General features: G+C 66.0%; 51 protein-coding genes and 2 pseudogenes (1 of these 53 running past the window's edge). 40 read left to right on the forward strand and 13 right to left on the reverse strand.

The window, feature by feature from the left end; genetic code table 11:
- Nucleotides 1-113 precede the first annotated feature (113 nt).
- The 9 genes and pseudogenes from L6Q96_16385 to L6Q96_16425 all read left to right on the forward strand — a co-directional run bounded on the left by L6Q96_16385 (nucleotide 114) and on the right by L6Q96_16425 (nucleotide 9,569).
- Nucleotides 114-623, forward strand: a complete 510-nt coding sequence (locus L6Q96_16385; protein MCK6556135.1) for a hypothetical protein — start codon at nucleotides 114-116, stop codon at nucleotides 621-623.
- 18 nt (nucleotides 624-641) lie between these two features.
- Nucleotides 642-929, forward strand: coding sequence for a hypothetical protein (locus tag L6Q96_16390; GenBank protein ID MCK6556136.1), 288 nt, complete (start codon nucleotides 642-644; stop codon nucleotides 927-929).
- Nucleotides 930-1,236: 307 nt separating this feature from the next.
- The gene (locus L6Q96_16395; GenBank protein MCK6556137.1) at nucleotides 1,237-2,301 is read left to right on the forward strand and encodes a lytic transglycosylase domain-containing protein; all 1,065 of its coding nucleotides are present in this window, start codon (nucleotides 1,237-1,239) and stop codon (nucleotides 2,299-2,301) included.
- Between the two features lie 79 nt (nucleotides 2,302-2,380).
- A complete protein-coding gene (locus L6Q96_16400; protein ID MCK6556138.1) occupies nucleotides 2,381-3,244 on the forward strand; it encodes a GNAT family N-acetyltransferase in 864 nt (287 codons plus the stop codon).
- A 61-nt stretch (nucleotides 3,245-3,305) separates the two neighbouring features.
- Nucleotides 3,306-5,231, forward strand: a complete 1,926-nt coding sequence (locus tag L6Q96_16405) for a molybdopterin-dependent oxidoreductase (GenBank protein ID MCK6556139.1) — start codon at nucleotides 3,306-3,308, stop codon at nucleotides 5,229-5,231.
- Between the two features lie 5 nt (nucleotides 5,232-5,236).
- Nucleotides 5,237-7,087: pseudogene (locus tag L6Q96_16410) on the forward strand (NAD(P)H-dependent oxidoreductase subunit E).
- 42 nt (nucleotides 7,088-7,129) lie between these two features.
- A complete protein-coding gene (locus L6Q96_16415) occupies nucleotides 7,130-8,089 on the forward strand; it encodes a 2Fe-2S iron-sulfur cluster-binding protein (protein MCK6556140.1) in 960 nt (319 codons plus the stop codon).
- Between the two features lie 389 nt (nucleotides 8,090-8,478).
- Entirely contained in the window at nucleotides 8,479-9,156 is a 678-nt protein-coding gene (locus L6Q96_16420) for an enoyl-CoA hydratase/isomerase family protein (GenBank protein ID MCK6556141.1), read from the forward strand.
- The gene (locus tag L6Q96_16425) at nucleotides 9,153-9,569 is read left to right on the forward strand and encodes a PaaI family thioesterase (protein MCK6556142.1); all 417 of its coding nucleotides are present in this window, start codon (nucleotides 9,153-9,155) and stop codon (nucleotides 9,567-9,569) included. The genes L6Q96_16420 and L6Q96_16425 overlap by 4 nt, the downstream gene beginning before the upstream one ends.
- Nucleotides 9,570-9,826: 257 nt before the next feature.
- On the opposite strand, the gene L6Q96_16430 is transcribed toward L6Q96_16425, so the two are convergent.
- The 10 genes from L6Q96_16430 to L6Q96_16475 form a co-directional block, all read right to left on the reverse strand.
- Nucleotides 9,827-10,864 (reverse strand): hypothetical protein, encoded by a 1,038-nt coding sequence (locus L6Q96_16430; GenBank protein MCK6556143.1) that lies wholly within the window; start codon nucleotides 10,862-10,864, stop codon nucleotides 9,827-9,829.
- Nucleotides 10,865-10,894: 30 nt separating this feature from the next.
- Nucleotides 10,895-11,710, reverse strand: a complete 816-nt coding sequence (locus L6Q96_16435) for a hypothetical protein (protein ID MCK6556144.1) — start codon at nucleotides 11,708-11,710, stop codon at nucleotides 10,895-10,897.
- Nucleotides 11,707-12,714 (reverse strand): U32 family peptidase, encoded by a 1,008-nt coding sequence (locus L6Q96_16440; GenBank protein ID MCK6556145.1) that lies wholly within the window; start codon nucleotides 12,712-12,714, stop codon nucleotides 11,707-11,709. The genes L6Q96_16435 and L6Q96_16440 overlap by 4 nt, the downstream gene beginning before the upstream one ends.
- Nucleotides 12,715-12,732: 18 nt before the next feature.
- The gene (locus tag L6Q96_16445; protein MCK6556146.1) at nucleotides 12,733-14,298 is read right to left on the reverse strand and encodes an FAD-binding oxidoreductase; all 1,566 of its coding nucleotides are present in this window, start codon (nucleotides 14,296-14,298) and stop codon (nucleotides 12,733-12,735) included.
- Nucleotides 14,299-14,322: 24 nt separating this feature from the next.
- Complete coding sequence (locus tag L6Q96_16450; protein ID MCK6556147.1) at nucleotides 14,323-15,594, reverse strand: (Fe-S)-binding protein; 1,272 nt, start codon at nucleotides 15,592-15,594, stop codon at nucleotides 14,323-14,325.
- A gap of 31 nt (nucleotides 15,595-15,625) precedes the next feature.
- Nucleotides 15,626-17,104 carry an FAD-binding oxidoreductase gene (locus L6Q96_16455; GenBank protein MCK6556148.1) on the reverse strand — a complete coding sequence of 493 codons (1,479 nt, stop codon included), beginning with the start codon at nucleotides 17,102-17,104 and terminating at the stop codon, nucleotides 15,626-15,628.
- 205 nt (nucleotides 17,105-17,309) lie between these two features.
- Entirely contained in the window at nucleotides 17,310-18,329 is a 1,020-nt protein-coding gene (locus tag L6Q96_16460) for a class I SAM-dependent methyltransferase (protein MCK6556149.1), read from the reverse strand.
- A 12-nt stretch (nucleotides 18,330-18,341) separates the two neighbouring features.
- A complete protein-coding gene (locus L6Q96_16465; protein MCK6556150.1) occupies nucleotides 18,342-19,019 on the reverse strand; it encodes a TetR/AcrR family transcriptional regulator in 678 nt (225 codons plus the stop codon).
- A 414-nt stretch (nucleotides 19,020-19,433) separates the two neighbouring features.
- Complete coding sequence (locus tag L6Q96_16470; GenBank protein ID MCK6556151.1) at nucleotides 19,434-20,675, reverse strand: family 1 glycosylhydrolase; 1,242 nt, start codon at nucleotides 20,673-20,675, stop codon at nucleotides 19,434-19,436.
- 121 nt (nucleotides 20,676-20,796) lie between these two features.
- Nucleotides 20,797-21,405: a glutathione S-transferase family protein gene (locus L6Q96_16475; GenBank protein ID MCK6556152.1), complete on the reverse strand. Its 609-nt coding sequence runs from the start codon at nucleotides 21,403-21,405 to the stop codon at nucleotides 20,797-20,799.
- 213 nt (nucleotides 21,406-21,618) lie between these two features.
- Between L6Q96_16475 and L6Q96_16480 the strand changes: the two genes are divergently transcribed.
- Genes L6Q96_16480 through L6Q96_16490 form a run of 3 tightly spaced genes read left to right on the forward strand, consistent with a single transcriptional unit; the run spans nucleotide 21,619 to nucleotide 25,011 of the window.
- On the forward strand, nucleotides 21,619-22,929 hold the full coding sequence (locus tag L6Q96_16480; protein MCK6556153.1) for an FAD-dependent oxidoreductase: 1,311 nt from the start codon (nucleotides 21,619-21,621) through the stop codon (nucleotides 22,927-22,929).
- Nucleotides 22,930-22,989: 60 nt separating this feature from the next.
- On the forward strand, nucleotides 22,990-23,982 hold the full coding sequence (locus tag L6Q96_16485; protein MCK6556154.1) for a sigma-70 family RNA polymerase sigma factor: 993 nt from the start codon (nucleotides 22,990-22,992) through the stop codon (nucleotides 23,980-23,982).
- A 6-nt stretch (nucleotides 23,983-23,988) separates the two neighbouring features.
- The gene (locus tag L6Q96_16490; protein MCK6556155.1) at nucleotides 23,989-25,011 is read left to right on the forward strand and encodes a hypothetical protein; all 1,023 of its coding nucleotides are present in this window, start codon (nucleotides 23,989-23,991) and stop codon (nucleotides 25,009-25,011) included.
- Between the two features lie 81 nt (nucleotides 25,012-25,092).
- Here L6Q96_16490 and L6Q96_16495 read toward each other — a convergent pair whose 3' ends face one another.
- Nucleotides 25,093-26,820, reverse strand: a complete 1,728-nt coding sequence (locus L6Q96_16495; GenBank protein MCK6556156.1) for a thiamine pyrophosphate-binding protein — start codon at nucleotides 26,818-26,820, stop codon at nucleotides 25,093-25,095.
- A gap of 115 nt (nucleotides 26,821-26,935) precedes the next feature.
- Between L6Q96_16495 and rimO the strand changes: the two genes are divergently transcribed.
- From rimO to L6Q96_16600, 21 genes and pseudogenes are all read left to right on the forward strand, one after another.
- Nucleotides 26,936-28,321 (forward strand): 30S ribosomal protein S12 methylthiotransferase RimO, encoded by a 1,386-nt coding sequence (gene rimO / locus L6Q96_16500; protein ID MCK6556157.1) that lies wholly within the window; start codon nucleotides 26,936-26,938, stop codon nucleotides 28,319-28,321.
- Between the two features lie 9 nt (nucleotides 28,322-28,330).
- Entirely contained in the window at nucleotides 28,331-28,756 is a 426-nt protein-coding gene (locus tag L6Q96_16505; protein ID MCK6556158.1) for a TraR/DksA family transcriptional regulator, read from the forward strand.
- Nucleotides 28,757-28,844: 88 nt separating this feature from the next.
- Nucleotides 28,845-29,441, forward strand: a pseudogene (locus L6Q96_16510) (glycerate-2-kinase family protein).
- Between the two features lie 339 nt (nucleotides 29,442-29,780).
- Nucleotides 29,781-30,131 (forward strand): hypothetical protein, encoded by a 351-nt coding sequence (locus L6Q96_16515; GenBank protein ID MCK6556159.1) that lies wholly within the window; start codon nucleotides 29,781-29,783, stop codon nucleotides 30,129-30,131.
- A gap of 25 nt (nucleotides 30,132-30,156) precedes the next feature.
- Nucleotides 30,157-30,903 (forward strand): 7-carboxy-7-deazaguanine synthase QueE, encoded by a 747-nt coding sequence (locus L6Q96_16520; protein ID MCK6556160.1) that lies wholly within the window; start codon nucleotides 30,157-30,159, stop codon nucleotides 30,901-30,903.
- Nucleotides 30,904-31,260: 357 nt separating this feature from the next.
- Nucleotides 31,261-32,277: a homoserine kinase gene (locus tag L6Q96_16525; protein ID MCK6556161.1), complete on the forward strand. Its 1,017-nt coding sequence runs from the start codon at nucleotides 31,261-31,263 to the stop codon at nucleotides 32,275-32,277.
- A 439-nt stretch (nucleotides 32,278-32,716) separates the two neighbouring features.
- A complete protein-coding gene (locus L6Q96_16530) occupies nucleotides 32,717-33,865 on the forward strand; it encodes an alanine--glyoxylate aminotransferase family protein (protein ID MCK6556162.1) in 1,149 nt (382 codons plus the stop codon).
- A 3-nt stretch (nucleotides 33,866-33,868) separates the two neighbouring features.
- Nucleotides 33,869-35,458 (forward strand): phosphoglycerate dehydrogenase, encoded by a 1,590-nt coding sequence (gene serA / locus L6Q96_16535; protein ID MCK6556163.1) that lies wholly within the window; start codon nucleotides 33,869-33,871, stop codon nucleotides 35,456-35,458.
- Between the two features lie 162 nt (nucleotides 35,459-35,620).
- Nucleotides 35,621-36,919: an adenylosuccinate synthase gene (locus L6Q96_16540; GenBank protein ID MCK6556164.1), complete on the forward strand. Its 1,299-nt coding sequence runs from the start codon at nucleotides 35,621-35,623 to the stop codon at nucleotides 36,917-36,919.
- Nucleotides 36,920-37,023: 104 nt separating this feature from the next.
- Nucleotides 37,024-37,680, forward strand: coding sequence for a cytochrome c family protein (locus L6Q96_16545; protein ID MCK6556165.1), 657 nt, complete (start codon nucleotides 37,024-37,026; stop codon nucleotides 37,678-37,680).
- 106 nt (nucleotides 37,681-37,786) lie between these two features.
- A complete protein-coding gene (locus L6Q96_16550; GenBank protein ID MCK6556166.1) occupies nucleotides 37,787-40,822 on the forward strand; it encodes a TAT-variant-translocated molybdopterin oxidoreductase in 3,036 nt (1,011 codons plus the stop codon).
- Entirely contained in the window at nucleotides 40,815-42,191 is a 1,377-nt protein-coding gene (nrfD, locus tag L6Q96_16555; protein ID MCK6556167.1) for a polysulfide reductase NrfD, read from the forward strand. The genes L6Q96_16550 and nrfD overlap by 8 nt, the downstream gene beginning before the upstream one ends.
- Nucleotides 42,188-42,727 (forward strand): DUF3341 domain-containing protein, encoded by a 540-nt coding sequence (locus tag L6Q96_16560; protein MCK6556168.1) that lies wholly within the window; start codon nucleotides 42,188-42,190, stop codon nucleotides 42,725-42,727. Before nrfD ends, L6Q96_16560 begins: the two co-directional genes overlap by 4 nt.
- Before the next feature lies 1 nt (nucleotide 42,728).
- Nucleotides 42,729-43,337 (forward strand): cytochrome c, encoded by a 609-nt coding sequence (locus tag L6Q96_16565; GenBank protein MCK6556169.1) that lies wholly within the window; start codon nucleotides 42,729-42,731, stop codon nucleotides 43,335-43,337.
- Nucleotides 43,334-44,527, forward strand: a complete 1,194-nt coding sequence (locus L6Q96_16570; GenBank protein MCK6556170.1) for a hypothetical protein — start codon at nucleotides 43,334-43,336, stop codon at nucleotides 44,525-44,527. The genes L6Q96_16565 and L6Q96_16570 overlap by 4 nt, the downstream gene beginning before the upstream one ends.
- On the forward strand, nucleotides 44,524-44,940 hold the full coding sequence (locus L6Q96_16575) for a hypothetical protein (protein ID MCK6556171.1): 417 nt from the start codon (nucleotides 44,524-44,526) through the stop codon (nucleotides 44,938-44,940). Before L6Q96_16570 ends, L6Q96_16575 begins: the two co-directional genes overlap by 4 nt.
- On the forward strand, nucleotides 44,937-45,806 hold the full coding sequence (locus L6Q96_16580) for an SCO family protein (GenBank protein MCK6556172.1): 870 nt from the start codon (nucleotides 44,937-44,939) through the stop codon (nucleotides 45,804-45,806). Before L6Q96_16575 ends, L6Q96_16580 begins: the two co-directional genes overlap by 4 nt.
- A 12-nt stretch (nucleotides 45,807-45,818) precedes the next feature.
- Nucleotides 45,819-46,817, forward strand: coding sequence for a cytochrome c oxidase subunit II (coxB, locus tag L6Q96_16585; protein MCK6556173.1), 999 nt, complete (start codon nucleotides 45,819-45,821; stop codon nucleotides 46,815-46,817).
- A 45-nt stretch (nucleotides 46,818-46,862) separates the two neighbouring features.
- Nucleotides 46,863-48,485 carry a cbb3-type cytochrome c oxidase subunit I gene (locus L6Q96_16590; GenBank protein ID MCK6556174.1) on the forward strand — a complete coding sequence of 541 codons (1,623 nt, stop codon included), beginning with the start codon at nucleotides 46,863-46,865 and terminating at the stop codon, nucleotides 48,483-48,485.
- A gap of 11 nt (nucleotides 48,486-48,496) precedes the next feature.
- Complete coding sequence (locus L6Q96_16595) at nucleotides 48,497-49,150, forward strand: cytochrome c oxidase subunit 3 family protein (protein MCK6556175.1); 654 nt, start codon at nucleotides 48,497-48,499, stop codon at nucleotides 49,148-49,150.
- Between the two features lie 30 nt (nucleotides 49,151-49,180).
- Nucleotides 49,181-49,483 carry a cytochrome C oxidase subunit IV family protein gene (locus L6Q96_16600; protein ID MCK6556176.1) on the forward strand — a complete coding sequence of 101 codons (303 nt, stop codon included), beginning with the start codon at nucleotides 49,181-49,183 and terminating at the stop codon, nucleotides 49,481-49,483.
- A gap of 39 nt (nucleotides 49,484-49,522) precedes the next feature.
- On the opposite strand, the gene L6Q96_16605 is transcribed toward L6Q96_16600, so the two are convergent.
- Together L6Q96_16605 and L6Q96_16610 are read right to left on the reverse strand one after the other, a co-directional pair.
- Nucleotides 49,523-49,720: a winged helix-turn-helix domain-containing protein gene (locus L6Q96_16605; protein MCK6556177.1), complete on the reverse strand. Its 198-nt coding sequence runs from the start codon at nucleotides 49,718-49,720 to the stop codon at nucleotides 49,523-49,525.
- Between the two features lie 91 nt (nucleotides 49,721-49,811).
- Nucleotides 49,812-50,279, reverse strand: a complete 468-nt coding sequence (locus L6Q96_16610; GenBank protein ID MCK6556178.1) for a CBS domain-containing protein — start codon at nucleotides 50,277-50,279, stop codon at nucleotides 49,812-49,814.
- A 459-nt stretch (nucleotides 50,280-50,738) separates the two neighbouring features.
- Between L6Q96_16610 and L6Q96_16615 the strand changes: the two genes are divergently transcribed.
- The 7 genes from L6Q96_16615 to L6Q96_16645 all read left to right on the forward strand — a co-directional run.
- Complete coding sequence (locus L6Q96_16615; GenBank protein ID MCK6556179.1) at nucleotides 50,739-51,650, forward strand: 2-oxoacid:acceptor oxidoreductase family protein; 912 nt, start codon at nucleotides 50,739-50,741, stop codon at nucleotides 51,648-51,650.
- The gene (locus L6Q96_16620) at nucleotides 51,647-52,882 is read left to right on the forward strand and encodes a pyruvate synthase (protein MCK6556180.1); all 1,236 of its coding nucleotides are present in this window, start codon (nucleotides 51,647-51,649) and stop codon (nucleotides 52,880-52,882) included. Before L6Q96_16615 ends, L6Q96_16620 begins: the two co-directional genes overlap by 4 nt.
- A gap of 7 nt (nucleotides 52,883-52,889) precedes the next feature.
- Nucleotides 52,890-53,834, forward strand: coding sequence for a thiamine pyrophosphate-dependent enzyme (locus L6Q96_16625; protein ID MCK6556181.1), 945 nt, complete (start codon nucleotides 52,890-52,892; stop codon nucleotides 53,832-53,834).
- A gap of 116 nt (nucleotides 53,835-53,950) precedes the next feature.
- Nucleotides 53,951-55,060, forward strand: coding sequence for a patatin-like phospholipase family protein (locus tag L6Q96_16630; protein MCK6556182.1), 1,110 nt, complete (start codon nucleotides 53,951-53,953; stop codon nucleotides 55,058-55,060).
- Between the two features lie 110 nt (nucleotides 55,061-55,170).
- Nucleotides 55,171-55,629 carry a hypothetical protein gene (locus L6Q96_16635; GenBank protein ID MCK6556183.1) on the forward strand — a complete coding sequence of 153 codons (459 nt, stop codon included), beginning with the start codon at nucleotides 55,171-55,173 and terminating at the stop codon, nucleotides 55,627-55,629.
- Nucleotides 55,630-55,752: 123 nt separating this feature from the next.
- Nucleotides 55,753-56,883, forward strand: a complete 1,131-nt coding sequence (locus tag L6Q96_16640) for a 4Fe-4S dicluster domain-containing protein (GenBank protein ID MCK6556184.1) — start codon at nucleotides 55,753-55,755, stop codon at nucleotides 56,881-56,883.
- Nucleotides 56,880-57,671, forward strand: the 5' portion of a protein-coding gene (locus L6Q96_16645; GenBank protein MCK6556185.1) for an FAD/NAD(P)-binding protein. The gene runs 39 nt beyond the window's last position; the window shows 792 of its 831 coding nt (coding positions 1-792); the start codon lies at nucleotides 56,880-56,882; its stop codon lies off the right edge, out of view. Before L6Q96_16640 ends, L6Q96_16645 begins: the two co-directional genes overlap by 4 nt.

Here is a 57,671-nt window from a genome sequence, read left to right on the forward strand (position 1 = left end):
TCGATACGCCGCCGGAAAGATGGTGCTACTCGGGGCGAACGGAATACGCTGCCGAATTAATGAACCGGAGTACTTAGGCAGCGCTACGGAACCCCGGCGATCGAGTACGCATTATGACCGGCATCCGCGGAGTGGACCCGACCCATCGCACCTACGTCAGCTACATCGACAAGAGTCGCGACTTATATCTCGCGCGCGGTTACTCGAACCCGTACCGCTGGGCGCATTTCGAGGACGTCCCGTTCGCGCCCCTGGCGAGGCCGCTGGCGCAGTCGGCGGTAACCATCGTCACCACGGCCATGCCGGCGCCCGACAACGCCGACGACGTACCGGAGTCGCGCAAGGTGTTCTCGATATCCGGCGCGCCGCCTCCCGCCAAGCTTTCGACCGAGGGCCTGTTCTGGGATCGCGGGGCGACCCACACCGACGATCTCGACTCGTTCTTCCCGATCCACCGCCTCGGGGAGTTCGTCCGCGAAGGTCGCGTTGGCCGGGTCGCCGCACGGCTGCACTGCGTACCCACGGAATACAGTCAACGCAGTACGATCGAACGTGACGCACCGGAGATCGTGCGCCGCTGCCGCGAAGACGGCGCCGCTGCCGCCTTGCTGGTTCCCCTGTGACCCGTCTGCCACCAGACCGTGAGTCTGGTCGCCCGGCAACTCGAAGCCGCCGGCATCGCCACCGTCGTACTCGGCTCGGCGCGCGACATCGTCGAGCACTGCGGGGTGGCGCGCTTCGTGTTCACGGACTTTCCGCTCGGTAACCCCTGCGGCAAGCCTTACGACGTCGTGATGCAGAAGCAGATCGTCGGCATGGCTCTGGATCTCATCGAGAGTGCCCGCCACCCGCGCACCACCGTCCAGACTCCGTTCGCATGGGGCAAAGATCAGTCGTGGCGCGACAACTTCATGCGCATCGATCCGTGACCGTGGGCGAACGGCTCTTGCCCGACCGGGGCCGGTCCACCGAAGCACGGATCTCCCTCGGCTGCGCAAGCTCTCGGCGCCGGCGGTATCGATCCCCCCATCAGGGCTCGCGACCGAAGCTCGCGATGCGCGCGATATCGACCCTGGCCCCGACGCCGACCGGAGTGCGCCATACAGGTGCTGCAGCCCCACGGCTGCCTCTGCTACGATGCGCAGCGTGGTTGAGGACGGGGGTAAAACGCCGGCGGGGACGGCGACGACGCGACCTCCCGCACCGGTGCGACGGAAGCGGACCGCGGGGCGACCGGTGGCGCAGAGGCGGGGGCCGCGGACGAAGAAGGCGGCGGCGCAGGCCCAGCGACGGGCTGCGTTGCGGGCTCTCTGCCTGCTCGGCGCCGAGGGGCTGGCCCTGAGTATTGTCGGTGTGGTCGTAGTCATTGCCGGGCTGGGGCGTTTTGCGGCGTGGTTCGCCGGCGCCGGGCTGTGGGCGCACCTGCTTCCGTTCGCCGCGGCGGTACTCGGTCTCGGCGTACTGACCGCCGGCCTGTTGTGGGGGTGGGTACGGGCGCGGGCATGGCTGTCGAGATGGGCGTCGTGGCTGCCGGTCGGGGTCGCGCTGTCTCTGGCAGCCGTGTCGGTTGGGCTGGCGACGCGACCGGGGTTCCACGACGCTCTCGCCGACCTGCAGGGCCTCGTCGGCGGTCAGGCCGAGGCGGAACGGATTGCCATTGCACATCAGGTGTACGCCACTTATCGGCGCGCCGATCCTGCCGAGTGGCGACGCATGCTCGAGCGGGCGCACGACTACGAGGCAGCCGTACACGATGCCGCAGCGGCGTTCGATCTGGACGGTGAAGTGCTCATGGGTGTCGCCGCGACGGAGTCGTCGTTCCTGCCGCGCACGAGCAAGGACGGCGGCCGTGGGCTGTTCCAATTGACCAACCTGCCGGCCCCGGCGGTCGAGGCGGCAAGACAGGCGCTCAGGGTGAAGCGTATCGACCCCCGCGACCATCGGCACAACGCCTTCGCGGGCGCGGCGACCTTGCGGCTCTACCTCGACGATGTCGACGGCGATATATTCCTCGGTCTGCTGGCGTACAACATGGGACCGCGCAACGGCGGGCTGCGTTCGATCATGGACCAGTACGGCGCACGCGACTTCGTCACCATCCAGCCTTACTTGCAGCTCCTGCCGCGCGACTACCCGATTCGGGTTCTCGCCGGCGCGCTTGCCTACCGTCTGTGGCGCACCGGCGGGCAGCTGCCGCGCTACGAGGACGGCGAGAACGCCCGGACGATTCAGGAGGTCGGCATACCGGGGTTCCCTGCGGAGCCGCTGCCTGCGATCCGTCGCGCCCGCCCGTCTTCTTGACCGCGGTAACGGTCGCCGGGCGGAATCCGATTTCTTCGTTGTCCAAAGGACGATACGCTCGGGTCGAGGCCACTGGGCGATGCACGTAACGGTTCGAGAAGCGACACAGATGGATGCCGCCGCCTGCGGGCGGGTACTTTATGCGGCTTTCAAGGCCATTGCGGACCAGCACGGCTTCGAGGCCGATTTCGATAACAACGAGCAGGCCACGCGTGTCGTGACCCACTTGCTTAATCAGCCCACCTTCCACGGGGTCGTGGCCGAGGCGAGCGGGCGCATCGTCGGATCGAGTTTCCTGGCCGAGGCCGATCCGATTCGCGCCGTCGGCCCGATATCCGTCGATCCCGGGGTCCAGCATGCGGGGGTCGGGCGGCAGCTCATGGCGGCGATGCTGGAGCGGGGAAAACAGGCTCCGGGTATCCGTCTGGTGCAGGACGCCTTCAACGCCACGTCGATGGCGTTGTACACCAGCCTCGGCTTTGCCGTACGCGAGCCTCTGGTATTGCTGCGCGGTCGGCCGACCGGAGCCCGTGACCGGGGCGTCGTGGTCCGGCCAATGCGGCCGTCGGACCTGCCGGCGTGCGCCACGCTGTGCGAGCGGGTTCACGGGGCGCCCCGCACTGCCGAACTCCGGGGAGCACTGCGTTCCCTCACTCCGCTGATCGCCGAGCGTGGTGACCGCATCACGGCTTACGTTACGACTCTGTCCTTCTGGCAGGTTGCGCACGGGGTGGCGGAATCGGAGGCGGACCTGCAGGAACTCGTCCTCGGTGCGGCCGCGCTCCGCGAAGAACCGGTCACCTTCCTCCTGCCCACCCGGCAAACGGCGATGTTCCGCTGGTGCCTGGGCGCCCGGCTACGCATCCGGAAACCGATGACCCTGATGACCCTGCGCGCGTATCAGGAGCCGGTAGGCTGCTACTTCCCGTCCGTGGCGTATTGACGGCGGCGGGCGAGTTGCCATCGCCGGCAACAACGTCCATCATTGACCGACCACCCCTCGGATGGAGGAGACACTGGTGAACCCTCACGCCGATGCGCGCCGCTCCGGCCGCTTGATCCAACCGTTGGTTCGGGAAAACGGCCGCTTGCAACCGGCAACCTGGGACGTTGCGCTCGAGCGTGCCGTCGGCGGGTTCAGGCGCATCCAGGAAACCCACGGCGGCGAAGCGATTGCCATGCTGAGCTGCTCGAAGGCTACCAACGAAGTCAACTATCTGGCACAGAAAGTCGCCCGCGTCGCTTTTCGCACCAACAATATCGATAGCTGCAACCGTACCTGACACGCCCCCAGCGTCGTCGGTCTGACGACCATCTTCGGTTTGGGCGGCGGCACCAATTCGTATCGCGAGGTGGAAGATACCGACGTTATCCTGCTGTGGGGCTCGAACGCCCGCGACGCCCACCCGGTCTGGTTTCAACATCTTCTCAAGGGCCTCCATAAGGGCGCCCGCCTGTATGTCATGGACCCCCGCCGCACCGCGTCGGCACAGTGGGCCGACGTCTGGCTGGGTCTGGACGTCGGCACCGACATTGCCCTCGCCAATGCCATGGCTCGGGAGATCATCGCCGCGGGACTGCACCACCCCGAGTTCATCGCCAACGCGACCGAAGGTTTCGAGGCCTACCGTACCGCCGTCGACGGCTACACCCTGACCGAGGCCGAACGGACTACCGGCGTACCCGCCGAGGTCATCCGCGAAGCCGCGCACACCTATGCGCGCGCCAGCAAGGCGATGATCTTCTGGACCCTCGGCATCGCCCAGCATCACAACGCCGTCGACTGCGTACTCGCACTGATCAACCTCGCCCTGCTCACCGGGCACGTCGGCAAGTGGGCCTCGGGCTGCAACCCCCTGCGCGGCCAGAACAACGTCCAGGGCGGCGGCGAGATGGGCGCTTTGCCGCATCGACTGCCCGGCTTCCACGACATCCTGAACCCGGACTCGCGCCGCCTCTTCGAGGCTCTCTGGCAGGTGCCGATCATTTCCCACTACGGCTGGAACCTGACCCAAATGCTGCTCGCCATGGAGCGCAGAGAACTGCGCGCGCTCTACATCGTCGGCGAAAACCCGGCCCATTCCGACGCCAATGCCGGGCATGTCGAGGAACTTCTGCGCGGCCTCGATCATCTCGTCGTGCAGGAGGTGTTTCTGACCCGCACGGCCGAGTTCGCCGACGTCGTCCTGCCCGCGGCGGCGACATGGTGCGAGAGCGAAGGGACGATGACCAACAGCGAACGCCGGGTGCAACGGGTGCGCAAGGCCCTCGATCCCCCGCCGGACGCTCGCGACGACCTCTGGATTCTCGCGGAGGTTGCCCGCCGCATGGGGGTTGCGTGGGAGCATCCGACGGCGGAGTCGATCTGGAACGAGTTTCGTTCGATCGCCCCGATCTTCGCCGGACTGAGTTACGCCCGCCTCGACGCCCTCAACGGCATCCAGTGGCCATGCCCCGACGAGTCGCACCCGGGCACCGCGTTCCTGCACGCCCGCCTGTGGGAAGAGCCGCGCGGCGGGCGCGCGGCGCCGTTTTCCGTCGTACACCATGACGGCCCGGTCGAACCGCCCGACGCGGAATATCCGTTCCTGTTGACCACCGGTCGCCGCCTCGAGGTCTACAACACCGGCGTGCAGACGGCGTCGTACAATCCGCCGCTGCGCCGCAGCGAGGCGATCGATCTTGCCCCCGAAGACGCGCAGCGGCTCGGGATCGTTTCCGGTGCGCTGGTCGAGGTGGTCTCCCGTCGCGGCCGCGTGACCGCACGAGCCGGAATCGACGGCGGCCTGCGTCCGGGTCTGGTGTTCATGCCGGTCAATTTTCCCGACGTGACCAACACCAACGCCCTGACGATAGATGCCTTCGATCCGAAATCGGGCACGTCGGAGTTCAAGGCCTGCGCGGTGCGCATCGCGGCCGTATCGAGGTAGACGCGATGGACATTCGCCTGCCGGACGCCAGACCGAGTGCCGCGGAGCGCGATGCCGTCGATCGGGTGCTGGGGCCGCCGCTGTCGGCGTGGGATGGCGGCGAGCGCGGCAACCCGCGCGATTTCCGCGTTGCCTATGGCGGCCGCGCGCAACGGAGCGAACGCCACCGGCTGCTGCCGTGCTTGCAAGCGCTGCAGGCACGGGTCGGCTGGATCACTCCGGGTGGACTCGCCTACGTGTGCGAGCGCCTCGGGGTACCGCCGGCGGAGGCCTGGTCGGTGGCCAGCTTCTATGGCTCGCTCGCGACCGCGCCGCAGCCGCGGCGCGTCGTTCGCGTTTGCGATGACATCGCCTGCCGCACCCGGGGTGCGGCCGCCGTCGGCGCTGCGGCCGCGGCAGCAACTGGCACGGCGGCGGGAGGCGAGGGCGATCCGGGCGATGGGGAGCGGCCGGCGTCGATGCGCACGGCGTGCCTCGGGCTGTGCGATCGTGCTCCGGCGGCGCTGGTTACGGAGGCCGGGGTTGCACCGATCGAGGTGCAGGTGGGGGGTGTCGATGCGGCGCGGGTCCGCGCTCTGCTCGCCGGTGAGGGCGATCCGGTCGATGCGAGCGCCGATCCTCCGCTGCCCCAGCGCGGCGATCCGTCGTTGCGTCTGCTGGCGCGAGTCGGTGCGGTGAACCCCGAGAGCCTTGACGCGTACCGGGAGGCGGGCGGCTATGCGGCGCTTGCCCGTGCGTTGGAGATTGGCCCGGAAGCGGTGCGGCGCGAGGTGGCGGTGGCGAAGCTGGTCGGGCGCGGCGGTGCCGCGTTTCCGACGGCAGCCAAGTGGGAGGCGGTGCGCCGCGCCTCATCGACGCCCCGCTATCTGGTCTGCAACGCCGACGAATCGGAGCCCGGAACTTTCAAGGATCGGGTGCTGCTCTGCGGCGATCCCTTCGCGGTTGTCGAGGCGATGACGATCGCGGCGTTCGCCGCCGGGTGCGAACGGGGGATTCTCTACGTGCGAGCCGAGTACCCGCTGGCTTACCGGCGCATCGCCCATGCCGTGGCGGCCGCGCGTGCCGCGGGTCTGCTCCGGGCGGACATCATGCGGCGCGGCTTCACCTTCGACGTCGAGGTGCGCCGCGGAGCTGGCGCGTATGTCTGTGGCGAGGAGACGGCGCTGCTGGCGTCGATCGAGGGCCAGCGCGGCGAGCCGCGCGTCAGGCCGCCCTTCCCCACCGCGGCAGGGCTGTTCGGCAAACCGACCCTCGTCAACAACGTGGAGACCCTGGTCAACGTGCTGTCGATCGTCAGTGACGGCGGAGCGGCGTTTGCGCGTATCGGCACGGCGGAGTCGACGGGCACACGTCTCTTTTCGGTCAGCGGCACCGTGCGCCATCCCGGGGTGTACGAGGTGGAGTTGGGCACCACCCTGCGCGACCTGCTGGCACTGGCCGGCGGCGTGGCGGCAGGGCGCACTCTGCAAGCGGTCCTGCTGGGGGGTGCCGCCGGCAGCTTCGTGCGGCCCGACGAGATCGACCTGGAGCTGTCGTTGGAGGCCGCGCGAGCCGCGGGTGTGACGCTCGGCTCGGGTGTGGTGATGGCGTTCGACGATACGGTCGATCTGCGCGACACGGTAATGCGCATCGCGCGTTTCTTCCGTGAGGAGTCCTGCGGACGCTGCGTGCCTTGCCGAGTAGGGACGGTACGCCAGGAGGAGTCGCTGGTGCGCCTGGCGGCGGGTACGCCGCGCGGCTCCGTGGCCGCAGAAATCGGGCTGCTTGCCGGCGTCGGGACGGCGATGCGCGACGCGTCGATGTGCGGACTCGGTCAGACGGCGCACTCGGCGGTCGAGTCGGCAATCGCGCGGTTGCGGCTCTTCGGCGAAGTCGTGCCGGAGCAGCCCCGCAAGGCAATGTCGGCGGCGCCGGTTTCGCAAGCGAGCGGTGGCCTGGCGGATGGCATCGATCTAGGTATCGACGGCCGCTGGGTGCGAGTACCGCCCGGCACGACGATTCTCGGCGCCTGCCGCAACCACGGCATCGAGGTTCCCACCCTTTGCTACCTGGAGACGCTGACCCCGGCGAACGCTTGCCGGCTGTGTGTGGTCGAGATCGAGGGTGCCCGCGCGCTCGTGCAGAGCTGTACGCGACTCGTCGAGCCGGGCCTGCGGGTGCACACGCAGTCGGAGCGGGTGCGCCACGCGCGCAGGATGGTGTTGGAGATGCTGGCGTCGTCGGTCGACCTCACGGCCGCACCGGCGCTCCGGGGCCTGTTGGACGCTTACGGTTGCGATCCGACACGGTACGGTCCGGCACAGTCGGCACACGACCGCGATGGCGGTCAAGCCGGGCATCCGGCGCCGGTCGATCCCGGTGTTGCCGCCGGCGTCGCCCAGCCGGTCAAGATCGACAACAACCTCTACGTGCGCGACTACGGCAAGTGCGTGCTCTGTTACCGGTGCGTAGCCACGTGTGGTGCGGACTACCAGAACACCTTTGCCATCGGTGTCGCGGGGCGCGGATTCGAGGCGCGCATCGGCACCGAATTCGCCGTGCCTCTGCCGGCCTCGGCGTGCGTATACTGCGGCAACTGCGTCGCCGTGTGCCCGACCGGGGCGTTGCTGGCCAGGGACGAATACGACCTGCGCGGCGCCGGCCGTTACGACGAGACCCGGCAAAGCGTTACGGACACGGTATGCCCGTATTGCGGCATCGGTTGCACGTTGCGCCTGCACGTACAGGACGGACGAATCGTGAAGGTGACGTCGCCGCTGGACAACAGCGTCACGCGCGGAAATCTCTGCATCAAAGGCCGCTTCGGCTGGCGCTTCGTGCACGACGTCGACCGCGCCGAAGACGAACGCCGGCGCTGATTTTCGGTTCTCGCGCCGCTTCGGGCAGCGCCCGATGTCTTCCCGCCGGGCATCGCGAGGAACGCCGGGACGGGGACGGCGACGGTAGCATCGTCGAGCGGGATCGTTTCCCGCCAAGCTATGTCGTCCGAATGCCCTCCCGGACCGGGGTCGACTTGCCGACCTGGCGGGCCCCGATCGGCAGCACGACCGGAAACCGCTGCAACGAATGAATCGAGAGGGGCGTCACATGCCGTCTCACCATGGCGGAAATTCCACCACGTTGTGGCAGATTCTTCGACCAGCGACGGCGACGCCGCTGCGCCCCCGTGGGCCGGGCTGCTTGATTGAGGATTGCCCCGCGGACATAGTCGCGAACGAATGGACATTATGGAAAGGGGGAGCCGGCAATGAGCGAGACCATCGGCATCGATCGCATCGGACCGTCGGCGGCGCGGGTGACGCTCCAGCGCCCCGCCAAACGCAACGCGCTTTCCGTTGCCCTGCGCGACGAGGTGAGCGACGCTCTCGACGCGATGGCCGGCGACGAGTCGTGCAAGTGCGTCGTGATCACGGGTGCGGGGGAGGTGTTCTCCGCAGGCTTCGATCTCTCCGAGTTCCGCCGCGCCGCCGGGGACGCCGATTTCTCGCGCGCTCTGTGGGCCTCGAGCGATCGCTTCCACCATACGCTGCTGTCGTTCCCGCTGCCGCTGCTCGCCGCGGTGAACGGGCCCGCGCTGGCGGGCGGCTTCGACCTCGCCGTGTGCTGCGACGTGCGCATCGCTGTCACAACGGCCCGGTTCGCGCATCCGGAGTTTACGTTCGGCGACGTCGTCTACTCGCCGCTGCACGATCTCGTCGGCGGCGCGGTAGCTCGCGAACTATGCCTGACAGGCCGGGAGCTCACGGCACAGGAGGCGTTGACTCTCGGCCTGGTGTCGGAAGTCGTGGCGCCGGAGGCCCTCGACGACGCGGTGGCGCGCGTCGTGCAACGCATCGACACGGCGCCGCGCGACCGGTTGATGCGCACCAAGGCGAAGGCCATCGCGCGCGCGGCTATCGCCGTCCGGGAGACGCTCGATCTGTGAGTACGGCAAACGACACCCCCCGCCCGGACGATGCGGAACTGGCGGCGATGTTCGGTACCGCCGCCTTCCACCGCACGCTCGGTGCAACGATCCGCCGCAGTGGGGCGGGAGTCGAAATCCTGGTGCGGCTCGACGAACGCTTCGAGAGTATTCCCGGACGGCTGCACGGCGGTATCGTGTCCAGCGTGCTCGATACGGCCAGCACGTGGGCACTGATCGCCGAGACCGGAAAGATATTCACGACCGTGGATCTGCGTACCGACTTCCTGCGTCCGGCGCCGATCGGCGATCTGCTGGCCATCGGCACGGTGGTAGCCCTCGGCTCGAGCGTCGCCCGATCCGGCGCCCGCCTTCTCGATGCCCAGGGTCGTTGCTGTGCGACCGCCACCGGCACTTTCGTGCGCATCGGCTGACGGCGGGTGGGGCCTGCACGAGGCCTGCCCCTACCGTCGGTGTGCATCCTCATCGGGCAGGCACGGGGGCCTACCCCTACGCATGGCGGTCGTCGGTGTGCATCCTCATCGGGCAGGCACGGGGGCCTGCCCCTACGCATGGCGGTCGTCTGCGTGCATCCTCGTCGGGCAGGCACGGGGGCCTGCCCCTACGCATGGCGGTCGTCGGTGTGCATCCTCGTCGGGCAGGCACGGGGGCCTGCCCCTACGCCTGGCGGTCACAGCCGGTCGGCGATCTCGGCGTGCAAGCGGAGGAGATCGGGAATGGTGTCGGGGGGGCGGCGACCCATGCCGCATTCGGTGCCGATGCCGAAGGCCGGAACGAACGATTGCGCCGCGCGGATGCGTTTCTCGGCACCAGCGATTCCGTCGGTGAGGTGTACGAGGCCGAGGTACAGCGTCGTGTGCGACTGCAGCCGGCGTCCGGTCAGCGGTGCGAAGTAGTCGGCGTCGGTGCGCGGGCGCGGCACGGGCAGGTGGATCCAGTCGATCGGTCGCCGCACGCCGGCGGAGATCGCGTTGGCGATACGCACCAGCTTGCCGCTGTCTTCGGGCTCTTTGAAATGCTTGTGGCCGGCGTCGCCGTAACAGAGGTGGTAACCGAGCTCGACGCCGCCGGGAACATGGTTGCCGATTCGGATCAGCCGCTCGACGATGCCCGCCTCGATATCTCGGAAGTGCGGCGACCGCAGGCCCTCCAGCAGCGCGAACTCGACGGCAACGTCCCACTGGACGGCCAGCTCGTCGGGCGGAATCGTGGCCGCAAGCGCATCGATTTCCGCCAGCAAGGCCTTCTCGTAAGCCGGTTCGACGGCGGCCTGGTCTACGGGAGCGACGAACCAGGTCACCGGCGCCAGCGGCGTGGGCAGGCTCACCTGAAAACGGAGTCCCGGGGGAACCACCCCCATACGTTTGAGACGGGAGAGGTGAGCGAAAGACTCCGCAGCCACTCGGGCGTAACCGAGCTCGGGGAACTTCAGGTCGGCGGCGGCGGCCCCGCTGCGCAGCTTGACGAAGGCGCCGGCGGAATAGGTCGCGGCATCTTCCGGTGTCGCGGCCTCGAGCAGCGGATGTTGCAGGAAGTTCGCCGCCTGCCAGTGAATCCAGTCCGCGCGCAGTCCGGTTTCGCCGTCCGACACCCGCTGCAATCGCGGACCGAGCAGGGCACTGGCCGTGCGGAACACGTCCTCGGCATCGCGTAGCGGCACGCTGCCGACGAGGTGTACCCCTTCGATTCCGTTCTGGTGCCGAGTCATAGCGCTTCCCCTTCCGGCCGTGACGGGTCTTCAGAATGGGAGCGTCGGCTCCACGACGACGCGGTCGATCCCGTTGCGGCCCAGGTTGTCCGGCACTCGCGTGTTCTCGAAAAACACGGTGTTGCCCTTGCGGAGCTGAACGGACGCGGCGCCGTGCGGCTGCACCTCGAACGTGTAGTCGCGGCACTCCTGCTTGCAAGGTAGGACGCCCACCTCGTCCTCCATGCCGTGCGTGTCGCAGGCGGCGGCCAGACACAGACGGGTGGTCGCTATGTAGCCGAACGGGACGTAGATGGAGGCGTGCAGGCCGGTCCCGTCGAGGCACAGGTCGATGCCCTGGAGCACGTTGTCCAGCTCGACGCGTGCGACGCGCTCTTGCAGCAAGAACTCCCGGTAAATCGGTACGTCGAGGCTGCACGTCCGGAAGTAGTCGGCCGTCGCGGCGTTGAACCGGTCGACGAGATCGGCGAGCCGAGGGCCGCGCTTCATCTTGGTCATGAGGCGTCCCATCACCGGCGTCAGGGTCGCGAACTCTCGGTTGAGGAGGCGCAGGACTCCCCAGTCGTTGAAGACCACTTCGCCATCGGGGTGGTGTGCGGCGAACACGACGAGCAGGTCCCGCACGCGACCCAGGCCGCGCTCGGTAACGTACGGGGTGACGAACGTGAAGGCGGCACCCATCGGTCCGGCGGATGCCAGCGCCGCCTTCAGTTCGGCGGGCGTCGGCAGCAATCGCTCGCAGAATTCGTGGCCGTAATAGATACGCGAGTAGCCGCTCGCGTCCGCATCCGGACGAGTGGCCGGCGTCAGGTAAAGAGCCTGCTCGGGGACCGGGGGAGTCTTCATGCGACTTTCGGCCGCGCGGCGATGGCTTCCGGGTAGTAACAGGTCGCGCTGCGGCAGGGCTGGCGGTAAGTGTGTGCGTGCAGGAGTCGAGCCGCGTCCCGAAAGCGGTTGCGGTCGATCGTCCGATCGGTCGAGAGCGTCAGCATCGCACGGATGAAGCGCACGTCGGCGAGCTTGCGCGCCGTCGGGTTGCCTCGGCCAACCACCTTGACGTGAGTCACGCCGAGACGCGCAAGGTCGTACAGTGCGCAGGCGCCGCAGGGCGACTGATCCATGTGATAGCGTTCCCACACGCGCTGGCGGACAACGGGGCTGACGTGGCGATAATCGGCGTCGCGTTTGCGTCGCGCGGCCGTGCCGGCGCTCTGGCAGCGCACCTGACACGGGAGCATGCAGGCGTTCTTGAACGCCTCGCCGGGGATCTGGACGTGGTCGTACGTGCACAGGCCGTCGACGTTGGGGCAGCGTCCGTTGAGCACGAAGACGGCGGTTTCCATCCCGTCAAGGTTGCGCACCACGCTGCCGACCTCTTCGATGGTCTGCTGCCGCTCCAGCGTGACCCGCGACACGCCGAGATCGCGAAAGAAAGCCGCAGCCTCCGAGTTGAAGATCGCCGTGCCGGTGCTGAGATGGAGCTCGGCATTGAGTCTCGCCGCTCGGATACCGAGAACGAGTGCCGGGTCGGCGACGATCAGGCTGTCGACGCCGGTGTCGAGCGCGCAACCGATGTACTCGAAGAGCAGAGGGTACTGTACGCTCGTGTAGTAGTGCTCGTTGATCGTGAGGCAGACCGGGACACCGGCGGCGTGTGCGATACGGACGGTTTCCGCCAGAGCGTCGACCGATTCGATGCTGGCGATGCTACCCGAGCGGCGGTTGACGGCCGCGATCGTGTAGGTCTGCAGCCACGGTTCCCAGTACAGCCCGCAGAACAGCTCGTCGGCGCCGGCGTCGATGAGCGCCTGCGCCTCGTCTGGGCGATCTACCGGAGCAATGATCTTCACGGTCCCGCTCCCTTTCCGCTAGTCCTCCGGGAAGGCGTAGCCCATGGGATCGCACGCGGTGTTGGGATCGAAGGCCTTCTTGATCTTCTTCTTCCACACGTGGACGTTGCTCAGCATGGGTCCGAACGTGTCGTTCATGAGCGCCCCGATGTTGGCGAACAGCCCGGCGCCGCTGCGGGTCTCGAATTGCTTCTGGTAGGAAGTCGCCAACAAGTCGAGCATGCCCTGCACCGATTTCTCGTCGCGTGGGTCGAAGTGCGGGATCTGTTCGGACAGATAGGCGATGTCGCTGAAAGTGCCCCAGTTGGTTTCGCCGTTGTCGATGCAGATGCCCTGGTCGGTGTAGGTTTTGGTGTGAGCGTATGAGGCGTCGTGGCTCAGGCGGGAGACGTCGACCGATTCGTTCAGGTAGTACCCTTCGAGTATACCGCCGCTGGGGCGACTGACGCCGCGGAAGACGTGGTCGCTTAGGATGCTGGTGCGCAGGACGCCGAGGGCGAGTCGGGGTTCCTGTTGCAGCGTCTCCGCGAGGCGTCCACCCGTGCGTCTCAGGATCTCGTGGAGGACCTTCTCCTTGTAGTCGAGCTCGGCGGGCGAGTGACCGGCGAGAATCAACGAAATGCCGTTGGTAAGCTCGCGGTCCAGCAGGCCGGACTGCCAGAGCTCCCATGCCGCTTCGTTCGAGTCGGACATGGCGTAACAGAGGAACGAGCGCGGCATGCGGTTGAAGGTATGGGCGATGCCCTCTTCCCAGACGGCGTTGACGGCGTCGTACATCTGGTCGCTGGTCGGAAAGCCGGCGAAGAAACAGCGCATGTTTGCCGGCAGTTCACCGTCGTAGGTGGGCGGCAGGCCATGACCTTTGAACACGGCCGGGCCGTGCCACGGGTAGAGCTTCACCGCCACCCTGGTGAACACGCCAAGCCCGCCGAAGGCGCCGAACACACCGCGCATCATGCCGCGCAGGCTGGGTCCCGGACCGTCCCCGCAGAACCAGCCCGCACCGGCACCGAGAGCGCCCAGTTGCAGCAGTTCGCCGGTCGGCAGCACCCACTCGACACCGAGGACGTTGCGCGAGCTGTAGCCGGCGCTGGGGTTGTCGGGGCCTTCTCCGCCCACCGACGTTGCGCTTGCCAGCGGCGAGGTGTTGGCCCCCGCGGCATGCACGTGTGCGCGCAGCCCTTTCTTGATCGCCGCGTGGAACAATCTCGCGTTGCTCACGTACGGTTCGATTACGGCGATCTTGTTCTTCGCGTCGATGTCGACGATCCGGTTCATACGGCGAAGATCGATCTGGATACGGTCCTCGCCGCCTTCGCAGACGACGCCGGTGGAGAAAGCGTGAAACCGCAGTCCTTTGCGGTTGCAGACGCGCACGATCTCCTGCACCTGCACGGTGTTCTCCGGCAGCAGAACGGCGGCCGGTCTGGGAATGAACTTCTTCTCGCCGCCGTGCCCCAGGGCAGTGATCAGCTCGGAAAGGAAATAGAAGGAATAGCTGTCGAGGATCACCGGATCGTCGCTGATGAACTCGTGGCCGACGACATCCCGCAGGGCCACGTACGCATCTCTGGAGAGAGCCATTTCGTCGTTCCTCCGTGCGCGGGCTCAAAGCGCCTTGTGCACGAGCTCGATGACGTCGTAGACGTCGATGGTCGCGCCCGTCTGCCGGGTCGAGTCTTCGAGGCTGCGGATGCACCACGGACAGGCGGTGACCAGAGCGTCGGCACCCGTGCCGGCGGCTTCGTCGAGCCGTTGCCGTGCGGTCCACGCGGCGAAGTCCGGGTACGCCTCGCGAACCCCACCCCCGGCGCCGCAGCACCAGCTATAGCCCTCGATCCGCGCCATTTCGGTCAGTCGCAGTCCGGGAATCCGTTCGAGCACCTGCCGTGGGGCGCGATAGACCCCGTGGGTACCACGCCGGAACTCCTTGGGCGGATCGCGCAGGACGAGTTGGTTCATGACCTTCTTTTCTTCGCCCTCCCAGGGAATCCACGGCTCGGCCAGCCGGCCGAGATGGCAGGGATCGTGATAGGTGACCTCCATGGGAACCTCGGTGGTCAGCTCGAGGCGGCCGGCTGCCATGAGCCGGTCGACGTACTCGGTAACGTGCACGACGTCGACGCCGAGCGGCTTGCCGATCTTGTGGTAGAGGATTTTGAAGGCGTGGTAACAGTGGGCGCACGAGGTCACGAGGGTCTTGACCCCCGCCGCGGCCAGCGTCTTCCGGTGCTGGTCGGCATAGTGAGCGAGCGGCTCCCGATAGCCCATCTCGTAGGCGCGCCCGCCGCAGCAGAGTTCATTGTCGCCGGCGATACCGACGGTGAGTCCGGCGCGCTGCAGGACCTCGATGGCACTGCGGGCGATGTTCCACTGGGCACTGTCGAAAGACAGGCGGCAGCCGGCGTGGTAGGCGACCTCGACGTTGCCCTCGGCGAGGGTCCGCACACCCAATCCCCTCGCCCAATCGCCGCGGCCGGCGCGTGGCCGCTGCATCATGTTGTCGTTTTGCCGCAGACTCTCGATGAGCTTTGCGTGCGCCGGAATCGTCTGTCCATCGCGCACGCAGTGGGCGCGGAATTCGGTCATCATCTCCAGCGGTTCGAGCTCGCGGTCCTTCTTGCAGGCAACGTCGCACGCGCCGCAGAGCTGGCACTTGTAGAGCACGTCCAGTAGTTCCGGCGAGTAGCCCACGCGTTTGGTCAGGAACGAGAGGCCGGCGACAAAGCGGCCGCCGGCGGAGTAGGAGTGGAATCCGTAACGCGCAATGCTCGGACAGATCTCCGGCCAGTCTTCGTCGAGCTGGGATGCCGGCGCGAACTTGCAGTCCGAGCAGCGGCTACAGCGCATCATGTCGGCTTCGAAGTCCTCCAGTGCCATCGTGGTCTCCTCGTGTCGGCGGCGAACGCGCTCAAAAGCAGAGCTTGCCGGGGTTCATGACGTGTTGCGGATCGAAGATCGCCTTGAGTTTCTTCAGTGCCATGGTGCTCACGGCGTCGCGGCGGTAGGCGAAATCCGCGCAACGACCGTACGGACGCGAGAAGAAGGCACCCGCATTCGCCAGGGCGACACTCGCCTCCTCGACCAGAGTCCGCACCGCGCCGGCGGCAGCGCCGTCACCGGGATCGTAAGGGAGGTTCAACTCGCAGTGGCAACTCGTGCCCTGCACGGTCGGCTGCACGTACGTACCCAAATCGCGGGTGGGATACCCGGCGCGTTCGGCGCGCTCGTGGAACAGACGCACCATCGCCGCCGCGCGATCCAGCGTGGTCAGGAAGAACACGTCTTCGCATCCTCCCGAAAGGCGCAGCTTCCAGTAAGGGTCGGTCGACGGCGCCGTCAGGCTCCGGGCGACGTGGTCCGCGCGCACGCCAGCGGGGAGATTCTTCACCGGCCGCAGCCCAAGGCGTTGGGCGAGGTCCTGCCACTGCTCGACCTGATAGGCGATCCGTTCCTCCGGCAGGACGCCGGTGCCGTCGACCGCGAAATAGAGGATCCAGGCCGGCAGTGCGGCACGCAACCGGCGGAGGCTCTCGGCGTCGTCGGTGAGGATGGCGGCGAGGTTGTGAGCGTTCAGGACGAACACATCGTCGCCGAGCATGATTCGAAACAGCTCGTGTCCCAGCGCCAGCAACGGCTCGGGCGACTCCGAGGCGACCAGAAACGCCTCGGTGACAGTGGGCAGCAAGCGGCACTTCATCGTTGCCCAGGTCACGATGCCCATCGTGCCCTGCGCACCCTGAACGATACGCTGCAAGTCGGTTTGACCGGGGCCCATGCCGCGCATTTGAGCGCCGCCGGCCTGGCGTTGTTCTTCGATGGTGCCCGGACCGGCGGCCGACCCGGTGCGGAACAGCTCGCCGTTGCCGAAGATGACTTCGATGCAGAGTAGCGGGTCCTGGATGTCCCACTGGTGCCGGCCCATGGTAATCGGCTCGCGTTCGAGCATGCTGCCGACGACCGACTTGGTGCGGCGCGGCAGCAGGGGCATGTAAGGCGCGAGCCCCTCGCGGCGCAGCGCCGGCAGGAGCTCGCCATAGGTCACCCCCGGCTCGATCATGGCGACGCGGTTGCGGCGATCGACGCGCAGGACGGCGTTCATGGTGCTCAAATCGACGATTACGGCTCCGCCCTCGCCGGGCACCGTATCGCCGCGGAAGTGAGGCGCCCCGGAACTGACAGGCACCAGCGGCGTCGCCGTGCGGTTGGCCCAGCGCACCAGTTCCTGAACCTGTTCCGGGGTAGCCGGCTGCACCACGCAGCGCGGAGTCGTGGGGGTGGCGAAGCTCTCGTCGCGGGCGAGCCGGCGCAGGAGGTTGGGGTCGTCGAAGACGCGGTCGCGACCGACGATATCGGTCAGGTCGTCGTGGGGGATCACGGCGGGATTCATAGATGCCTCCGATCGGGCGGCGGTCGGGCTAGCAGGATGCCGAAAGACCTCTGCGCGGGGCCTGGAGACGGCAGCGGCGGCACCGGGAGTTGCCCGGCCCGAGCGTCGGTGGGGTCGATTTCATTGATGTTCTTCCGTTTCACCGGCGAGACCGCAGCTTGCAGCGGCGGTCTCGCCGGGCGGGGCGGAGGTCGTCGACATCCCGCTACGCCGGGTTGGTGGCGAAGAAGGCGTGGAAGCTATCGCCGGGGACGAGGTCGCGGCTGCGCGCGGCGACGAACCCGGCTTCGCGCATCTGATCGACCAGCTCTTCCGGGGCGGGCAGACGCCCGCAGCGTTCGGTACCGGCGCTCCAGATGTCGAGGCCGATGGCAGCCGGTCCGCCGCCACTGCACGTGGTCGTCAGCAGCAACTTGCCGCCGGGCTTGAGCAGCGCGCGGGCATGACGCAGCAAACCGACCCGTTCGGCGACCGGAAAGTAGTAGATGTTGTTGTGAAAGGTGACGAGATCGAAGGTTCCCTCGGCGGTCTTCTTGCGGACGTCGAGGTTGTCGACGTGGGCGCGATTGGCCAGACCCCACTGCAGCAGATTCCGGTTGGCGAACTCGGCGACCTCGGCCTGGAGTTCGAGTCCGAGGGCGGTCAGATCGGGGTTACGCTCGGCCGCATATCTAATGTACGTGCCGGAGCCGGCTCCCACTTCGAGCACGCGCATGGGGCCTCGGCGCGGGACGACCTCGTCGATGGCTTCATGAACGAAGGGCCTCACCAGTGGCGAAGAGCGGGCGATCAGAATGCCGTCCTGATCGGCGAGCGTGAAGCGGTCGCCGCGGGCGAGGCGTTCGGGCGTTTCGAGGATCAGCCGGTGGTGCAACGTGCCCACCTCTTCGAGGATGGCAACGATCGCATCGTTCTTGGGCAGGGCGAGATGGCGGGCCAGAAAGCCGCCGAGCGAGTAACGATCGTCGGTGCAGCGCAGTTCGCCGACGCGGACCCCGAGCTCGAGCCACTTGCGCAACCAGTCCTGATCTTTGGGATCGCCGACCATGTCGCGCGTCAGATCGGAGAAGGTCGCGGGTCGTGCCGCCAGTCGCTTGAGCAAGCCTGCCCGGAAGGCGGCGATCAGCCACACTAGGCGGTAGTAGGGATTCATCAGACGCATGGCGCGCAACAGGAGGAGCAATTGTCCCTTGCGCAGAACCTCGACAGCCGTACGTGCTTTCATGACTCTTCCTCCTTATCGACCTCTGCGGTCGGATCGTTTCGGCGTTTGCGACGACGGATTACGGGAGGGAGCGGGCGCCAGACCCTGCATCTGCAGCTCGATCGCGCGCCGCAGCGCCAGGTCCGTCTGCTGCCGATCGGGCAAGCCGCCACCCAGCCAGGCCTGGACGTGGAAAGCGTAGTGGGCAAAGAAGGCGAGAACCTGATCGGCGGTCTCGACGTCCGCCCGCAACTCGCCGCGGGCCTTTGCGCGTTCCACCAGGCCGCCAATGCGGTCAAGGAACTCCTGGGTCAGAGCGACCATCTCCGTGGGTTCGCCGGTGCGGTAGAAGAACTCGCCGGCGATCACCGTCGCCAGGGCCGGATTACGGGCGTAGAAATCCAGAAAGCGCCCGAACACCTCCATCAGCGCCTCCGGTAGAGGCAGGTCGGACTGCGCCCGCGCGGTACCCTCCTCCAGCATCGAGCGCGCCTCGTCGCGAAAGACGAGGAAGAGCAACTCGCGCTTGTCGCGGGCGTACAGGAACAGCGTGCCGGTGGCGATGCGCGCCCGCCGGCAAATTTCGCGGGCGGTGGCACCCTCGAAGCCCTTCTTCGCAAACAGATCGCGGGCCGCCCGCTTGATCCGCGCGAGCTTGTCCTGCTTGTTGCGTTCGCGCAGTCCCATCGGCGCCGGCGCGGTGGATGTCATCGCTCGCTCCATAACTGAACACGTTCATTTCTATACGCGTTCATTTTTTATTGCAAGCCCGCCGCAAGCGATTTCTTCGGTGCCGGTCCGCGGCGGTAACGACGACTCGGACGGGGCCGGGGATTTCCCTGGGGCGATCAGGGGAGTTCGATGCCGCGATGCGCAGCCGCTCCGGTGCGCGGACGTGCGGCCGAGGGAAAGCGTCGCGCCTCGCGACCGGACATGCCGCGCAAGCCCTCCTCGTGGCCTGTCGTGCAGAGATCCTGGGGGTTGTGCGGGTCGGCCCGCGCCGCGGGCGGGCGTCTCTTGCAGACGGGAGTCAGCCGGCGGCGCGACTGCCGGCGCGTGGCGTCAAGCGGTGCTCGTCGGCGTTCCGGAAGTCATCGACCCGGGCCGGGCGTCGGCCGCGCGCCGTCACTCCTCGAACGTATTGCTGCGGGCAATAGCGCCCATCCAGTCGGCGCTCGCCTTCGGCGTGCGGCGCTGCGTGTCCCGATCCACGGCCACCAGACCGAACTGCGGCCCGTAACCGAACAGCCACTCGAAATTGTCCATGAGCGACCAGTAGAAGTAACCGCGCACATCGATGCCGTCGCGCAGACATCGCGCCACGCCGCGCAGGGCGCGGCGCACGTATTCGATGCGCTGGGCGTCGTCGGTGGTGCCGATGCCGTTCTCGGTCACGTATATCGGCACGCCGGCTACGGAGCTGGCGTAGCGGATGGTCGCTTCAAGCGCCTCGGGCCAGAACTCGTATCCCATGATCAGCGTCGGCACACCGGCCTCGGGCTCAAGCGCGCCGTCGGGGCCGAACCGCACCCTGCTGTACGTCTGTACGCCGACGAAATCGTCGCCGCGAGCCAATTCGAGGAACGGATCGAACGTCTCAGCCCTGGCGGCATCGCGCCGAGACTCGCCACCGGGTACGGCCTGATAATCCTGCATCGCCAGCGTGACACCGACCGGGAAGGCGCCTGGACCGGACTTGAGCACGTCTCGGGAGCGGGCGTGCGCATCGAGCATCGTATCGCGCAGCTTCAGCGGATCGCCGAGCAGAAACGGTCCGAAGCGGTCGAGCGTCGACCCGGCCCTTGCGGCGGCGGTGGAGACGAACGGCGCTACCGCCTTCAGTCCCCCCGGCGGCATGACCCGGGAGATGGCCAGCGTCGCCGTCAGGTTCGCCTCGTTGATCGTGTAGGCCGTATCGATCAGGTCGCCCAGATGGCGCACGGCGCGCTCGCAGAAACGCAGGAAGCGGTCGACGTTGGCGCGGTCTTCCCAGCCGCCATCGGCGGTAAACCACAGCGGCGAAGTGAAATGATGGAAGGTCACGCAGGCTTGCAGTCCGTGTTCCTTGCAGCCGGCAAGCATCCGCCGGTAGTGATCGAGCGCGGCGAGCGAGAAGTGACCCTCGACAGGCTCGATGCGCGCCCACTCGATGGAGAAGCGATAAGCGCCGAAGCCGAGCTGCTTGAGCAGCACCAGGTCCTGGGGGTACCGGTGGAAATGATCGCAGGCGTCGCCGGAAGGTTCGCGGAATAGCGTCTCCGGCGTGTGTTCGAGCAGCCAGAAATCGCAGCCGACGTTATTGCCCTCCACCTGGTGCGCCGCGGTCGCGGTGCCCCAGACGAATCCCTCCGGAAACGTGTACGTCATGGAGCACCCGTGCCACGCTGCCCGGCGCAGTGCAAGCCGCGCCGCCGGTGAGCCCGCCGTCGCAAACCCTCTCCCCGTACGATTTGGCCGACCGGCTCGCAGGCCGGCGCAACCGAGCGCTTTACGCCTGTGCGCTGGGGCGCTGCTTGAAGCTCTCGTACCAGCGCGCGAGGTTCTTCAACGACGGATCGATCTCGACGCCGGCAAAGGCGGCGAAGTCGAGCGACGCCAGCAACGTGCAATCGGCAATGGTCGGCCGATTGCCGGCCGCAAACGGTTTCTGGCCGATCTCGGCGTCGAGAACTTTCAGGTTTGCACGCAAGCGACCGACGGCATTCTCTGCCGCTTCGGCGGACTGCTTGAGCCGTCCCGCCCAGAACGGGTGCGTATTCTGGAAGACGCCGGCGACGTTCCACAGCACGCCGAGTTCGGCGATCCGTTCCAGACGGCGCACGCGTGCCCGCTCCAGCGGATCGGAGCCGATCATCGGCGGATTGGGGTGCAACTCCTCCAAGTACTCCATGATGGCCAACGACTCGGTGAGAACCGTCCCGTCATCCAGTTCGAGCACCGGCAGGCCGCCGAGCGGGTTCTTCTTGAGGAACTCCGGGGAACGATTCTGTCCCGTGATGATGTCGACCTGCTCGACCGGTACCTGAATACCCTTCTCGGCAAGGTAAACCCGCACCCGCTTCGGATTCGGCGCCAGAGCGAAATCGTAGAGCTTCATAGGTTGACCCCTCATGTTCGAGAATGGCCGGAGATTATACGGCCACGAAGGGGAGTCAATGAGGGCCCGGTGGGCGTCTGCCCGCTCGGGTCTTCGTCTTCTTCGAGCGGTGGGTACCCCAGAGATACGGCGCACCGGCCGGGTGTAACCTTTTGCGTGCCTGCGGCGTGAAGCGGTCAGAACGTCGGAGCTGGAATCGCATAGGAGGCCAAGGTGGCACAGACTGAGGATCGAGCGGACGTGTTGGTCGTCGGGGGTGGTCTGGCCGGGTTGGCAGCGGCGGCTTACGTGGCAAGGAGCGGTTTATCGGCGATCGTGTGCGAACGGGCGCCGTCGCTGGGCGGGCGGGCAGCCACCCATGGAACCGATGCGTTTCGCTTCAACCTCGGGCCGCACGCGCTGTACCGGGCGGGTCATGCCAGGGCCGTCCTGGCGGAACTCGGGGTCGCCTATAGTGGCGGCGGGCCGCGCGCGTCAGGTGGAATCGCCGTCGATCGAGGTGTCGCCCACGCCCTGCCCGGTGGGTTCTTCTCGCTGGTAACGACCGGTCTATTCGGGCTGGGCGCCAAGTTCGAGGCCGCCCGGTTTACGGGTGCCCTGGCGGGCATCGACCCTGAGCCCCTACAGGGCGTGCCGGTGGAAAAGTGGTGCGAATCGACGATCGATAACGGCGAAGTGCGCCGGTTGGCGATGGCGTTGATTCGCCTGACCAGCTACGCCAACGACCCCGCTCGGATGAGCGCCGGAACGGCCATTGCGCAGATGCAGATGGCGCTGAAAAGCGGCGTTTCCTACCTCGATGACGGGTGGCAGACGCTGGTCGATGGGTTGCGTGCAGTGGCCGTGGCGGCCGGCGCGCGCGTGCTCACCGCGGCGCGGGTCAACGCGGTGGAGGACGACGGCCGGCGCCGCCGCGTGCGGCTTGCCGGCGGCGAGACGGTGCTGGCCGACGCAGTCATCATCACCGGCCCCCCGCATGCTGCCGCCGCGATGGTAACCGGCCCGGGGTCGGACGCGCTACGGGGCTGGGCCGAGGCTGCCGTGCCGGTCAGGACGGCCTGCCTCGACGTGGGGTTGTCGCGCTTGCCGCGTCCACACGTGACTTTTGCGCTGGGGATCGATCGACCGCTGTATTTCTCAGTGCACTCCGCCGTGGCTCGTCTGGCGCCCGCGGGCGGGGCGCTGATTCATGTGGCGAAGTACCTCGACGGGCGCACGGATGACGTGAAAGCCGACGAACGCGATCTCGAGGTTTTGCTCGACCTCCTTCAGCCGGGCTGGCGTGAGGCGGTGGTCGAGCGGCGATTTCTACCCAACATGGCGGTTGCCAACTGGTTGCCCACCGCGGCGAGTGGCGGTACGGCCGGGAGGCCCGGCCCGGAAGTGCCCGGCGCGGACAACCTGTTCGTCGCCGGCGATTGGGTGGGTCCGGAGGGCCTGCTCGCCGACGCCAGCCTGGCCAGCGCCCGGCGCGCCGCCCGACTGGCGGTGCGCCACTGCCAGCCGGCGACCGCGGCGGCGTAGCGACGCGGGGTTGAGAGCCGACGGCTTTCGGCGCAAAGTAAGGTCCCTTACGGACTGCCCATGTCTGGTGAGATTGCCGATTACGCCGCGTTGTTCGATGCCGAGCGCCGCTTCGTCTGGAGTCTGTGCTACCGCATGACCGGCAATGCCGCCGACGCGGACGAGCTGGTTCAGGAGACCTTCGTACGGGCGATGGAATCCCCGCCCGCACGCACGAGCGAGCCGTGGCGCCCGTGGCTGGTGCGGGTGGCGATGAACCTGTCACGCGACCGCCTGCGGCGGCGCCGGCGCGACGGCTACCGCGGCAACTGGTTACCGTCGCCGATCGAGACCGACGAAGCCGGGGCGTTGCCTGCATACGAGCTGCCACCGGAGTCCGGCAGCCCGACCGAAGGGCGGTACGAATTGATCGAGAGCGTGTCGTTCGCCTTCCTGCTGGCGCTCGAAGCGTTGCCCCCGAAGCAACGCGCAGTGTTGCTGTTGCGGGACGTGTTCGACTACTCCGTGCGCGATACGTCCGACGCTCTCGGGATGTCCGAAGCCAACGTGAAGACGGCCCACCACCGCGCACGCCGCGCCATGGCGGCGTACGACCGCGAGCGTTGCGTACCGACGCGACACCTGCAGGAGCGCACCCGAGACGCGCTACAGCGCTTCCTGGTGGCGGTCGCCGCGCACGACGTGCCGTCGATCGAGGCCCTGCTCGCCGACGACGTGCGCAGCGTGAGCGACGGCGGCGAGTACGCCTCGGGTCACCGCCCGGTCATCGGACGGGAACGGGTCACGCGCCTCGTCCTCGGGTTGCACCGCAAACGCCCGGTAGCTCGCTTCGACCTGCGAACGATCAATGGCCTGCCCGCGATTATCGCCGACTTCGGCCATTATCGGCCGCGTCTGGCGCCGCGAGGAGTGATCCGCTGCGATATCGACCGGGAGGGACGCATTACCGCGCTCCACACCGTACTCGCGTCGCGCAAGCTAACTGCGATGCCGCCGGCAATCGCCGGTGGGTCCGCGGCGACGCGGCGGGCGCCCGGAGGACCGGATGTCTGAGCTGCCATGAGCGAGGCATTACGGCGGGCGGTTCGAGAGGCCAATCACACTCGCTACCGGGCGGGGCAGTCGGCGGGCCACTACGAAAGCTTCTTTCTCAGGGCCAATCACCCGGCGCGACCGCTGGCGTTCTGGATCCGCTACACGCTCTTCAGCCCCGCGGATCGGCCCGCGGACGCGCTCGGCGAGCTGTGGGCGATCTACTTCGACGGCGAGTCCGGCGGGCACGTCGCGGTCAAGAAAGAGGTGCCTCTCGGCACCTGCAAGTTCGACCCGACCGGCCTGGCGGTCGACATCGACGGCGGCCGGCTCGATGGCACCCGAGCGGTTGGCGCGGTGGGCAGTGGCGGCCGTAGCCTGGAGTGGGACCTTGCTTTCCGCGGTGCGGCGCCGCCGCTGTTTCTGCTGCCGCTCGCCCTTTACGACGCCCGGCTTCCGCGCGCGAAGAGCCTGGTGGGGAAGCCGCTGGCGGTGTTCGACGGCAGGCTCGGCGTCGAAGGACGAGCCGTGGAAATCGCGGGGTGGGTCGGCAGCCAGAATCACAACTGGGGGAGCCGGCACACGGATCACTACGCCTGGGGACAGGTGGCCGGCTTCGACAGCCATCCCGACAGTTTTCTGGAAGTGGCCACCGCGCGGCTGCGGTTGGGGCCGTTGTGGACGCCGCCGATGACGCCCATCGTCTTACGCCATTGCGGCGAGGAGATCGCGCTCAACGGCCTCGCGCAAACCCTGTGGGCGCGGGCCGGCGTGCGGTACTTCGAATGGACGTTCCGTTCCGAATCGGCACGCTGGCGCATCGACGGACGGATCGCCGCTCCCCGCGCGTCGTTCGTCGGCCTCCGTTACTACAATCCGCCCGGTGGCACCAAGTACTGCCTGAACAGCAAGCTGGCCGCGTGCGAACTGACGGTGACCGACAGGCAAGCGAGAGGCGCCGCGCCGGAGCGGCTTTCGACCGACCACCGCGCCGCCTTCGAAATCCTCACCGACGACGCTACCGGACACGGTCTGCCGCTGGCGGTCTAGCGCGACCGGACAGGACCTGCCCGCCATCGTCGACCGGGGCTCCGCCCGCCGTGGGCCGTGGGCCGTCACGGCGCAGAGCCGTCAGTAACCCTGCACGGCCCTGGCCTTGCGGAACTGCTCCCAGCCGGGCGGTTTGGTGTTGAGATCGCGATCGACCTGTACGTGTATCACCGCCGGCTTTTCCGACTTCACGGCGCGCTCGAGGGCTGGCTGGAGCTGATCGACCTGGTCGACGCGCTCGCCGTGGCAGCCAAGGCTCTGGGCCATCAGGTCGTAGCGAATCGGGGTGAGCTCGATACCACGACCAGCCCAGTCGGCGGGGCCGAAGCCCCCTCCGACAAAGGCGGTCTTTTCCATGCCCCAGGCGTCGTCGACGGCTACGAGCACGACAATCGGTACGCGCTCGCGGGCGGCGGTTTCGAGTTCCATGGCGTTGAAGCCCATGGCACCGTCGCCGGTGATCAGGCACACGGGGCGATCCGGAGCGGCAAGTTTGGCGCCGATGGCCATGGGCAGACCGGTGCCCAGGTAGCCCATCTTCACCGAGTATATGAAGCTGTTGGGCTTCAGAATGGGATGGAAAGCGACGCTGATCAACGTCGTGTTGCCGCCGTCGAGCACGGTGACGGTATCGGGCGGAAAGAACTGGCGCACACCCATGACCATGTGGCCGGGATTGACTCCCGTCGAGCCGGACTCGCCGAGATAGGCCATGCCATGCACCATCGTCTCGGCGCTCTTCGCGCGGTAGTCGGCAAGGCCGGGAACTTCGCTGCGAGGTTTCGTCTGCTTTCGCACGGCGGCCAGCAGGGCGGCGGTTGCCGCTTTGGCGTCGGCGACGATGGCGAGGTCGACGGGCCGGTTGATGCCGATCGACATCGGGTCGGCATCGATCTGAATGGTCTTCTGCCGCGCCGGGTCTCCCCAGACCGGCGGGAGTCCCCAGGCGTCGTATTCGCCGAGCCGGCAACCAACGACAAGGACCACGTCGGCCTCGCGACGGGCCATGCCGGCACCGTTCATGTCGAACGGGTGAAAGAACTGAGGGTGGTCTTCCGGAATCACGCCGCGTCCGCCCATGCTGGTGCTGATGGGAGCGCCAAGGTATTCGCCCAGCGCCGTGACCTCGGCGCCGGCGTCGGCCCAGTGCGCACCCTTGCCGGCATGGATGTATGGACGTTTCGCCCCGGCGAGCAGTTCGGCCGCCCGCGCGATCGCCGCCGGGTCGCCGGCGCCCATGTGCGTGACGCGATAGCGCTCGGCGGGATAGATCGGCGGCAGCTTATCTTCGTCGATCTGCTCCAGCAGGACTTCGTCGGCGATAGCGAGAAACGCCGGTCCCGGACGGCCGGTCATCGCCGCGCGGAAAGCCGCACGCACCATTTCCGGGACGCGTTCCCACTGTCGAATGGTGGCGGCGTACTTGGTGATCGGACGGGCCATGCTTTCGGTGTCGGCGGCCTGCCACGCCCCGCCGCGGTTGGGGTCGGTTTTCATCCGCGAACGGGTGGCGGCAATGGCGACGATGGGATGGCCTTCGCCGTGCGCGCTGACCACGCCGGCGAGCATGTTGCCGGCACCGCACGCCGGGTTGCCGATGACCACTGCGGCGCGCCGCGCGACCCGGGCATACCCCTCGGCAATGTGAGCGGCAGCTTCTTCGTGGTGAGTGTTGACGTAGCGGATGCCGTACTTCGGCGTGTGCACGACGATCGGGATGTGGGCACCGTCGATGATACCGGCCATGAAGTCGACGCCCTCAGCCTTGAGGCAGCGGACGAGTAATTCGCCTACGGTGATCTTTGCCATAGCCCTCTCCCATGAACCCTCACGCCCGCAGAGTCAACCGAGTTGCCGTGGCGGTCTGCCCGCGCGTCCTTGCGCGAGCCGCGGGCCGCAATTACCATCCGCACTTCACCGCGCCATGACAAAGAAGAAGGTCTACCTCCAGAGCCTGGGGTGCCCCAAGAACCTGGTCGACAGCGAGGTCATGCTCGGTCTCGTGGCCAGAGACGGCGGCGAAGTGGTTCTCGACCCGGCGGCGGCCGACGTCCTCATCGTCAACACCTGCGGATTCATCGGCGACGCGAAGCGCGAGTCGATCGACGCGGTTCTGGAGCTGGCACGCCTGAAGCGTGAGGCCCCGGAAAAACGGCTGGTGGTGAGCGGATGTCTGGTGCAGCGTTACGGCAGCGAGTTGCAGGCGGCAATGCCCGAAGTCGACGCATTCCTCGGCACGGGCGACTTCACTCGGCTGCCGGAGTTGCTGGCGGGAGCGCGCTTCCCCGACGCCAGTGCGTATGGCGGCGCGGCCCATGTGTTGCCCGACCTGACGGTTCCGCGGGTACGGACAGGACAGTTCTTCAGTGCCTATCTAAAGGTGTCCGAGGGTTGCGATCACCGGTGCAGCTTCTGCATCATCCCGAAGATTCGCGGACGGCACGAAAGCCGCCCGCTTGAGGCCGTGGTGGCCGAAGCCACGGCACTGGCCGACGACGGCGTCGTCGAGTTGAACCTCATTGCCCAGGACCTGACTGCTTACGGACGCGACCGCGGGGACGGTACGACACTGGCCCGGTTACTGCGTGCCCTGTGCCGCATCGAGGGGCTGCGCTGGATCCGACTGCTGTACAACTACCCCCGTTACATCACCGCAGAGCTGCTCGACACGATCGCGACCGAGGACAAAGTGTGTCCATACATCGACATGCCCTTGCAGCACGTGAGCGACTCGGTACTGCGGCGCATGCGTCGCGAGCGAGACGGTGCGGCCGTGCGCGCCCTGCTGCGGCGTATCCGAGGGCGGCTTCCCGGGGTGGCGATACGCACCGCGTTCATTGTCGGCTTCCCGGGCGAGACCGAGGCCGACTTCGACGCACTTCTCGAGTTCGTGCGGGAGGCGCGGTGCGCGCGGGTGGGTGTGTTTCGATACTCGCGCGAGGAAGGCACTGCCGCGGCCGCCCTGCCCGATCAGGTTCCCGCAGCGGTGGCGCGGCGGCGGTACGACCGGCTGATGCGGACGCAAGCCGGAGTCGCCCGGGAGTTGAACCGCAGTCTGGTAGGGAGCGTGCAATCGGTACTGGTTTGCGGAGACGACGAGCAGGGGCGGACGTACGGCCGGTTGCCCACGCAAGCCCCGGAGATCGACGGGGTCGTCTACCTCGCGGGAGGCCGGGCACCGGCCGGCGCAATCGTCAAAGTGGCGGTGACCGGAGCGGGCACTTACGACCTCGCCGGCAGAGTAACCGACCAGGCGAAAAGCGGCATTGACATGGGTGATCAATCTCTTTATCTTCCGCGGCCTTCATAAGGACAGACGATGCGCAAGGCCGTGTTGAAACAAGCCCAGGAAAAACTCCTTGCCATGCGCCGCCAGGTCCTGCGCGAGATTTCCGAAGATCTCAAGCAGGGGCGGGAAGGCAGCAAGGAAGAGGGTATGGATACTTACGACCTGGCCAGCGAAGAGCGCGACCGGGAGATAAGTTTCATTCTGACCGACCGCGACCGCGACAAGGTACAGGCCATTCAAGACGCTCTCGAACGCGTCCAGGAGGGCACCTACGGCATTTGCGAGAGTTGCGAAATGGAGATCACGCCGGGTCGTCTCAACGCCCTGCCCTTCACCCGGCTGTGCGTAAGTTGCCAGGCCGAACACGAAAAAGAAATGAAGACCCAACGCCGGTACGAAGACGACCGCACGTACCGTAAACTCGGGACGACCGACGTCGACGAAGAAAACACCTGACGCACGGTTGAAATCGAACCAGCACCTCAGGGCGACTGCACGGGGCATCTTCGACGCCGCGGTGGCGGCGGTTGACCCGACCCGGCTGGTGGCGCGCTGCCTGCGGCGCGAGGGCGAGACCGTTCACCTGGAGGTTGACGGCCGCGAGTTGACCAGGTGGACAGGACCGACCGCGGTCATCGGAGCCGGCAAAGCGGCCGCCCGCATGGCTGCCGGGTGCGAACTGACCCTCGGAACGGCCGGCCTGCGCGGGCGGGTTGTCACTGCGGACGGCTGCGCCGTTCCGCTGCAGGTCATCGCGACCGAAGAAGCCGGCCATCCGTTACCGGACCGGCGCGGGCTGGCGGCAACACGGAGGATAATCGACTGCCTGAGCGCGGCTAGCAACGGCGCAGTGCTGTGCCTTGTCAGCGGGGGCGCATCGAGTCTGCTGGTCAGCCCGCGCCCGCCGCTGACCCTCGACGATAAGATCGCGACGACCCGGGCACTCCTCGAGTGCGGTGCCAACATTGGCGAGGTCAGCGCGGTGCGCAAGCATCTGTCGGCCGTGAAGGGCGGCGGTTTACTGAGGCAGACCGTGTTGCCAGTGGCGGCGGTGCTGCTGTCGGACGTTCCCGGCGATGACCCGAGTACCATCGGGTCAGGGCCCGCCGCACCCGATCGGACGACGTTTGCCGAAGCGCTGGCGATACTGAATCGGTACGGTGTCGTGGATCGGGTTCCGCTTGCAGTAGCCGACCTGCTTCGGCGCGGAGTCGCTGGACAGGCGGAGGAATCGCTCAAGCCCGACGACGCCGCGGCGGCGCGTGCGGTCAACACGGTCATAGGTTCTAACCGAACTGCCCTGGACGGGGCATTGCGCGCCGCCCGGGCGGACGGATGGGATGCGGACGTGGACCCCGAGGTCATGGTCGGCGATACGACGGCCGCGGCGGAGGTTTTTGGCGACCGAATCCTGGAACGCCTCGGGCGCCCGCGGGCGCGTCCCCTGTGCCTGCTTGCCGGGGGCGAGACGACGGTGCGGGTGCGGGGTACCGGGCGGGGCGGGCGCAATCAGGAATTTGCGCTGGCCCTAATCGAAACGCTGGCGGGACGGCCGGTGACGGTACTGAGCGCGGGCACCGACGGTATCGACGGCCCGACGCCGGTAGCTGGGGCATATGTCGACGGCACATCGCTGGAACGGGCACGGGCCCGTGGCCTCGAACCGACGACGGCGTTGGCAAACAACGACTCGCACACGTTTTTCGCCGCCCTGGACGACTTGCTGATCACCGGGCCCACGGGAACCAATGTCATGGATATCAAGATTGCCCTGTTGCCCGCCGGTCCTGCCTGCCTGGAATGCCCTTCCCCGCCCCGGTTCCAGGTCTGATTTCTCGCCCCGGAGTCGTGAGTTCATGGCCGTCGCTCAGGGCTACATCAGCGAGATTTTCGTCTCCTTCCAAGGCGAGGGTGCCCACGTGGGGCGGCGTCACCTATTCGTACGCTTCGGCGGCTGCAACTTGCGGTGCGTCTATTGCGACACACCGGCCAGCCTGGAACGGGGTCCGGAGTTCACCGTTTATCGCGGCGACGGCACCGCCGTACGGCACCCAAATCCGGCTGCGCCGGCGGACCTCGCATCCATTGTGACCGACCTGCTGGCGTCCGAGGCGCCGGTGGCGGCAGTGGCGGTCACGGGCGGCGAACCTCTCACCCAGACGGACTTCCTCGCCGCTTTTCTGAAAACGGCGAGGCTGCCGGTCCCCGTGCTGCTCGAAACCAGCGGCGTGCTGCCGCGGCGACTAAAAGAAGTGTTGGGGCTCGTTGACATCGTGAGCATGGACATGAAACTGCCCTCGAACACCGGCGAACGCGCATTCTGGGGCGAGCACGCGGAATTCATCGAGCTGGCGAGTCGACGCGAGGTATACGTCAAGATCCCGGTCGATGCTTCGACAGCAGACGAAGATGTCATCCGAGCCGCACACCTGATTCGCGATGCCGGCCGGCCGATAGAGGTGTTTCTGCAGCCGATTCTCGACGGAGAGAATCGACCGACGATCGATCCAGGACGTCTTGCGGCGTTTCATGCGTCGATCCATGCGATTGTGCCGGCGGTACGCGTACTGCCCCAAACTCACAAGCTGCTCGGAGTACGGTAGGTTCTCCCGGTTCGGGACGGCGTTTCGCGACCGCTCGAGCTTCGCGCCGGGCGCCGGCAGACCGCGTGGAGCGCTGGCGCCAGGGGTGTGCGGCAGTCATGGCGGTCCTCGAGCGGACCTCCATCGATTGCGCGGCGGGGAGCAAATGCTGAGTAATATTCGGCGGTAAGAGCGACCGGGCGGGACGAGCTGCGCTCGCCCGCGAGCGCACCGGCAACTGCGAAGAGAGGACCACGCCGGTGGAGTTATTTTTCTTGACATGCCGACGAGGCTCTGTGTAAGATGCGCGCGTCCGTGTTCTAAAACGCTGGCTTACAATACGATCCGCGGTCTACCACAGTCATGGCTGCCCACAGGGTGTCAAAAAAGGACGTTAGCGAGATCGGGGCCGAGTACGGCCTGCCCCGGGTCACGGGTATGCGTGAACTGGGGGAGGCGGTGCCGCCGGACCGATACCTGCTAGAGACCGCCAAGGGCAGATACGCGCTGGCGCTGGTCGAGCCCCGCAGCGAAATGGACGGTAAGCGGGAGATCGATCTGTTGCAGTTCCTGCGTAAGCACGGATTTCCCTGTCAGGTGCCGCTGGCGGACCGCCGGGGCCGGTACGCGCGGGAGTGGTACGGGCAGGCGATGGTCCTGTGCCGATACGTCGACGGGCATCCAGTGGAGGTCGAGAATCTGAGTCACGCTCAGCTCGAAGACGTGGGCCGCGTCATCGGCGACTTGCACGTCATTACAAAGGCTTACAAGAAGGGCATCGACAATCGCTTCGCCTTGGAACGACTGACCGACGTATACAATGATGTGCGCGGGCGTCTGCCCTACTATCTCAAGCGGATCGTGCGCACTCTTGACGAAGAGGTCGAGTACCTCACCGATTACCTCGAATCGAAGCTGCCGAAGGGAATCATCCACGGCGAGCTTGCGCCCGAACACCTGCGTTTTAAGGGCGACAAGGTCGTTGCGGTACTGGAGATCGGCGTCGCTTGCCGCGGTAAGTTCATCTTCGACCTGGCTAATGCCGTCAACGCCCTGTGCTACGAGGGCGGGCGATACCACCTGAAGCGGTTCGAGGCGCTGCTCACCGGTTACGAGGCGGTGCGCACCCTGTCGTTGGCCGAGTGGGACGCGTTTCCGAACGAGTTGCGTTTTTCGGCGTTCCGTTGCGCCGTGCTGCGGTTACGGGACTTCTTCGAGACACCGGCCGACGACCGCCAGCGGGTAAACCGAGACTTCCAGGAGTTCTACGAGCGTTTGCGCATCCTGCGCCGGGAGCGCGAAGGGGGCATGGAGCCGATCCTCATGGCCATGGCCACCGGGTACGACTACCGCAGGTATCAGCGCGTCAAGGCGGTCGAGAAGCGCGGGCACTGACGTCCGACGAGGGCGTTCGAGCGCGGAGAGCGCCTCGGGACAGGCCCTTCGAGACGGCCGCTGGAAAGACGCGGCCTCCTCAGCGCCGGCTTCGTCCGCAACCCCAATGAGGACACGACGGGCGAAATCCTCGCGCCACACCAAGAAAGCCAGGCCTGGTAGCGCACGCTTTTCCCCGGACTTCGCTGGAGAAAAGAGGGACTCCTTCGGAGTCCAGCCGGTGCGGATGAGTGGCCACGCCCGCGATCGCGGTGGCGAGGAGCCGCGTTGACATGGCGCGACGGTTCGAGTAAGCACGCGTTAGCTGGGTTTGGGTCCGCACGACTGGCGCACGTGGAACTGACCACGGGGAAGTGCTGACCGTCAGCAGGTCGATCGCCTGGGCCTCTGAGTTACAGAGGTTCAGGCTTTTTTTTGCCGATAGAATCGAGGTGTTGCCGTGATCAAGAACTACTTGATTGCCCCCGGGCCGACTCCGGTTCCCGCCCGCGTTCTGCTCGCTTCCGCGCAGCCGATCATCCACCATCGCACGCCGCAGTTCAGCCGGATCTTCGCGGACGCGAAGACCGGCCTGAAGGAGATCTTCCAGACCCAGCAGGATGTCCTCATGCTGGCCGCCTCGGGCACCGGCGCGATGGAGAGCGCGGTGACCAACCTGTTCAACCCGGGCGACCAGGTGCTGGTCGTCAATGGCGGCAAGTTCGGCGAACGCTGGACCAAGCTCTCTAAGACGTTCGGCCTCGAGGTCGTCGAACTGAAGGTCGAATGGGGTTGCGGCGCGCGGGTGGAGGACATCGGCAAAGCGCTGGAGGCGCATCCGCGCATCGTGGGCGTGCTGGTACAGGCCAGTGAGACGTCGACCACGGCGGTTCACCCGGTAAAGGAGATCGCGGCGTTGACCCGCAGCCGCGATATCATGCTGGTGGTCGACGGCATCACCGCCGTCGGCGTTTACGATGTGCCGATGGATCGCTGGGGTATCGATGCGTTGATCACCGGCTCGCAGAAGGCATTGATGATGCCGCCCGGGCTCGCGTTCATCGCCCTGAGTGCTCGGGCATGGGAGCGCGTTAAGAACGTGAAGACGCCGCGGTTCTATTTCGATCTGGCCCGCGAACGCGACAACCTCTCCAAGGACACTACCGCATGGACGCCGGCGATCGCTTTGATCACCGGGCTGCGGGAGGCTCTGCTCATGATGCGCGAAGAGGGGCTGGAGCGGATCTTCGCGCGGCACGCGCGTTTGGCGGCGGCGACCCGCGCCGCGGCGGCGGCGCTGGGCTTGCGACTGGTGGCCCCTGAAGCGCCGAGTCCGGCGGTGACCGGCATCTACGTACCGCCGGCGGTGGATGGGAAGAAGCTGGTCGGTTACCTTCGCGACCGGATGGGCATAACCTTTGCCGGCGGACAGGATCATCTCGCCGGGAAGATCGTACGGGTCGGGCATCTCGGTTACGTGGGGGCCTACGATGTGGTGACCGCGGTAGCTGCGCTGGAGATGGCGTTACGCAAGTTCGGCCATGCGGTGGAGCTCGGGCGCGGGGTTGCGGCGGCGGAAGAAATCTTCATCGACGCCTTGCCGGAGTGACACATGTATCGAGTTCTGGTTGCCGACAAACTCGCGCCGCAGGGGATGGCCATCCTGCGGGATGCTTCCGAATTGCACGTTGACGAGGCGGTGGGGCTCAAACCGGCGGAGCTGGCGGCGCGGGTCGGTCCCTATCAGGGGCTGGTTGTGCGCAGCGGATCGCGGGTGACCGCCGAGGTGATCGCGGCGGCGGGGGCGCTCAAGGTCATTGGCCGCGCCGGAATCGGCGTCGACAACATCGACGTGGAGGCCGCGACCAAGCGCGGCATCGTGGTGATGAACACGCCGTCGGGAAACAACGTCACCACTGCCGAGCACGCGGTCAGCATGATGCTGGCGCTCGCGCGTTCCATTCCACAGGCCACCGCATCAATGAAGGCAGGCAAGTGGGAGAAGGGGCGGTTTACCGGATCCGAGGTGTTCCACAAGACGTTTGGCATCGTCGGCGTCGGCAACATCGGCAGCCTCGTGGCCGAGCGTGCGCTCGGTCTGAAGATGCGGGTGATCGCCTTCGACCCGTTCATTACTGCGGCGGCGGCCCAGCGGATGGGGGTCGAGCCGGTAACGTTGGACGAGTTGTTCGCCACGGCCGATTTCATCAGCATTCACACTCCGTTGACGGCGGACACCCGCGGCATGGTCAATGCGGCCGCGTTCGGGAAGATGAAGCGGGGCGTGCGCCTGATAAATTGCGCGCGCGGCGGCATCGTGGACGAACAGGCGCTGGCGGCAGCCATCCGCGACGGCATCGTGGCGGGAGCGGCGCTGGACGTCTTCGAACAGGAGCCGCCGGCCCCGGACCATCCCCTGTTGCAGCTCGATCAAGTGATCTGCACGCCGCACCTCGGCGCCGCCACCGACGAGGCGCAGGTGAACGTTTCGGTAGCGATCGCCCAACAGGTGGCGGAGTTCCTTACCCGCGGCGTCATCCGTGACGCGGTGAACGTGCCGACGATCAGCCACGAGATGCTCGAAATCCTCGGACCGTACCTGGAGATCGGCGAGAAGCTCGGGGGTTTGCAGGCGCAGTTGCTGACGGCAGCGCCGCAGGAGGTGGCGATCGAGTACGCGGGCGAGGTGACGGAATACGACGTCAAACCGCTCAGCGTTGCGGTGCTGCGCGGCCTTCTGGGTCGCATGATGGAGGAAGGATTCGTCAACTACGTCAACGCGCCGGCCATCGCTCGCGAACGAGGCATCAAGGTAATCGAGACCAAGACCAGCCAGACCAAGGGCTTCTCCAACATGGTTACGGTGACGGTGACGAGCGCCCACGGGGCGAGTACGGTCGGGGGCGCCATCTTCGGGCAGCGGATCGTCCGCCTTGTGCGGATCAACAACTTCTTTCTCGACGCCGACCCGGAGGGGTACATCCTCATGCTGCACAACAAGGACGTGCCCGGCGTGGTCGGGGCCATCGGCATGGCTTTGGGAGAAGCTAAGATCAACATCGCCCGGCTGGAGCTCGGTCGCGAGCACGTCGGAGGGATGGCGATCTCGCTGTTCCATATTGACGAGCCGATCCCGGATGCGGTCATGGAGCGCTTGCGACGGCTGCCGAATATCGTGTCGGCGCAACTGATCCGTCTGTAATGTGTCCGGCCGAAGTGGCGGGACAACGCAGGGGGCGATGGTCCGGGTCGCAATGCCGCATCGGGACAAGTCCGGGCGATCTGTGGTAGGACTCGACGGCCGGGAACAGGCCGCGGGTCCGACCACCGGGAAATTCGCCCGAGAAGGGGAACGTGATCGTAAATGCCTGCAGTCGTTGTGGTTGGTGCCCAATGGGGCGACGAAGGCAAAGGCAAGATCGTCGATATTCTCGCCGAGCACGCCGACGTAATCGTCCGTTATCAGGGTGGCAACAATGCCGGCCACACCCTCGTGGTGGATGGCAACAAGACGGTTCTGCATCTGGTGCCCTCGGGCGTCCTGCACCGGGGCAAGGTTTGCGTTATCGGAAACGGCGTGGTGGTTGACCCGCAGGTGCTCTTTGCGGAGATCGACGCGCTGCGGCAACGCGGCTATCTGACCGAAGACGAGGGGTTGCGTATCAGCGACCGGGCACACCTCATCATGCCCTACCACCGCGCCATCGATCTGGCACGGGAGCGTCTGCGAGGGGAGGGACGGATCGGCACCACCGGGCGGGGCATCGGGCCGGCGTACGAGGACAAGAGCGCCCGGGTGGGTCTGCGAGTGGCGGACCTGTTCGACGGCGAGGGGTTTGCCGAGGCCTTGCGGTGGACGATCCACGAGAAGAACGCGTACTTGAGCGGCATGCTGGGAGAGCAGGCCCTTGACTTCGAGGCGATTCACGAGCAGTACTGCGCGCTCCGCGAGCGGCTTGCCCCGCACGTGACCGACACCGGGCTTTATCTGCACACGGCACTGGGGCAAGGAAAACGCGTACTGCTCGAGGGTGCCCAGGGAACCATGCTCGATGTCGATCACGGGACATATCCGTATGTCACCTCTTCGAACACCGTCGCCGGCGGTGCGTGTACGGGAGCTGGAATCGCGCCTCAGCAGATCTCAGCCGTGGTCGGCATCGTCAAGGCGTACACGACGCGGGTGGGCAGCGGCCCCTTCCCGACCGAGCTGCACGACGAGCTCGGCGCCAAATTGCGCCAGGACGGCGACGAGTACGGGGCGACGACCGGACGCCCCCGGCGCTGCGGCTGGTTCGATGCCGTGGTCGGGCGGCACGCCGTGCGGGTCAACGGTATCTGGGGACTGGCCCTCACCAAGATCGACGTCCTTACGGGCATCGATCCGATCCGCGTTTGCGTGGCCTACGAGCTTGACGGGCGGCGCCTCGATGACGTGCCGGCGAGCGGTGCGGCGCTGCGGACGATCCGACCGATCTACGAAGAGTGGGCGGGTTGGCACGAGCCGCTGGGGCAGGTGCGACGACTCGAGGATCTCCCGACAACGGCACTGCGCTATATCAGGCGTCTTGAAGAGCTGGTCGGCGCCCCCATGGTCATGGTTTCCGTCGGTGCCGCGCGCGAAGAGACGATCGTCCTGCAGAACCCCTTCCGGCGCGGCTGATCGACCGACGCGGAATCAGCAAACCTACTGGATTGCTTAAGGAGATTTGCCCTTGGTCCCGGTTGCGTTGCGACCACGGATGTGTGAAGAGAGGCCTCCCTGCAATGGCACAGATATTTCCCCGAAGTGCAAATGACGTAGTACGGGCGAGCCTTGTGGGTCTGCTGGTACTCGTCGGCGGGCTCGGCGCTACAGGCTGGTTTGTCAATAAATCAGGGTATGTCACACGGGCGGGCCTGGCCGTCGAACAGCCGATTCAGTTCAGCCACAAGCATCACGCCGGGGAGCTCGGCATCGATTGCCGGTACTGCCACTCCGCGGTCGAGCGCAGTCACAACGCCGGCATACCGGCGACCCAGGTCTGCATGAACTGCCACAACCAGATCTGGGCCGACAGCCCGACACTGGAGCCGGTGCGGTCGAGCTGGCGCACCGAAGAGCCGATCGTTTGGAACAAGGTCTACGACCTGCCTAATTTCGTCTATTTCAATCACAGCATCCACGTAACCCAGGGCATCGGGTGCGCCACTTGCCACGGGCGCGTCGATCAAATGAACCTGATCTACCAGGTGCCTTCGCTCCAGATGGAATGGTGTCTGGGGTGCCATCGGCAGCCGGAGAAGTTTATCCGGCCGCGGGATCAGGTCTTCAACATGGCGTACGAGGCGCCGGCAGACCAGTTGGCGCTCGGCGCACGACTGGTGAAGGAGCATAACGTTCACAAGGAGCAGCTAGTCGATTGCTCCGTGTGTCATCGTTAGAGGCCGGCATGCAGGGGCCGAGGCGGCGGTGGGGGCGCGGCGGTGCAGCCGGGCGGGCCCTGGGCATCGCCGGGGCGGGGAGCCGGCCAACGGGAGCAGGAGTCCAATGAGCGAACCGACGGAACCCTCAGTAGGCAGTGCCGGGCCCCGTCTCGACGTGGCCGCGGTCCGTGCCCGTCTTGCCGGGACAACCGGCCGGCAGTACTGGCGCGGCCTGGAGGAGATCGCGGAGACGGCTGAATTCGAGGAGTTCCTCAAGGCCGAGTTCCCCCGGGAGGCCGCCGTCTTCGAGCGCGTCGGCAGGCGCGAGTTCCTGAAGCTGATGGGCGCCTCGATGGCGCTGGCCGGGCTGAGCGCGTGCACGCGCCAGCCGCAGGAACAACTCGTTCCCTATGTAAAGATGCCGGAACAGATCGTTCCCGGTGTGCCCGTCTATTACGCCACGGCGATGCCGATGGCCGGCTTCGGTACGGGCTTGCTCATCGAGAGCCACATGGGGCGCCCGACCAAGGCGGAAGGAAATCCGGACCATCCGGCGAGCCTGGGCGCCACCGATGTCATGGCCCAGGCATCAATTCTCGGACTGTACGACCCTGATCGGTCGCAGGTCGTGCGCTATCTCAACGAGATTCGCCCGTTCGCCGCCTTCAGCGAGACCGTCCGGCAGGCCATCGATGCCGAACGGGCGAGCGGCGGCGCCGGTGTGCGTATCCTGACCGGGACGGTAACCTCGCCCGCGCTGGCGCACGAACTCACCCAGCTTCTGGCCGATCTGCCGAAAGCGCAGTGGCACCAGTACGAAGCGGTGTCGCGAGACAACATCCGTGCCGGCACCGTGCTGGCGTTCGGCACGCCACTCAATGTCGTTTACCGCATCGATAAGGCCGACGTGATCGTCGCCCTCGACGCCGACATTCTTGGCGCCGGACCCGGGAAGCTGAACTATGCCCGCGCTTTCGCGCGGCGGCGCCAGGTCGCCGATCCGAAGGCGGCTATGAATCGGTTGTACGTGGCGGAAAACACGCCGTCGATCACCGGATCGAAAGCGGACCACCGTTTGCCCGTGCGGGCAAGCGAGATCGAGACTCTGGCACGCACGCTCGCCGGCGCCCTGCGCGGTCAGGTACCCAGCGGACCCCACTCCGCGTGGGTGGCGGCGGTGGCCAAGGACCTGCTGAAGCACCGGGGCACATCCGTGGTGGTCGCCGGCGACCAGCAGCCGGCGGCAGTACACGCGCTCGCCCATACGATGAACAACATGCTCGGCAACGCCGGCGCGACCGTCGTGTACACCGATCCGGTCGAGGCCCAGTCCGTGGATCAGATCGAGTCGCTGCGCACCCTGAGCGCCGACATGGAAGCCGGGCAAGTGAACCTGCTGCTTATGCTGGGCGTCAACCCGGTATACGACGCCCCGGTAGACGTCGAATTTGCCAAGCGCATGCAGAAGGTGGCGTTGCGAGCCCACCTCGGGCTCTACGTCGACGAAACGGCCGAGCTCTGCCACTGGCACGTTCCCGAAGCGCATTATCTCGAAGCCTGGGGCGACGTGCGCGGATTTGACGGCACGGCTTCGATCGTCCAGCCACTGATCGCGCCGCTCTACGAGGGCAAGAGCGCCCTGGAAGTCGTTATCGCCGTCGGCCCCAATCCGGGCCGCCCGGCCTACGATGCGGTGCGGGAATACTGGAAGGCGCAGGGGCTCGGCGGCGATGGCGACTTCGATAACGCCTGGCGGCAGGCGCTCAACGACGGCGTCATCCCGAACACGACCGCGGCGGCCAGGGCGACGACCTTGAAGGGAACCGGCCTGCCGCCCGGCAAGGCCACGGACCCCCAGACCCTGGAACTGGTGTTCCGCGCCGATGCGAGCGTATACGATGGCCGCTTCGCCAATCTCGGGTGGTTGCAGGAATCGCCGCGGCCACTGACGAAGCTCACCTGGGACAACGTTGCCCATGTCAGTCCTGCGACCGCCGAGCGGTTGCAGCTCGCCAGCGAGGACGTCGTCGAGCTCGATTACAAGGGGCGTGTCGTGCAAGCGCCCGTGTGGGTGCAACCGGGCCATGCCGACAATTCCGTGACCATCGAACTGGGTTACGGACGCCGGCGTGGCGGTCGCGTCGCCGACGGCCTCGGCTTCGACGCGTATCGGCTGCGGACCGCGGAGGCGCCCTGGTTTGCCGGCGGCCTCGAAATCCTCAAGGTGTCGGCCCGTTACCCGCTGGCGACCACGCAAACCCATCACAGCATGGAAGGGCGCGACCTGGTCCGCGTGGCGACGATCGGTGCGTACCGGGCGGACCCCGAGCACGCTTTCCACGGCCATCACCACGAGCCCGGACCGGAGGAGTCATTTTACCCCCCCTGGCCCTACGACGGGTACAAGTGGGGCATGACGATCGACCTCAACGCCTGCATCGGCTGCGGGGCCTGCGAGATCGCCTGCCAGGCGGAAAACAACATCGCCGTGGTGGGCAAGGAGCAGGTGCTAATCGGTCGCGAGATGCACTGGATCCGCGTCGACCGCTACTACGCCGGCGACCTCGATAACCCCGAAATCCTGCACCAGCCCGTGCCATGCATGCAGTGCGAGCTGGCCCCGTGCGAGGTTGTCTGCCCGGTGCAGGCCACGGTGCACGGCCACGAGGGCCTTAACGACATGGTCTACAACCGCTGTGTCGGGACGCGCTATTGCGGCAACAACTGTCCGTACAAGGTTCGCCGCTTCAACTTCGGGCTGTTCACCGACTGGACGACGGAGAGCTTCAAGCCGATGCGCAACCCGGACGTCACCGTCCGCAGCCGCGGCGTCATGGAGAAGTGCACGTACTGCGTGCAGCGCATCAACCATGCCCGTATCGTGGCGAAGCGGGAGGATCGGCGGATTCGCGACGGCGAGGTGGTCTCCGCCTGCCAGCAGGTTTGTCCGACCGAGGCCATTGTCTTCGGCGATCTCAACGACAAGAACAGCCGGGTGGCGAAAACGGTGGCCGAGCCGCGCAACTACGGCCTGCTCGCCGAACTCGGCACGCAGCCGCGCACGACTTACCTCGCCGACATCCGCAATCCGAACCCGGAGTTGGCGGCGCGCGCCGGCGGTCCGGCCGACCCTCATCGCACAGGAAGCAATCATGGCTGATCCCGCGGTCAAAGATCTGCACGGCGGCCCGATTATCGGGCCGGGCCACAGTTTCGAGACGGTCACCGAAAAGATCAGCTCGGTGGTGCTGACGCCGCACACCCCGGTCGGGTGGTTCTTCGGATTCGCGCTGGCCTTTGGCGGATTGATGATGTTCCTGGTGGCGGTGACCTGGCTGTTCGTCGAGGGCACCAAGATCTGGGGCGTCAACCAGCCGGTCGGCTGGGCGTTCGCCATCATCAACTTCGTCTGGTGGATCGGCATCGGTCACGCCGGCACGCTGATTTCCGCCATCCTCCTGTTGTTCCGCCAGGAATGGCGGACGTCGATCAATCGGTTCGCCGAGGCGATGACCATCTTCGCCGTCGCCTGCGCCGGCGTGTTCCCGATTATCCACACCGGGCGTCCGTGGCTGGCTTACTGGTTGTTCCCGTACCCGAACACGATGGCCATGTGGCCGAACTTCCGCAGCCCGCTGGTGTGGGACCTGTTTGCCATCAGCACTTACGCAACCGTGTCGGTGCTGTTCTGGTACGTCGGTTTGATTCCCGACTTCGCCACCTTGCGCGATCGCGCCACCAACAAGGTCGGCCGGTACATCTATGGCTTCTTCTCCCTCGGCTGGCGCGGGTCGGCGCGACACTGGTTCCGGTACGAGACCGCGTACCTGTTGCTGGCCGGACTGTCGACGCCGCTGGTGCTTTCCGTCCATACTATCGTGAGCTTCGACTTCGCCTCCGGCGTCATTCCGGGCTGGCACGCGACCATTTTCCCGCCTTACTTCGTGGCAGGCGCCATCTATGCCGGTTTTGCGATGGTGCTGACCATCGCCATACCGTTGCGGAAGTTCTACGGCCTCGAGGACTTCGTCACCATGCGTCACATCGACTACATGGCGCGGGTGATGCTGTGGACGGGGCTCGTCGTGTTTTACGGCTACGTGATGGAGGTTTTCTTCGCCTGGTACAGCGCCAACCAGTACGAAGAGGCCATGATGTACTATCGATGGTTCGGACCGTACGCGTGGATCTACTGGTTGCTGATCTTCTGCAACGGCTGCGTGCCGCAGCTGCTGTGGTTCAAGCAGGTGCGCGCCAACATTCCGGCGCTCTTCGGCATCGCCATGGTCGTGAACGTCGGCATGTGGTTGGAGCGCTTCGTCATCGTGGTGACCAGCCTGTCGCGCGACTTCCTGCCGTCTTCCTGGCACATGTTTTACCCCACCAAGTGGGACTTCATGACGTACTTCGGCACCATCGGCCTCTTCTGTACGCTGCTGTTCCTCTTCATCCGCGTGCTGCCGATGATCTCGATCTTCGAGATGCGCACATTGGTGCCGGAAGCCGAGGTCAAGAAGGAGGCCGCATGAGCGACCCGCGGTCTGTCTACGGCATCATGGCGGAGTTCGACGGCCCGAGCGAACTCGTGGAAGCCGCCGAGAAGGCGCACCATGCCGGCTATCGCAAGATGGACGCCTACTCGCCGTATCCGATCGAGGAGCTGGCGGAGGCCATCGGCGTGCATCGCACCATTCTGCCGACCCTGGTGCTCCTCGCCGGAGTCATCGGTCTGATCGGCGGTTTCGGTCTGGCTTGTTGGACGTCGGCGGTGGACTACCCGATCAACGTCGGCGGGCGGCCGCCGATCAGCGTACCGTCGTTCATTCCGGTGGCCTTCGAGACCACGGTGTTGCTGGCGGCTCTGACGGCGGTGTTCGGCATGATCGCCCTCAACGGGTTGCCGCAGCCGTATCATCCGGTGTTCAACGTGCCGCAGTTCGCGCACGCATCGCGCGACAGCTTCTTTCTATGCATTGAGGCGGCCGATCCGATGTTCGACCGCGAGGCCACGCGCAAGTTTCTCGAGCGCCTGCACCCGCGCTCGCTGGCAGAGGTGGAGCCCTGAAATGGCCGGACTGGCGAGGTTGAGAGCGTTCGCTTGCCGTGCCCCCATCGTCCTGCTTGCCGGGACGTTGCTGGCGGCGGGGTGCCGTCAGGACATGCACGATCAGCCGAAGTACACGACTTATGCGCCGAGCAGCTTCTTCGCAAACGGCGCGTCGGCGCGGCCGCCGGTGCCGAACAGCGTGGCGCGCGGCAGCCTGCAAGGCGACGCGCTGCTGGATAGCGGGATGGAAAACGGCGCCATGGCGGCGCGGTTTCCGTTCGCCGTGACCGCCGACTTGCTCGGTCGCGGCCGCAGCCGTTTCGACGCCTTCTGTTCGCCCTGCCACGACCGCACCGGTTCGGGCAACGGCATGGTCGTGCAGCGCGGTTACAAGCGGCCGACGTCGTTTCACGAGCCGCGGCTGCGCGATTCGGCACCGGGGTACTTCTTTCAGGCGATCACGAAAGGCTTCGGCGTGATGCCGAGCTACGCGACGCAGATACCCGACGTGAAGGACCGGTGGGCGGTGGTTGCCTACATTCGGGCGCTGCAGTTGAGTCAGAACGCGACGCTTGCCGACGTGCCGGCGGCGGCGCGCGCCGAATTGCAGCGGGAGGCGCAACGATGACGAGCCCACAGCCGAACAATGCGCAGTTCGTACTTGGCGCCGGCCATCCGCTGCGGCGGCTGCAGGGGCGCGCTTTGCTGGTGGGGGTGCTCGGACTGGGTGCCGCTGCAGCCGGCTTTTTCCTGAGTCGCGAGCATTTCTTCCGCGCCTATCTGGTGGCGTACCTGTTCTGGTTCGGCGTCGGTCTCGGCTGCCTCGGTATCTTGATGATTCACCACGTGGCCGGTGGCCGCTGGAGTGCGGCCATCCGTCGCATCCTCGAGTCGGGGACGCGGACCCTGCCGCTGATGGCGGTCCTGTTTCTCCCGATGATCCTGGGGCTGCACGATCTGTACGAGTGGGCACGACCGGAGGAGGTCGCCCACGATCCCATGCTGCAGGCGAAAAGCCCGTACTTGAATGTGCCGTTCTTTCTAATCCGCGCCGCGATCTACTTCACCGTATGGCTGCTGCTCGCGCGGTTCCTCAACCGCTGGTCGATCGAGCAGGACGCGCGGTGCGATCCGAAGCTGGTGGTAAGGATGGAACTGCTGAGCCGCGGCGGTCTCGTGGCTATGTTTCTCACCATGACCTTCGCCTCGGTAGACTGGGCGATGTCGCTGGAGCCGCACTGGTTCTCGACCATCTACGGAGTCATCTTCATCGGCGGCCAGTTGCTCGCGGCGATGGCATTCATAATCCAAATCGCGGCTCGACTGGTTATCGGGGGCCCATTGACCGACATAATCACGGCCAAGCAGTTTCACGATTACGGAAAACTGCTGCTCGCCTTCGTGATGCTCTGGGCGTACTTCAATTTCTCGCAGTTGATCATCATCTGGTCCGGCAATCTGCCAGAGGAGTCTCCCTGGTACATGAAGCGGATGGAGGGCGGCTGGCAGTATGTCGGAGTGGCGATCATCCTTTTCCACTTCGTGCTGCCCTTCGTGATTCTCTTGTCGCGAGACATCAAGAAGCGCGCCGGCCTGCTCGCCGGCGTTGCCCTGTTCGTGTTCCTGATGCGCCTTGTGGACATGTACTGGCTGATCATTCCGGCCTTCAGTCCGAAGGCGTTCTCGTTGCACTGGATCGACGCCGCCGTGGTGCTCGGCATGGGCGGGGTGTGGGTCTGGTTCTTCGTCCGGCAGTTGCAGCGGTTCCCGCTGGTGCCGCTGCACGATCCGGCGCTGGCTTTGCGGGTGAGTCAATGAGCGACACGCACTTCGAACACGCCGCCCCGAAAGACGTCGGGCACGAAACCACCGACTTCGCGCTCCGTCCGATTGTCGTGGCGACGATTTTTCTGGTGGCTCTGTCGGCCTTTGCGTTCGTGTCGATGCGCTGGCTGTTCGTGGTCTACGACCTGCGCGAACAACAACTCAATCCGCCACCGCACCCGCTGGTGGTGAAGCAGGAGTTGCAGTTGCCGCCCGAGCCCCGGCTGCAAGCCGACCCGGTAGCCGACTTGCAGCGGCAGCGGACGGCCGAGGACCGGCTCCTGAGCACGTACGGTTGGGTCGACGCCAAGCAGGGGGTCGTTCGCCTCCCCGTGGCGCGCGCCATGGAGCTGCTGGCCACGAGCAAGCAACCCCCTGCCCGTGCCGGCAACGGAGGGCCGCAGTGACGGGACGCTGCACCGCTCTTGCGCTCGCTCTGGCAGGGGGCACGGCCGCGTACGCCGCGGAAGCCCCGGTCGGCGATGCGCGGCCGCCGATTCTCCGCGAGGTCGCGTACAACCAGCGGCTGAACGAACAGGTGCCGCTGGATGCGGTCTTCCGCGACGAGGCCGGCCGCGAGGTTCGGCTGGGACAGTTCTTTGGGTCAAAGCCGGTGATCCTGACGCTGGTCTATTACGAATGCCCGATGCTGTGCACGGTGGTCCTGAACGGGCTCGTGCAGAGCCTCGACAGGCTGCCGTTCGAGGCCGGCAAGGAGTTCGACATCGTCACGATCAGCTTCAATCCGCGCGAGACGCCGACTCTGGCCGCCGCCAAGAAGCAGAATTACCTCGAGCGCTACAAGCGGCCGGGAGCCGCCGCCGGTTGGCACTTCCTCACCGGCGACGAGGCGTCGATCCGCCGCGTGACCGAGGCCGTCGGATTTCACTACGCCTACGATCCGGAGCGCAAGGAATACGCACACGCGGCTGGGATTGTGGTGCTGACTCCGGACGGCCGCATTTCGCATTACTTCTACGGCGTCGAGTTCCCGCCCCGCGATCTGCGGCTGGGACTCGTCGAGGCCTCGGAGCGCAAGATCGGCTCGCCGGTCGATCAGCTCCTGCTGTACTGTTACCACTACGATCCCAGGACGGGTAAGTACGGCGCCGCGGTGATGAACGTCATGCGACTCGGCGGCTCGGTAACCGTGCTCCTCCTGGCGTCGTTCATCGTCGTCAGTCGGTGGCGCGAACGCCGCGCTAACGCGCGCCTGTCGATGCCGTCACCCCATACGGGTGCATTTCCGCCCAGCGGCGTCGCGCGGAGGTGAGTGGACGGAGCCATGATCAAAGGTCTGCCATTGTTCCCGGAACAGGCGTCCACCGTCGCTGGACAGGTGGACGCGCTGTATTTCTTCCTCATCGCGGTCAGCGGCTTCTTCGCCCTGCTCATCGCCGCGGCGGTCGTCATTTTTGCGATCGTCTACCGGCGCCGCGCCACCGACACCGCTCCTCGACCCGTGCACGGCTCGACGGCGCTGGAGCTCACCTGGAGCCTCATCCCCTTCGGCATTGCGATGGTGATGTTTTTCTGGGGCGCGAGCGTCTACTTCACCATGAAGTACCCGCCCGACAACGCCATTCCGATCTGGGTAACGGGCAAACAATGGATGTGGAAGCTGCAGCATCAGACCGGGCGCCGCGAGATTAACGAGCTGCACGTTCCGGTGGGGCGGCCGGTCCTGCTCACCATGACTTCCGAGGACGTGATTCACAGTTTTTACGTGCCGGCGTTTCGGGTTAAGCAGGACGTCCTGCCCGGCCGCTACACGACGCTCTGGTTCGAGGCGACCAGGACGGGCCGCTTTCACCTCTTCTGTGCCGAGTATTGCGGGACGCAGCATTCCCGCATGATCGGGAGCATCGTCGTCATGGAACCTGCCGCCTATCAGCAGTGGCTGGCAACCTCGCCGACGGCGGCGGCGACCGGCGGCGGTGCTGCGGCGGCGGACGGTGGCGGCAAGTCGATGGCAGCACAGGGCGAGGCGCTGTTCGGACAGCTCGGCTGCGGAGCCTGCCACCAGGCCGCCGGCGGCGCCCTCGGCCCCAGTCTGGTCGGTGTCTTCGGCAGCGAGGTGCCGCTCGAAGACGGCAGTACCGTAACCGCCGACGCCAATTTCCTGCGCAAGTCGATCCTCGAGCCGCAAGCGCAGATCGTTAAGGGCTTTCAACCGATCATGCCGACCTTCAAGGGTCAGGTGACCGAAGAGCAGATCCAGCAGATCATCGAGTACATCAAGTCCCTGAAGGCCACCGCCGACAATGGTCAGGGGCAGGGATAATTACACGTCCCGGCCGTACCGAGCGGTCGCTACCGAGGGGAGTGTATGGACGCACCAGAGACGCCGAAGAACTACTTGACCGCGGACTATAGTATCAAGTCGTGGTTGCTGACGGTCGATCACAAGCGCATCGCCGTACTTTACCTCGTTTCGATCACGGCGATGTTCCTGCTCGGCAGTGCCTTCGCCGCCGGAATACGCCTGGAGTTGCTGACACCCCGCGGCGATTTGTTCACGTCCGATACCTACAACAAACTCTTCACGATGCACGGCATCGTGATGGTGTTCTTCTTCCTCATACCGTCGATTCCAGCCGTCCTGGGGAACTTCCTGGTTCCCATCATGATCGGAGCTCGCGATCTCGCCTTTCCGAAGATCAACCTGCTGAGCTGGTATATCTACGTCATCGGCGCGACGTTCGCGATGTTCGCGATGATCACCGGTGGCGTCGACACCGGTTGGACCTTTTACACGCCTTACAGCAGTTGGGTTTCGCACACCAACGTGACCGCGACAGCCATCGGCATCTTCATCACGGGGTTTTCGTCGATTCTGACCGGCCTCAATTTCATCGTCACCATACACCGGATGCGGGCTCCCGGGCTCACCTGGTTCCGTATGCCGCTATTCATCTGGGCGCATTACGCCACGAGCCTGGTGATGGTCCTCGGCACGCCGGTCATCGCGATCACCGTCGCGCTCGTCGGACTCGAGCGGATCTTCCATCTCGGCATCTTCAACCCGCAGATGGGCGGCGACCCGATCCTTTTTCAGCACCTGTTCTGGTTCTATTCCCATCCGGCCGTGTACATCATGATCCTGCCCTCGATGGGCGTGATCAGCGAACTCATAACCTGCTTCTCGCGCAAGAGCATCTTCGGGTACAGCTTCGTCGCCATTTCCAGCCTGGCTATCGCCTTCCTCGGGTTCATCGTCTGGGGCCATCACATGTTCACCACCGGCCAGTCGGTGTACACGGGGATGATCTTTTCCATCCTCAGCTTCGCCGTGGCCATTCCCTCCGCCGTCAAGACGTTCAATTGGACGGCCACCCTGTACCGGGGCTCGCTCTCGTTCGAAGCGCCGATGGTCTATGCCCTTTGCTACCTCGGCCTGTTCACCATCGGCGGCCTCACCGGGCTGTTCCTCGCCACCCTGGGCACCGACGTTCACGTCCACGACACCTACTTCGTGGTCGCGCACTTCCATTACATCATGGTCGGAGGGGCCATCCTCGGCTACCTCGGAGGACTGCACTTCTGGTGGCCGAAGATTACCGGGAAAATGTACCCGGACGGAATCGCCCGAACCGCGGCGATCATAGTGTTCATCGGCTTCAACCTGACCTTCTTCCCCCAGTTCGTGCTCGGCTACATGGGTATGCCGCGCCGTTACCACTTCTATGTCGACGAGTTCCAGGTGCTCAACGTGCTGTCGACGGCGGGCGCGGGCATTCTCGGCGTCGGGTACCTCCTGCCGATGTTCTACTTCGTGTGGTCGCTGATTTACGGCAAGAAAGCACCGGCCAATCCCTGGGGTGCCACCGGCCTGGAGTGGACGACCCCCTCCCCGCCTCCCACCGACAACTTCGCGCAGACTCCGGTGGTCACCGAGGACGCTTACAGCTACGAGAATCTACCCGTGCCGACCAGAGCATCGGCTGTCTAAGGAGGTTTCGCGTGTCCAACCACGCCGCCGCGTCGCTGGCGCACCAGCACCAATTCGACGATGCCGAGCAGCAGTACGAGGCCTCCACGCTCGGCATGTGGGTGTTCATCGTCAACGAGGTGATGTTCTTCGGGGCGATGATCTGCGCCTACGTCGTGTACAGAGTCGTTCACCCGGGCGTGTTCGAACACGCCAGCCAGCAACTCAATATCACCCTCGGGCTGGTCAACACGACGATTCTGATCACCAGCAGCCTGACCATGGCATTGGCCGTTCACGGAGCGCAGCAAGGCAAGCGCGGCCAGATGCTCGGCTACCTCCTGCTGACGATGGTTCTCGGCGCGGCCTTCCTCGGCATCAAGGGCTTCGAGTACGCCCACAAATACTCGGAAGGGTTGGTTCCCGGACTCAACTTCACCTACACCGGACCTCACGCCGACGAGTCGCAGCTCTTCTTCTCTCTCTATTTCGCGTTGACCGGGTTCCACGCGTTACACATGGTCATCGGCCTCGGCATTCTCGGGGCGCTGTTCGCGGTCGGGGCACGAGGCATGTTCAGCCGCGACTACCATACGCCGGTCGAAATTAGCGGTCTGTACTGGCACTTCGTCGATATCGTCTGGATCTTCCTTTTCCCCCTGCTGTACCTGCTGGGTCTCCACTGATCCGGGGTACTCTAGCTCTCGGGAGAGATCATGGCCGAGCACATCGTTTCCGCCCGCAGCTACTTTGCGGTCTTCTTCGCACTCATGGGGTTGACCGCGATTACGGTTGCCGTGGCGTTCAACGACTTCGGGGCATGGAATAACTTCGTCGCAATTGCCATTGCGGTGACGAAGGCAACCCTGGTCATACTGTACTTCATGCACGTGCGTTACAGCACGCACCTAACCTGGGTGATGGCGGGAGCAGGCTTCTTCTGGACCGCGGTCATGATTGCCTACGTCATGACAGACTACGTTGCCCGCGGCTGGATTCCCGTGCCGATCGCACAGTAGGCGCACCGCGCGCCTACCGACAGAGCGACGCCCGCCCCGCTACTTGAGGGCGACCACGAGCTTCTTGCCAGCGCCCTCGAACGCAAGCTTGTCTTCCCGGGCGAGCCAGCCGAGCGCCCCGTAGAACGCCTCGCTGCCGAGCTTGAGCTTTCTCTTCAACGTGCCCACCGGCGTCGACCCATGCTCGTCCAGAAAGTGCCATACCAGCCCAGCAGCTTCGCAGATATCCTTGATCATCGTCCCCTCCTGTCAAGCGACGGAACCGGGCGCCGCCTTTCTCTTCCCCCTGTAGACGATCACGATCCTTACTCCTCCTGCCTCGGCACCACTACGGTTTGCCACCATCCCGCGGCGCCGGAGCGTCCGGGTGCGCCGGCTCGACGAGGGCGGTGAACGCATCGAGGATATCGCTACGGGTGACAATGCCGACGAGACGTCCGTTGTCGACCACCGGAATGGCCCCGATCCGCTCCCGCCGCATCCGGCGCGCCGCTTCCACTACCGAGTCTTGCGGTCCCAGCGTCACCACGTTGGAAGTCATGACGGTCTCCACAGCGATATGACTCGGGTCGGCCGGAGGTTCGCCGGAGCGGCCGGGGCGCCTGGGCTGGGCATCGAACACTGACGGATAAGCGTCCCGCAAATCGCGGTCGGTAACGATACCGACAACTTCATGATCGACCACGACCGGGAGTTGGTTCACCCGATTGGTTTCCATGATCTCGCGCGCGTGACGAATCGAGTCCCGCGGCTTTACGACGTGTACCCGGCGCGTCATCCAACGTTCGATCAGCACGTCGACCACCTTTCTGTGTTGCCGTTCCGGTCGCGACTGGCGGCCTCGCGGTACATGCCGCCCGCCCATGGCTCTCCCGCGCCCGGCCTCGCTTGTACCGCAGGACGCAGCGCGCTTCAATTTCCCCCCGCCACGAGGGACAGCCAATCCCGTTGCCGCGCACCCGGCCCGGAGCCTCGTCCTCGCCCGGGTCTTGTCTCGCTGGACATCCAGGGTAACCGAGCCGCCGTTCGCCCCTGCCCGAAAAGGGCATCGAAACCCTGCGGAGGGAAACTAAGGCCAGTGCTCCGAGACCGGATCGCGGTACTCGAAACGCGGCTCGGTGCCGTCTTCGCAGCAGTGGGAATGACCCCGTGGGCTTTTTCGTACCTGCGAGGCGGCTGCGGCGGAGTGGAGAGGAAGGCCCCCGTTACCCGGTGGCACGGCATTGGCTCCGGAGTCATGCGGAGGGCGAGTGCCATGCTTTGGCACATCCGATTCCACGGCCGCGGCGGAGAGGGCGTCAAGCTTGCCTGCCGCATCGTGACCAGGGCCGGGTTCATCGCCGGTATGACGGTGCAGGACTCGCCCCTTTACGGCGCTGAGCGCCGCGGGGCGCCGGTGGTGGCTTTCGCCCGGATCGCAGACGAACCGATTCTCGAACGCGGCTACATCGAGTGTCCCGATGCCGTGGTGGTCATGGACGCGTCTCTACTGCGCCATGCCGATGCGGGCGTGCTCTCCGGAATCGATGCGCAGACAGTTGTGCTGGTGAATAGTCCCGGGCAACCGCAGGAGGTGGCGCGGAGCTTCGGAATCGTAGGTCACGTGGTAACGCTTGACGTGTCGTCGCTGGCGCTCGACGTGCTCGGCAAGCACGTGTTGAGCGCGCCGGTAGCGGGGTTCGTGGCCAGGGTCTGCCGCCTGGTCCCGCGGGAGACTCTGGCGACGGCGGTGCGCACGGAACTGGTGGCGGCCGGAATTCCTCCGGCGGCGGTAGCCCGGAACCTGGCGTTGGCGGAGCGGGCATTCGCGGCTGCACCGAGCGTCGGCCTGCCGGTGCGTCGAGAGAATCGATGTGCGTCGAGCACGGCTGCGGAGTCGCCCTTCGTCGTGCCTCACCTGCCGCCGCGGGTCGCCGCCCCGACCATCGGGGCGCCGGCCACCTCGGCTTTACGAACGCTCGAGGGTTGGCGGGTGTATCGGCCGGTCATCGAGCGTAACCGCTGCACGCGCTGTCTGATTTGCTTCGCGCTGTGCCCCGAGGGCGCCATCGCCCTCGACGGGCAGAACTACCCGGTTGTCGACTACGCGCACTGCAAGGGCTGTCTCGTGTGCGCCACGGAGTGCCCGCCGGGGGCGATCGATCAGGTGCGGGAGGATGCGGCATGACTCGCGACCTGCTCACCGGCAACGCCGCCGCGGCATGGGCAGCTCGTCTCGCCGCGGTCGACTACATTCCGGCCTACCCGATAACGCCGGCAACCGAGATCGTCGAAACCCTCGCCGACTGGGTGCGGCGAGGCGAAATCCAATCGCGGCTCGTAACGATGGATTCGGAGCACTCGATGCTGGCGGCGGCTGGAGCCGCGGCGGCCACGGGGGCGCGCGTTTTCACGGCGTCGTCGAGTCAGGGACTGCTCTATGCCATCGAAATGCTCTACGCGGTCGCCGGCTGGCGTGTGCCGCTCGTGCTCGTGAACGTGGCTCGCGCCGTGGCGGCACCGATCACGCTCGAGCCGGACCACAATGACATTCTGGCGGCAAGGGACTCAGGGTTCCTGCAGATCCATACCGCCTCGTGTCAGGAAGTGCTCGACTCTATACTCATTGGGTACCGACTGGCCGAACATCCGGACGTCCTCCTGCCCGTGCTGGTAAACCTCGATGGCTTCTACCTCTCCTTTTCCCGGGAACCGGTCGACATTCCGGACGCGAACGAGGTGCGGGAATTCCTGCCAACCTACGAACCGGTCCACGCCCGGTTCTCGGCGTCGCACGCCATGGCGCAGGGCGTCGCCGTCCTCGGAGCCAGCGCATACGCGTTCTTCAAGTACCAGATGCAGCGCGCCGCCGAGATGGCCGAGACCGTGCACGAGACCATCGCCACCGAGTTCTGCCGTCGGTTCGGGCGCTGTTACGGCTCGGTGGAGGGCTATCGGCTCGACGACGCCGATCTGGTTATTGTCATGTCGAACTCGTTCAGCACGATCGGCAAGGCGGAGGTCAGGCGGTTGCGCGAGCGCGGCCACAGAGTCGGGCTGCTGCGCCTGCGTATCGTTCGACCCTTCCCGCACAAGGAGTTGGTCTGGCTGCTCGGCGGACGTCGTGCCGTGGCAGTGATCGATCAGAACCTCTCGGTCGGCAAGGGCGGGATCCTGTTCGCGGAAATCGCCAGCGCGTTCCAGGGGCGTCCGGCGCCGCCCATGCTGTCTTTCGTCGGCGGTTTAGGTGGCCGCCGCTTTCGCCCCGGCGAATTCGACCAGATCGCCGCGGCCATGGCCAGGGCCGCGCACGAAGGCGGGTCGAGTGTGCCGCGGTTGTTGTACTCGGCCGTCGAATACCGGCAGGTGTCCGAAATGCTGCGCATTGCGCATCACGACGTTCCCGCCTCGGTCGTCTGAGTCCATCATGCAGACGCATCGCGAGATCTTCCGCAGTATCAAGGACATCCCCCGGGAGGAGTTCCTCGCCGGCGGGACCGGATTGTGCGGTGGATGTGGAGGACTGCTGGGACTGCGGCTGTTCAGTAAAGCGCTTGGACCGAACACGGTATTCGTCAACGCCGCCGGCTGCATGACTTTGTTGGCGGTGTTTCCCTTCTCGCCGTTCCGGGGTTCGTGGCTGTACACGGCGATGGCGTGCGCGCCCGCCGGTGCACAGGGGGTGCGAGATGCCCTCGATGTACTGATCGAAAAGGGCCGGCTGCCGCCCAGCGATGACGTCAGCGTCGTCGTGGTTACCGGCGACGGGGCGGCGCACGGCATCGGGTTGCAGTCGACGCTTGCCGCGGTGCACCGGGGGCTGGACTTCTTCTACTTCTGCTACGACAACGAGGCGTTTGGGAACACCGGCTTCCAGATGTCCCCCAGTTCTCCATTGGGCTCGCGAACCGCGACGACGCCCCCGGGAAGCACCGCCCCTGCCGGCACCACGACACGCAAGCAGGACCTGTTCGAGCTGTGGCGGGCACAATCGCCCCCCTTCGTCGCCACCGTTTCGCCGGCTTATCCGCTCGATCTCATGGACAAGGTGGCTCGTGCAAAGCGCCGGGCGGGACCGAAGCTCTTCTTGAGTTTCGCCACGTGCCCGCCCGGGTGGGGAGTAGAGCCGGCCGACGCGGTCACGGTCGCGAAGCTGGCCGTCGAAACGGGGGTGTGGCCGCTGAAGGAAGCCGTCGACGGCGCGGTAACTCACACGGTCGTTCCGCACCGCTTTCGACCGGTGGAGGACTATCTCGTCGTGCAGACGCGCTACCGGCACCTCTTCGAACCGGTGCGCCAGGAGGAGTTGCTCCGACAACTGCAGGAAGTCGTTGATCGTTACTGGGCCAGCGCGCATAACAATAATGGATGACCCGCTTGGCGCGAGCACGCCGTTGCGATAAGGGCGTACAACCCTGGCGGGGGAAAGCGCGACTCGTGGGAAAGAAGCGTTCAAGAGTAAGAAGGCATAAGAAGCTCGGTCTCGTCTTGTCCGGCGGTGGCGCGCGCGGAGCGTTTCAGGTCGGCGTGTATGAGCAACTGCTGAAGGATCGGCGCTTCGCCGACGGTCCAACGGTGCTGTCGGGCACGTCGGCGGGCGCCATCAACAGCGCGCTGATCGCGGCCGGCAAAACGCCGCGCGAAATGATGGAGTTCTGGAACGGTATCTGCGACGACCCGCCCGTCGTCGTTAGTCCGGTCTTCTTCGACACGGCGGCACGAACGCTGGTGCGCCTCGGCATCGAAGAAGCCCGGCAGTGGCTCCGTAACGGCAGTCGATGGTTATCCCTGCTGCAACGCCTGCGAAACCACCTTCCGCCGCGGCGTGGCGACCTGACGGCCATGGTGGTCGAGTATCTGCTCGCCGTGCGGTTCGAACTGGTGAGCAATTTCATGGAGGGTATTGCCGAGTCCTTCCTGGCGGACACCAGTCAACTCAGGGAGCGACTGATCGATACATTCGGTGGCGAGGAGGTGCCGACCGGCGGCGTTTGCCTCGCGATCAACACCATCGACGCGCACACCGGCGCGGTAGTGCGCTACGTCAACACGTCCACGCCGTTCATGCACCCGCCGGATTACCTGGTGGTAGATGCGATTACGGTAGACATGGTGCTGGCGAGCGCCAGCATTCCTATGCTGTTCCCGCCGGTGCAGATCGGCCGGCGTTTGCTGTGGGACGGTGGTCTGCTCGTCAATACGCCGCTGGCGCCTGCCGTGTCGATGGGCGCCGAAGAGATCATTACGGTGCTTGTCACCGAGCCGCCCGACCCCGCAAGCGATCCGCTGCCCCACTTCGGGCGTGCCGTCGAGCGAACGGTCGATAGTTTGCTCGAGAACGCGTACAACGTCGACCGCAAGCTGTTACTCGAGCGCAACCGGCTGGCGCGACTGCAGAGGGCGACCTATCGTGACGTGACCCTCTACGAGGCGGTGCGTCCGGCGCGCGATCGTTCGTTCAATGCGGGGTCGTACCTGTATTTCGAGCGCAGCGTGCTCGACAACATGTACAGGGCCGGCAAACGTGCGGCGGCAGCCTGGCTGGCCGCCGGCCCCATCGTCGACCATCTCGAGGCAGCGACAACCGCCGCGGCGTGAGCGCAGGTGCCCGGAACGGCCGGGCAGGGGCCGATCCGGTCTCGAACAACGGTGCTCCACCGTGTTACACTGCGCGACTGAATGCCCTTCTCGAAGCGAATATCCCGACCATGAGCGGCCCCCATCGACGCCGCCGGCATTTCCCGTCCGATCCCGTACCAGGCCGGTCCGACCGGCGGCCGGCGCAGCCTTCCGGTCTGGCACAGCGCTACGCTATCGATCCGTTCGCGTTATTCTGCGCGTACCACCTCGGTATCACCGCCGACGACGGTTACTGCTTTCAGAATATCCACCAGGTGGCGCAGCGCTTCGGTACCAACGCCGGCGTCATTCGACAGGTGCTGGCCGAGTTCGACATGGACCCCGATACCGTCGTCCACAGTGCCTTCGATATGACCAGTGCGCAGGTCGATATAATGCTGGCACCGGAGGGGATTAGCCGCACGGCACTGGCGCGGGAATTCTACGCCGAGTTCCGTGCTGCCCCGCGCCGCGCCCGCGACTGGGTCAAGGAGCTCGAAGAAGCCGCGCGGGAGAACGAGAAGATCTTCGGCCCACGGCGCTCCTGAGACGGCGGGCGTCGCACCCATTCCTGTTCTTGCGAAGGGATCCGATGCCCGGCGGTCAAGTCGTCGTTCGCACGTCCGATCGACGTGGGGCACGATTTGTGGGTAAGAGACCGGTCCGAGACCATGGCGGGCACAGGCGAATCGCGCGCGGCGTTCTTGCTCCCTAAAGATCGAGTCAATGACCTCATCGACCTGTTGTGGGCGCGTGGATTTCGTGTCGTCGGTCCGGTGGTACGCAACGGCGCCGTCGTTATCGACGAGGTGCGTGCGGTCCAGGACCTCCCGGTCGGTCGCCGCGACGATCAGGAAGCCGGCGTTTATCGACTGCAGGAGGCCGGGGGCGACCTGTTGTTCGGTGTCGTCAACGGTCCGGGTTCTCTGAAGGGCATCTTCTACCTGCCCCGTGAGCCGTTGATCGAAATGCGCCGCGAGCGCGGCGGGTTCGCGGTCAGGGAGGTGGCGGAAGAGACGCAACCGGTTGCCGCGCTCGGGGTGCGGCCCTGCGATCTTGCCGCCCTGGAGATCCAGGACCGCGTCTTTATCGGCGGTCGGTTCCGCGACACGCATTACGAGCGGCGGCGCCAGGGGCTGTTGTCGATCGTCGTCAACTGCACGCGCGCGGCGCCCACGTGCTTTTGCAGCTCGATGGGGACGGGGCCGGCGGCGCCCGCCGGATGCGACCTCGCACTCACAGAGCTCGACGGGCGCCTGCTGGTCGACGTTGGCAGCGCAGCCGGCGAGGAGTTGGTCGGCACGCTGGCCCTCGAGGTGGCGCCGCCCGCGGACGTCGCGGCCGCCCGATCCGAGGTCGACGCCTGCGCCACGTCGATGGCCCGCGCCGTTGACCGCTCCGACCTTCCGGGGTTGCTGTTCGACGAAGTCGAGAGCCCGCAGTGGGACGACGTCGCCCGCCGTTGCCTGTCCTGCGGTAACTGCACGATGGTGTGCCCGACGTGTTTCTGTCACGCGGTCGTCGAGGTGCCCGCGCTCGACAACGCCAGCAGTCAACGGGTACGTCAGTGGGACTCGTGTTTCTCGTACGAGTTTGCCCATATCGCCGGCAAGAACTTCCGGCCGCGCATTCGTGACCGTTACCGGCAATGGCTCACCCACAAACTCGCAAGCTGGATCGACCAGTTCGGCACCTCGGGTTGCGTCGGATGCGGACGCTGCATCTCGTGGTGTCCGGTGGGCATCGACCTGACCGCGGAAGTGGCGGCTATCCGCGCGCGGCGCGGAGGGACACCGTCGTGACCACGCCGTTCGCACTGCACGCCGCACGCATTGTCGAACGGCGGCTCGAAGCCGAGGACATTCACTCCTTCGTCACCCGCTTCGTCGACCCGGAGGTACGGCGGAAGTTCACGTTCGCACCCGGGCAGTTCAACATGCTGTACGCCTATGGCGTGGGCGAAGTGCCCATCTCGATCGTATCCGACCCCGCCGACCCGACGCGTTTGGAGCACACCATCCGCATTGCGGGGCGCGTAACCGCGGTGATGACGGGCTGGCAGGTCGGCGACGTCATCGGCATCCGGGGGCCGTACGGAAAGGGCTGGCCGCTCGATAGCGCGCGCGGTCGCGAAGTGGTGATCGTTACCGGCGGACTCGGCTGCGCGCCGGTTGTCGGCGTGATCAACTACATCTTCCGCCGGCGCGAGGAGTTCGGCACTCTGCACATCCTGCACGGAGTCAAGACCCCGAACGACCTGCTGTACCGCGAGCGATTCGACGCGTGGAGATTGCACCCGCGCACCAGGGTGTACCTGACCGCCGATCAACCCGACAAGAGCTGGCACTATCGGGTTGGCGTGGTCACCAATCTGTTCGACGAACTGGTCGTCAGTCCCACCGCGGTGGCCATGATGTGCGGTCCGGAGGCCATGATGCGCGCCGCCATCCGTTCGTTGCGTCGCAAGGGCATAGCGGAGGAGGCGATCTTCCTGTCCCTCGAGCGCAACATGCAGTGCGCCTTCGGCCTGTGCGGCCATTGCCAGCTCGGCCCCCTTTTCTTCTGTAAGGACGGGCCCGTCTTTGCCTAC

The organism is Candidatus Binatia bacterium (genome assembly GCA_023150935.1).
In the GTDB taxonomy this organism is placed as follows: domain Bacteria; phylum Desulfobacterota; class Binatia; order HRBIN30; family HRBIN30; genus JAKLJW01.

Coding starts and splice junctions, on each gene's coding strand:
- L6Q96_16385 (MCK6556135.1), top strand. CDS start 114: ATGACCGGCATCCGCGGAGTGGACCCGACCCATCGCACCTACGTCAGC.
- L6Q96_16400 (MCK6556138.1), top strand. CDS start 2,381: ATGCACGTAACGGTTCGAGAAGCGACACAGATGGATGCCGCCGCCTGC.
- L6Q96_16415 (MCK6556140.1), top strand. CDS start 7,130: ATGTCGGCGGCGCCGGTTTCGCAAGCGAGCGGTGGCCTGGCGGATGGC.
- L6Q96_16420 (MCK6556141.1), top strand. CDS start 8,479: ATGAGCGAGACCATCGGCATCGATCGCATCGGACCGTCGGCGGCGCGG.
- L6Q96_16430 (MCK6556143.1), bottom strand. CDS start 10,864: ATGACTCGGCACCAGAACGGAATCGAAGGGGTACACCTCGTCGGCAGC.
- L6Q96_16435 (MCK6556144.1), bottom strand. CDS start 11,710: ATGAAGACTCCCCCGGTCCCCGAGCAGGCTCTTTACCTGACGCCGGCC.
- L6Q96_16445 (MCK6556146.1), bottom strand. CDS start 14,298: ATGGCTCTCTCCAGAGATGCGTACGTGGCCCTGCGGGATGTCGTCGGC.
- L6Q96_16450 (MCK6556147.1), bottom strand. CDS start 15,594: ATGGCACTGGAGGACTTCGAAGCCGACATGATGCGCTGTAGCCGCTGC.
- L6Q96_16455 (MCK6556148.1), bottom strand. CDS start 17,104: ATGAATCCCGCCGTGATCCCCCACGACGACCTGACCGATATCGTCGGT.
- L6Q96_16460 (MCK6556149.1), bottom strand. CDS start 18,329: ATGAAAGCACGTACGGCTGTCGAGGTTCTGCGCAAGGGACAATTGCTC.
- L6Q96_16465 (MCK6556150.1), bottom strand. CDS start 19,019: ATGACATCCACCGCGCCGGCGCCGATGGGACTGCGCGAACGCAACAAG.
- L6Q96_16470 (MCK6556151.1), bottom strand. CDS start 20,675: ATGACGTACACGTTTCCGGAGGGATTCGTCTGGGGCACCGCGACCGCG.
- L6Q96_16475 (MCK6556152.1), bottom strand. CDS start 21,405: ATGAAGCTCTACGATTTCGCTCTGGCGCCGAATCCGAAGCGGGTGCGG.
- L6Q96_16485 (MCK6556154.1), top strand. CDS start 22,990: ATGTCTGGTGAGATTGCCGATTACGCCGCGTTGTTCGATGCCGAGCGC.
- L6Q96_16490 (MCK6556155.1), top strand. CDS start 23,989: ATGAGCGAGGCATTACGGCGGGCGGTTCGAGAGGCCAATCACACTCGC.
- L6Q96_16495 (MCK6556156.1), bottom strand. CDS start 26,820: ATGGCAAAGATCACCGTAGGCGAATTACTCGTCCGCTGCCTCAAGGCT.
- rimO (MCK6556157.1), top strand. CDS start 26,936: ATGACAAAGAAGAAGGTCTACCTCCAGAGCCTGGGGTGCCCCAAGAAC.
- L6Q96_16505 (MCK6556158.1), top strand. CDS start 28,331: ATGCGCAAGGCCGTGTTGAAACAAGCCCAGGAAAAACTCCTTGCCATG.
- L6Q96_16520 (MCK6556160.1), top strand. CDS start 30,157: ATGGCCGTCGCTCAGGGCTACATCAGCGAGATTTTCGTCTCCTTCCAA.
- serA (MCK6556163.1), top strand. CDS start 33,869: ATGTATCGAGTTCTGGTTGCCGACAAACTCGCGCCGCAGGGGATGGCC.
- L6Q96_16540 (MCK6556164.1), top strand. CDS start 35,621: ATGCCTGCAGTCGTTGTGGTTGGTGCCCAATGGGGCGACGAAGGCAAA.
- L6Q96_16545 (MCK6556165.1), top strand. CDS start 37,024: ATGGCACAGATATTTCCCCGAAGTGCAAATGACGTAGTACGGGCGAGC.
- L6Q96_16550 (MCK6556166.1), top strand. CDS start 37,787: ATGAGCGAACCGACGGAACCCTCAGTAGGCAGTGCCGGGCCCCGTCTC.
- nrfD (MCK6556167.1), top strand. CDS start 40,815: ATGGCTGATCCCGCGGTCAAAGATCTGCACGGCGGCCCGATTATCGGG.
- L6Q96_16560 (MCK6556168.1), top strand. CDS start 42,188: ATGAGCGACCCGCGGTCTGTCTACGGCATCATGGCGGAGTTCGACGGC.
- L6Q96_16565 (MCK6556169.1), top strand. CDS start 42,729: ATGGCCGGACTGGCGAGGTTGAGAGCGTTCGCTTGCCGTGCCCCCATC.
- L6Q96_16570 (MCK6556170.1), top strand. CDS start 43,334: ATGACGAGCCCACAGCCGAACAATGCGCAGTTCGTACTTGGCGCCGGC.
- L6Q96_16575 (MCK6556171.1), top strand. CDS start 44,524: ATGAGCGACACGCACTTCGAACACGCCGCCCCGAAAGACGTCGGGCAC.
- coxB (MCK6556173.1), top strand. CDS start 45,819: ATGATCAAAGGTCTGCCATTGTTCCCGGAACAGGCGTCCACCGTCGCT.
- L6Q96_16590 (MCK6556174.1), top strand. CDS start 46,863: ATGGACGCACCAGAGACGCCGAAGAACTACTTGACCGCGGACTATAGT.
- L6Q96_16600 (MCK6556176.1), top strand. CDS start 49,181: ATGGCCGAGCACATCGTTTCCGCCCGCAGCTACTTTGCGGTCTTCTTC.
- L6Q96_16605 (MCK6556177.1), bottom strand. CDS start 49,720: ATGATCAAGGATATCTGCGAAGCTGCTGGGCTGGTATGGCACTTTCTG.
- L6Q96_16615 (MCK6556179.1), top strand. CDS start 50,739: ATGCTTTGGCACATCCGATTCCACGGCCGCGGCGGAGAGGGCGTCAAG.
- L6Q96_16620 (MCK6556180.1), top strand. CDS start 51,647: ATGACTCGCGACCTGCTCACCGGCAACGCCGCCGCGGCATGGGCAGCT.
- L6Q96_16625 (MCK6556181.1), top strand. CDS start 52,890: ATGCAGACGCATCGCGAGATCTTCCGCAGTATCAAGGACATCCCCCGG.
- L6Q96_16635 (MCK6556183.1), top strand. CDS start 55,171: ATGAGCGGCCCCCATCGACGCCGCCGGCATTTCCCGTCCGATCCCGTA.
- L6Q96_16640 (MCK6556184.1), top strand. CDS start 55,753: ATGGCGGGCACAGGCGAATCGCGCGCGGCGTTCTTGCTCCCTAAAGAT.